Raw genomic sequence first — 55,888 nt, forward strand, 5'->3', positions numbered from 1 at the left:
TCCCGCGGCCCCGCCGCGCGCCCGAGGACCGGCCCCGACCGTCCGCCCCCGACGCGCTGCGCGCCCACCAGCGCGCGGCGCCGGAGCAGGCCACGCCGGGGTCGGACCGTCCGCGCCCCGCGGGGTCGGGTCGTCGGCGCCTGGAGGAGAGCTCCGCGGGCGCGCCCCGCGCGCTCTCCGGCACCTCCCGCCACACGGCCACCACCGCCCGCGGCCGCCGGGCGGAGGCCGAGGCCCCCGCGCCGACCGCCGTCACCCCGACCGCCCCAACCTCGTCCGCCCCCGCCTCGTCCGTCCCGGGTTCGACCGCGGCGCCGACCGCTCGCCTCCCGGCCCGTCCGGCGACGGAGACGCGGCCCGGCCCGGAGCCCCGCGTCCCGTACGACGACGACGCCACGCCCCCCTTCGGTGGCTGCATGACCTTCGGCGCCCACGCGGCGGGGGGCCGGCGGTCGTCGGCCCCCGCGCCCCGCGAGCCCGTGTCCGCATCGACCCCGCGCCCGACCATCCCGCGCCCGACCATCCCGCGCCCGACCATCCCGCGCCCGACCATCTCGCGCCCCACCACCTCGCCCTCGGCGCCCGGCCGCCACGCCGCCCCCGCCGGAGCCGGCGACCCCGCCCCGGCTCGCCACGCCGCCCGTTCACAGCCCGCCCGGTAGTCTCGAAGCGGACGAACCGGACGTGGAGGTGGCAGTGGAGACCGAGCGCGGGACCGACGAGCCGGTGGCGATGTCGGCCCACCGCCCCTGGGCGAAGATCGTGACCCTCGTGGTGCTCGGGGCCTTCCTGCTCTCGATCCTCGTCGGAGCCCTCCTGCTCTGACCCGGGCGGGCACTACCCTCCGACGGCCATGGACGCCGAAGCGCTGCTCGTGCGGGTCCGGGCCGCCTGTCTGGCGTTGCCCGAGGTGGTCGAGCGGCCCAGCCACGGCACCCCGTGCTGGTTCGTGCGCGGGAGGAAGACCTTCGTCATGTTCGCCGACCACACCCACGGCGACCCGCACGTCGCGCTGTGGGCCGCCGCCCCGCCCGGGGTGGCCGCGGAGCTGATCGCCGCGGAGCCCGCGCGGTTCTTCCGGCCGCCCTACGTCGGGCACCGCGGCTGGGTGGGCCTGCGCCTCGACCTGACCGGCGGGGACGCCCTCGACGACGACGAGCTCCGCGGGCTCGTCACCGACGCCTACCGCCACGTCGCGCCGAAGGGGCTCAGCGCGCGGGTGTGACCTCCTCGGGGGAGTCGCCGCGGTCGAGGTCGGCCTCGGCGCGCAGGCGCTGCACCATCTCGGGCCGGGCGAGCATGTGCGCCACCCCGCTGCGCACCCCCCACCCGTAGACCGCCAGCGCGAACACCGCGACGACCACGCTGTCCCACGGCGCCGGGACCAGCTCGGCGCCGTCGAAGCTGCCGAGCGCGGAGAACACCGTGATCCCGGCGAGGTAGACCACCAGCCAGTACCCGCCCGAGAGCTGCCCGGCGGGCCGGCCGGAGCGCAGCCACACCGCCACGTAGACGACCACCCCGATCGCGGTGATGGCCATCGCGACGCGCAGCTCGGTCCACGAGACCCAGAAGATGACCAGAGACGACACGACGAACGCGACCGGCGCCACCACGGTCATGCCGCGCAGCCGGCTGTCCTGCCGCGTCAGCCCCGAGCGGCGGAACGCGATGAGCGACACCGCGCCGATCTGGAAGGTGAAGGCCGCGATCGACCCGGTCACCGAGATGATCGAGTGCCAGCTCGGCAGCGGCAGCAGGTAGGCCAGCCCGATGACGAAGTTGATCGCGAGCGCCCGGGCGGGGACACCGCGCCCGTTCAGCCCGGTCAGCCAGGCGGGGAAGAAGCCGTTCTTGGCCAGGCCGAACACGTTGCGGGCGTTGGCGGCGGTGAACACGATGCCCGAGCCCGACGGGGAGAGCATCGAGTCGGCGATCAGCGTCCACGAGAGCCACGTCAGGCCCAGGACCATCGCGAGGTCGGCGAACGGCGAGTCGAAGTTGACGCCGTGCCAGCCCCCGAGCAGCGACGAGGCGGGCACGGCCCCGAGGAACGCCAGCTGCAGGCCGAGGTAGAGCACGATCGTCACGAGGATCGTCGTGATCAGGGCGCGCGGGACGGTCCGGCGGGGGTCGCGGGCCTCACCGGAGAGCTCGACGACGTTGCGGAAGCCGGTGTAGGCGAACACCATCCCGGCCGTCGCGATCGAGCCAGCGCAGCGCTCCAGCCGTACGGGGCGAAGCCGCCGTGGTCGGTCAGGTTGGCGGAGTCGAACCCGCTGGCGACGAGCAGGACGATCGTCGTCACCGGGATCAGGATCTTGATGGCGGTGATCGTCGTGTTGGAGCGGGCGAAGAGCCGCACCCCGAACCAGTTCAGCGCGACGAACCCGGCCATGAGCACGACGGCGATCGCGATGCCGGGCCCGGTGAGCTGGTCGTCCTCGTAGACCCCCGGCAGGTAGCTCGCCGCGTACTGGACGACGCCCGCGGCCTCCGTCGGCGGGTTGCCGACGTAGCTGATCCAGTTCGCCCACCCGACGATGCCGGCGGCGAGCCCGCCGTGGCTGTACATCGGGTAGCGCACCAGCCCGCCGGACTCGGGCTTGGCCATCCCCAGTTCGGCGAACACCAGCGCGACGCAGAGCATCAGCGCCCCGCCGATGACCCACGCGAGCATCGCGGCGGGCCCGGCGTCCTGCGCGGCGTACAGCGAGGAGAACAGCCACCCCGAGCCGATCACGCTGCCCAGCCCGGCCGCGAGCAGCGACCAGAACCCGAGGTCCTTGCGCAGCCCGGAGTCGGCCCGCTCGGTCCTGCCGGCGGTCACGTCCCCGCTCTGCGTCTCCGTCATGGCTGACGCTCTACTCGAGAGGTGAGCCCGGACACTCCCGGTCCACCGACTTGTTACCGAGAGTGTCCGATTCGCCGGGTTCCGGCTCCCGATCGGGCCGGTGGTGCAAGGTCGTCCCCATGGAACCGCTGCCCGACGACGTCGACCGCGTCCTCGCCGTCGCCGCCCACCCCGACGACCTCGAGTACGGCGTGTCCGCCGCCGTCGCCGCGTGGACCGCCGCCGGGAAGGAGGTCACCTACCTGCTCGTCACCCGCGGGGAGGCCGGCATCGCGACGACGCACCCGGGCGAGGCCGGCCCCGCGCGCGAGGCCGAGGAGCGGGCGAGCGCCGCCGCCGTGGGGGTGCACGACGTCCGGTTCCTCGACGGCCACGCCGACGGCACGGTCGTCGAGGGCCTCGCCCTGCGCCGCGACATCTGCCGGGTGGTCCGCGACGTGCGCCCCGACCTCGTCGTCACCCTCAACCACCACGAGCGCTGGGCCGGTGGGGTCGGCTGGAACTCCGCCGACCACCGCGCGGTGGGCCGCGCCGCGATCGACGCCGTCTCCGACGCCGGCACCCGCTGGATCTTTTCCGACGAGGGCGCGGCGCACTCGCCGCGGCACATCGCCGTGGCGGCGTCGGCGCACCCGACGCACGAGGTCGACGTGACCGGGTTCGTCGAGGCCGCGGTGGCCTCGCTGGCCTGCCACCGCCGCTACCTCGAGGCGCTGTCGGACGATCCGGTGCAGGAGCAGGCCCGCGCGGTCGTCGAGCGGATGGTGGGGGACCCGGCCGCCCCGCGTGTGCGCTTCGAGCTGCTGTTCTGAGCCCTTCCCCGACCTCCGGCTAGGACGCCCGGGCGACCGGGAGCTGGGCGGCGTACCAGTCGAGGAAGGCGGCGACGGAGGCCTCGACGACGGGGGAGAGCGGCCCCGGGCGGTAGCCCCGCGACGCGATCCCCGCGTAGTTGGCCTCGCACAGCTCCCAGTCCTGCTCGGAGGTCGCGCGCCAGACGGCGGTGAGGGCGTCGACGTCGGCGTCGTCGAGCCGGGCGTCGGCACGCACGAGGAAGCAGACCTCGACGTCGGTGGTGCCCGCGTCGACCGGGGTGAGGCGGGTGGTCATCGCGTAGTCGGCGTTGGCGTGCGCCCAGAGGTTCGGCAGGCCGACGATCCGGAGGCTCCCCACCTCGGCGTCGGGCAGCGTTCCCATCGTCGGCGCCACGAGCCGCCCGTCGAGGGTCTCGGTCGCGAAGCCGTCCTTGAGCGGGAGCCGGGCGAGGCGGAACCAGGCGTCGCCGGGGAAGGAGACGTCGTCGGGGTCGAGCCCGCGCGCGGCCCAGCGCTGCCGGGCGAGGGTGAGGGCCTCGTCGTAGCGGGGGTTGGCCCGCACGTCACCGTGGGTGCCCTGCTCGAAGTTCGAGAGCGAGAACTCGGGGTGGCTCCCGCGGCAGTGGTAGCACTCGCGGTTGTTCTCCACGAGCGTCTTCCAGTTCGCGGCGACCCGGTAGCGGTCGCGGGCGACGATGCGGGCGTCGGCGAGGCCGTGCGGGACGAGCCGGCGCTCGGCGGCCGCGGTGAACGCGTCCATCGAGCCCTCCGGCGCCCCGTCGTCGGCGAGGCGGAGGAAGACCAGGCCCGCCACCTCCCGCACCGCGACCGGCGCGAGCGTCACGGAGCTCGTCGGGAAGTTCTCGCCCATGAGCCGGGCCGAGCGCAGGCGGCCGTCGAGCCCGTAGACCCACTGGTGGTACGGGCAGACGAACGCCTTCGCGGTGCCGCACTCGGCGGTCGTCAGGCGGGAGCCGCGGTGCGCGCAGACGTCGTGGTGGGCGCGCAGGGTGCCGTCGTGGTCGCGGACGACGATCACCTGGTCGCGGCCCAGGGTGCGGCGGAACCAGTCGCCGGGGCCGAGCTCGCAGGTGTGTCCGGCGAACGTCCAGTTCCGGGCGAAGACGTGCTCGAGGTCGTCGGCGAAGACCGCGTCGTCGGTGTAGCAGGGCTGGGGCAGCGTGGTCCGGGTCAGGGTCTGCTCAGACATGGAACCTCCGCTCGAAGCCCGGGTCGAGCAGGGCCGGGCGGTCGAGCGAGAACGTGTCGATCGGGTGGCGGGAGCGGCCGGCGGTGGCCAGCTCGGCAAGGATCCGCCCGATCAGCGAGGCGAACTTGAAGGCGTGCCCGGCGCCGACGGCGACGTGGACGTTGGGGGCCTCGGGGACGGTGTCGATGACGAAGTGCTGGTCGGGCGGGATCGTGTAGAGGCAGGTCTTCGTGTACAGCTCGGGGCCGCCGAAGCCGGGCACGTGCTCGGCGAGGAACTCCTCCTGGCGCTTGCGGCGCAGCGGGTCGGCCTCGAAGGTGCGCGAGTCGGCGGTGACCTCGTGCCCGCCCATGTGCTGCCCGAGCTTCGTCGCGACCTCGCCGTAGACCGGGAAGCCGTAGAAGTTGTCGGCCCCGTGCCACATGAAGACGGGGAAGTTCTCGGGGGAGAAGGCGAGCAGGTTCGGGGTCGCGTAGTAGGTGACCTGCTCCTGCAGGACGGTCAGGGGCAGCTCGCGGCCGACGCCGGCGAGGACCTCGTTGGTGCGGGCGTCTGCGGTGACGATCACCTGCTCGGCGCGGTAGACCTCGTCGTCGGTGACGACCTCGACCCCGTCGCGCGTGGGGTGCAGCGCCCGGACCGGCGAGTCCTGCTCCACGTGTGCGCCGTGACCCCGGGCCAGGGCGACGTGCGTGGCGTTCGCGCGGCGGGCGTCGACGATGCCCGAGCGCCGCTGGTAGAGCGCCTGCTCGGTGCCCGAGAGCCGGAACTGCGGCCAGCGGTGGGTGACGCCCTTGGCGTCGAGCTCCTCGAGCGGCACGCCGTGGCGGGCCGCGACCGCGCGGTACCCGTCCATGTTGCGCGACCCGGTGTCGGCGCCCCGGCGGGCCTCGACGTCCTCGATGACGAGCCCGCCGGTCTCGACGACGAGCTGCTGGCCCGAGACGCGTTCGACGTCGTGCCAGGCGTCGTAGGCCGCGGGGGCGAGGGCGGCGTAGGCGTCCTCGTGCTGGGCGTACCGGATGATCCGGCTGTGGTCCTGGCTGGCGCCGCGGTCGTGCCCGAGGTGGTGGGCCTCGAGGCCGAGCACGGCGCCCTCGCGGCTCCCCGCCGCACGGGCGAGCCAGTAGAGGGCGGCGGAGCCGAGGCCCCCGCATCCCACGACGACGTAGCGGTGGTCGCTGTTCATGTCCGAACGCGCTCCCGGGTCGGATCCTGTCGGTCGCGTTCCACCCTGGGTCCCGACGAGGCCCCGTGGTGCGGATCCGCGATCAGGGCTGCCACTGCTCCGAGAAGGGCCGCCTTATGTCGGACGCGGTCGGACGAGGGCGCCCTGCCGGCCGGGCGAGTGCCCGGGGCGCAACAACCCGGGCGTTGCGGGACGCACACGGCCACCGGCGCGTCGACGTGCCCCGATGCCGGCGTTGCGGGCCGCAACGGCCTGCGGACCGAGTGCGAGCGCGGACCACCGTGTGCGGGCCGCAACGCCCGCTGCGGGGCCGGCTCCGGGCGGGCGCCAGGTCGACGAGGCGCGGGACCCGCGGCTCCGGGACACGGACACTCCGTCGTCGGCGACTGCCCGGCCCGGCTCGCGGGTCGTCGTGCCGCTCCTCGTCCCCTGGGGGCACCATCGGGACCATGGACCTCGAGCTCCGGCAGCTGCGGACCTTCCTGGCCGTGGCGACCGAGCTGCACTTCAGCCGCGCGGCGCGCCGCCTGCACGTCAGCCAGCCCGCGCTCTCGCAGCAGGTCCGCGCGCTGGAGAAGAGTCTCGGGGTCGCGCTGTTCGACCGCTCGAGCCGGGCCACCGAGCTGACCGCCGCGGGCCGGGTGCTCTTCGAGGCGGCGCCGCGGGTGCTCTACGAGGCCGAGCGGGCGCAGGCGCTGGTGACCCAGGCCGCCCAGGGCGCGGTGGGCCTGCTGGTGGTGGGCTCGGTGGGGACGGCCCTGGCGTCGATCACGCCGCGCATCCTGCGCTCGGTGCGGGCCTCGTTCCCCGACCTGCGGCTCGAGGTGAGCCAGCACGACACCTCCGCCCAGCTCGTGGCCCTCGCCGACGGGCGCCTCGACGTCGGCCTCGTCCGCGCCGCGCGGCCCACCGAGTCCGTGGCTGTCGACCACCTCGTGGCCGAGCCGCTGCTGTGCGCCGTGCCGACCGACCACCGGCTGGCGGGCGGCCCGACCGTCGACCCGGCCGCGCTCGCCGACGAGCCGTTCGTGCTCTGGCCCCGCCCGCTCGGGCGCGCGTTCTTCGACATCATCGTCAGCTACTGCCTCGACCACGGCTTCAGCCCCCGCATCGTCGCCGAGGGCGCCGACATCGAGACCCAGCTGGGGCTCGTCGCCGCCGGGCTCGGGGTGTCGCTGCAGCCCTCCTACTACGCCAACCTGCGCCCGCCGGGGGTCGTGTTCCTGCCGCTGGAGGGCGACGTCCCGGAGGTCGCGCTGCAGGTGGCCTACCGGCGCAGCGACCGCTCCCCGGCGGTCGCGCACTTCGTCGCGGCGGCCCTGGAGTGCGCCGCCGGGATGAGTCCGGCCCCTGGAGCGGTGTAGGTGGAAGTGGGCTCCCGAATCCGGTGCTAGCGTCGGGAGCATGGCCGCCCCCACCGCCCTCCCGCTCCACATGCAGCGCGACCGGTTCGACCCGCCGGCGCGCATGGCGGACCTGCGCGGGCGGCCCGGCCTCGAGCGGGTCACCACCCCGCTCGGCCTGACCGCGTGGCTCGTCACGCGCTACGCCGACGTGCGGGAGGTCCTCGGCGACGCGACGCGCTTCTCCAGCGCGGGTCTGCCGGCCCTGCCCGGCTCCGACGACGACCAGCGCGCCGGCAACCTGCTGATGATCGACCCGCCGGAGCACACCCGGCTGCGGCGCCTGCTGACCGGCGAGTTCACGGTCAAGCGCATCCGCCGGCTGCAGCCGCGGGTCTCCGAGATCGTCACCGACCACCTCGACGCGATGGCGCAGGCCGGGCCGCCCGCCGACCTCGTCGAGCAGTTCGCGCTGCCGATCCCGAGCCTCGTCATCTGCGAGCTGCTCGGGGTGCCCTACGCCGACCGCGCGGAGTTCCACCGGCGCGCCTCGGTGCAGCTCGACCTGACCCGCCCGCTCTCCGAGCGCGGTGCCGTGGCCTCGGAGTCGCGCGCCTACATGGGCACGCTCGTCGACCGGGCCCGCGCCGAGCCGGGCGAGGACATGCTCGGGATGCTGGTGCGCGAGCACGGCGACGACCTCACCCGCGCCGAGCTCGTCGGCGTCGCGTCGCTGCTGCTCATCGCCGGGCACGAGACCACGGCGAACATGCTCTCCCTCGGCACCCTCGCGCTGCTGGAGAACCCGGAGCAGGCCGCGACCGTGCGCGACGACCCGGAGGCCACGGCCCCGGCCGTCGAGGAGCTCATGCGGTTCCTGTCGGTGGTGCACTCCGGGGTCCCGCGGCGCGTGACCCGCGACACCGACGTGGCCGGCTCCCCGGTCTCGGCCGGCGACCTGCTCGTCGTGTCCCTGCCCTCCGCCGACCGCGACCGGGCCCTGGTGGAGGACCCCGACCGGCTCGACGTGGGGCGGGGCAGGGCGAGCGGAGCGACGGGGAGTGGACCTGCGTCGCACCACGTGGCGTTCGGCCACGGGGTGCACCACTGCCTCGGGGCACCGCTGGCGCGCATGGAGATGGCCACCGCGTTCCCCGCCCTGCTGCGCCGCTTCCCGGCCCTCGCGGTGGCGGGCGAGCCGGAGTTCCGGTCGGCCGCCGTGGTCTACGGACTGCGGCACCTGCCGGTCACCTGGTGAGATCGACCCCGACCACACCGAGCGGCACCACCACCACCTCCGGCCACCGGGAGAGGAACCCACCCATGAAGATCCTTGCCGACCGCGACGTCTGCATCGGCGCCGGCAACTGCGTGCTGGCGGCCGAGAACGTGTTCGACCAGGACGACGACGCGGTCGTCGTCGTCCTCGACGAGGCCCCGGAGGGCGCCGACGCCGAGAAGGCCCGCAACGCGGTGGGCTCGTGCCCGTCGGGTGCCCTCTCCATCGAGGAGTGACGGGTCGGTCGAGGACTGGCGGGAGTCCCGTGCGCTGCTAGCGTCGCGCCCCGTGACCGACCCGACGGCGCGGCCGTTGCGCGCGGACGCCCTGCGCAACCACCGCGCCATCGTCGCGGCGGCGCGCGAGGCGTTCGAAGAGCTCGGTCCCGACGTGCCGCTGGAGGAGGTCGCGCGCCGCGCCGGGGTCGGGCCCTCGACGCTCTACCGGCGCTTCGGCGGGCGCGAGGAGCTGGTGACGGCCGTCTTCAGCGAGTACTTCGACGAGGCCGTCGAGCCCCTGTTCGCGCGCGCGACCGCGGAGTCCGACCCGATGCGCGCGGTCGAGGTGGTCGTCGAGGGGATGGCTCGGGCCTTCGTGCACCGCCGCGGCATCCTGCGCGCCGCCAAGGACGCGGGCGCGTTCACCGTCGACCTCGTGCTGCGCTTCGTCGGCCCGCTGCACGACCTCGTGACGCGCGCCCGGGAGGCCGGCGTCGTCCGCGCCGACCTCGAGGTCCGGGACCTGCCCGCCGCGGCGCACATGCTCGCGAGCGTGGCGGCCCCGTTCGGCGGCGAGGTCCAGGAGGACCGCTGGAACCGCTACCTGGCCTTCGTGCTCGACGCGCTCGCCGCCGGCGCCGAGCGCACCCCCCTGCCCCAGCTCGACCCACCACCGCGCGCCGAGGTCGCCGAGCGGCTCGGACAGACCGGGAGCCCCGTGTGAGCAGCCCCTTCCGCTGGACCGTGCACGGCGACGGCCGCGCCCCCGCCCCGGGAGAGGTGGTGCGCCCCGACGAACGGATGAGCTGGGGCCGCACCGTCGGCATGGGCCTGCAGCACGTGCTGGCCATGTTCGGCGCGACGTTCGTCTTCCCCGTGCTCATGGGGCTCGACCCGAACCTCGCGATCCTCCTCTCCGGGTTCGCGACGATGCTGTTCCTGCTGATGACCCGGGGGCGCGTCCCCAGCTACCTCGGGACGAGCGCCTCGTTCGTCGGGGTGGTCGCCGCGGTGCGGGCCGACGGCGGCACGAGCGCCGAGGTCACGGGTGCGATCGCGGTGACGGGCGTGGTGCTCGCGCTCGTCGGGCTCGCCGTGCACCTCGGCGGCGCCCGCGTGATCTCCGCGATCCTCCCGCCCGCGGTGACCGGTGCGGTCGTCCTGCTGATCGGGTTCAACCTCGCGCCCGTGGTGGCCGGCGTGTACTGGCCCCAGGACCAGGGCGTCGCCCTGGTGACGATGCTCGTCGTCATGGTGATCGCGGTCGCCGGGCGCGGCATGCTCGGGCGGCTCGCGATCCTGGTGGGCCTCGTGGTCGGCTACCTGCTCTCGATCGTCCTCGACGCCGTGCTCGGACCCATCACCGCGCCCGACGGCTCCGGCGTCGTCTCCGCCCACCCGCGGGTCGACCTCTCCGGGGTCTCCGACGTCCCGTGGATCGGGCTGCCGCTCGGCACCCCGGACGCCCCGGGCCTGCACCTGCCCGCGTTCAGCGCCTCGGCGATCCTCGTCGTCGTGCCCGTGGTGGTCGCGCTCATCGCGGAGAACACCGGGCACGTCAAGGCGGTCGCGTCGATGACCCGCGAGGACCTCGACCCCTACCTCGGGCGCGCGCTCGCCGCGGACGGCATCGCCACCGCCGTCGCCGGGGGAGTGGGCGGGTCGCCGACCACCACCTACGCGGAGAACATCGGCGTCATGGCGGCGACCCGCGTGTACTCGACGGCCGCCTACTGGGTCGCCGCGGTGGTCGCGGTGCTGATCGGGTTCTGCCCGAAGTTCGGGGCGGTCGTCGCGGCCACCCCGGGCGGCGTGCTCGGCGGGATCACCGTGGTGCTCTACGGGATGATCGGCCTGCTCGGGGCCCGGATCTGGGTGGAGAACAAGGTCGACTTCTCCCGCCCCGAGGTCCTCGTGCCGCTCGCCGCGGGCATCGTCATCGGGGTCGGCGACGTGACGATGCGCTACGCGGGCGGGCAGTTCGGCGGGATCGCCCTGGGGACGGTGGTGACGATCGTCGGCTACCACGTGATGCGCCGGCTCGCGCCGCGCGAGGTCACTCCGCCGGAGGAGCAGTCCCCGCCGGAGCCGTCCCGCCCGGAGCCGTCCCGCCCGGAGTCTCCAGACCGCGCAGCAGAGCGGTGAGGGCGCGCCCGAGGAGGTCGTCGGCGACCGCCTCGGGCCGCAGCCGGCGGTGCTGGACGAGCCCGCGGGCCAGGGCGGTGGCGACCGTGCCCACCTCGTCGTCGGACATCGGGAAGCTCGTCCGGCGGCGGGCGCGCTCCGCGGCGACCATCTCGGTGACCACGCCCTGCACCCGCCGGTGGTGCTCGGCGAGCTCGACCCCGAACGCGGGGGAGCGCACGGCGTAGAGCCACGCCTCCGCGCCGAGCTCGGCGAGGTGGTCGGAGTCGGCCTCGGCGAGGAACTGCCGGTTCAGGGCGGGCACGGCGGCCTCGAACCCGTCGGCGAGCTCGGCCTGCGCCGCGGCGAACTCGCTCTGCGCGCGCCGCTCCATCAGCGCGACGAAGAGCTTCTCCTTGGTGGTGAAGTGCGCGTAGACCGAGCCGACCGACACGCCGGCGGTGCGGGCGATCTCCTCCACCGACGCGGCGCCGTAGCCCCGCGCGGCGAAGACCGTCGTCGCGGCGTCGAGGAGGTTCTCGTGGGTGCGAGCCTTCGCGGCAGCGCGGGAGCCGGCCATCCGCCCAGTCTCCCGGTCGAGTGTTCGTTGACTTCCGAGCCTCGGTAGTCCTACAGTCGTACTCAACCGCAAGGTTGAACAACGGAGGTCGAGTCGGGTGGACGACGAGCTGTCGCGGGCGTTCTCCGCACTCGCCGACCCCATCCGACGCGACATCGTCGCCCGTCTCACCGCGGACGACATGACGGTCACGGAGCTCGCGTCGGCCTACGACGTGAGCTTCCAGGCCGTCTCGAAGCACCTGCGGGTGCTCGAGACGGCCGGTCTGATCACCCGCCGGCGGGACGGCCAGCAGCGCTGGGCGCACCTCGAGGTCGACGTGTTCGACCTGCTCACCGGCTGGCTCGACACCTACCGCCGCCGGGCCGACGCCCGGTACCGGCGGCTCGACGAGGTCCTTCGCGCGACCACGAACACGACCACGACCACGAGGAGAGAACCATGAACACCGCCCTGGCCACCCGCATCGAGGCCGACCCCACGGTCCCGGCCATCCGCATCACCCGCGAGTTCGACGCCCCGCCGTCGGCGGTCTACCGCGCGCACGTCGACCCCGAGCTCGTCGTGCAGTGGCTCGGCCCGCGCCGGCTGACGATGACGCTGCAGCGCTGGGAGCCCGAGACCGGCGGCGGCTACCGCTACACGCACGTCGGCGAGGACGGCGTGGAGCACCACTTCTTCGGGTCGTTCCACGAGCTCCGTCCCGACGAGCGCATCGTCCAGACCTTCACCTACGCCGGCTTCCCCGAGGGAGTGGCCCTGGAGACGATGACCCTCGTGCCGCTGCCCGACGGACGCACCCGCCTGGAGGGCTTCTCGCTGTGCGACTCGTTCGAGGCGCGCGACGGGATGCTTCACTCCGGGATGGACGAGGGGGTGGTCGAGGGCTACGAGCGCCTGGACGAGATCCTCTCCTGACGAGGAGGAGTGGTCACGTGCCCTGGTGGGACCCCGAGCTCGCGCCGGCCCTGGAGGCGTACCGCGCCGCCACGGGAGGCGGTCGCGGCAACCTGAGCGACCCGGCCGTGCTGGCCGTGCTGCGCGACCCGGGGCCCGACCCGGCGCCGGAGCGGGACGTCACGTGGTCGTCGGGAACGGTGGGGAACACCGCCGGCGACCACGACGTCCCGGTCCGGATCTACCGTCCCGCCGAGCCCGATCCCCGGCGGCACGGCTACGTGCTCCTCCACGGCGGCGGGCTGTCGTTCGGGCACCTCAACACCGAGCACCGGCGCTGCCTCGCGCTCTGCCGCGACACCGGCGCCGTGGGGATCAGCGTCGACTTCCGGATGGCGCCCGAGAACCCGCCGGCGGTGATCCTCGACGACGCCTACTCGGTGCTGCGGCACGTCACGGAGCACCCGCAGGACTACGACGTCGACCCGCGGCGGATCGCGGTCACCGGCGCGAGCGGGGGCGGGATGCTGACGCTGTCGCTCGCCCAGCTGGCCCGCGACCGCGGCGACACCGACCCGATGCTGCAGCTCGCGCTCTACCCGAACACCGACGACCGGGCGCTGCCCGGGCACGCCTCACGGCGCGAGGACCTCCCGGTGATCCCGGAGGAGGCGATCGCGCAGGTGATGGCGAACCTCGGTCCGCCCGCGCCCTCCATCGTCCCCAACCGCACCGAGGACCTCTCCGGGCTCTGCCCGGCGTTCGTGCTCGTCGGCGGGAACGACCCGCTGCGCGACGAGGCCGTGGACTACGCCTGGCGGATGATGCGCTCGGGTGTCACCACCGAGCTGCACGTGGTTCCGGGGCTGTCGCACGCGTTCGACCTGCTCGCGCCCGACTCCGAGGCGACCCGGACGGCCGACCGGCTCATGGCGGCGGCGCTGCACCGGGCATCGTCGAGCCGGGACTGATCTTCAAGAGGGGAAAAGGGTCCGGACATGCCGAAGGGGCTGTGTTTCCACGGGTATGAGGCGTGGAAGCACAGCCCCCGGCGGGCTGGGCGCGGCACCCTGACGGCGGCGCCCTGCCCGGTCAGGCGATGATCAGAGCGCCTGAACGGAGTCGGCCTGCGGGCCCTTCTGGCCCTGGCTGGACTCGAAGCTCACCCGCTGGTTCTCCTCCAGCGACCGGAAGCCGCCGCCCTGGATCGCCGAGTAGTGGACGAAAACGTCCTTGCCACCGTCGTCAGGAGCGATGAAGCCGAAGCCCTTCTCGGCGTTGAACCACTTGACTGTTCCTTCAGTCATCCATCCTCTTTCGGGTCGAGCTGTTCCTGGGCGACCTGCCCAAGAGCGTTGCCCGACCGCGACGCACAGAAGAAGGTCATCAATCCTTCTAGCCATGTCAGCCGGGCCGTTGTCACATCATCCACGGAAACCCGAGCACGGCGAGGAAAACGAGACTGCAACGATCACAACGTAGCACGCGGGCCGCTTCTCGCGTCCTCGGCCCCCGACGAGGGGCGCCTCCCGAGCGGTCAACGGTCAGGCGGTCGCCGTCGGCTCGTACCGCATCGCCACCACGCCGTCGCCGAAGTCCTCCCGGTCCACCAGCGTCAGGTCGACGTAGTGGGAGAGGCCGGCGAACAGCCACGGGCCGTGCCCCGCGAGCCGGGGGTGCAGCACGAACTCGTACTCGTCGATGAGACCGAGGTCCGCCAGGGCCAGTGGCAATGTCAGGCCCCCGGTGGTCACCCCGTTCGGGCAGGCCTCCTTCAGCTGCCGGACGGCCGTCCCCAGGTCGTCGGCGGGCAGGAGCTCCGCGTTCCAGTCGACCTGCTCCAGGGTGCTCGACACGACGTACTTCCGGGCCGCGTCGATCGTCACGGCGAACGGCTCCGGCGACCCGACCGGCTCGGCCGGCAGCCGCCACGCCCCCTCCATCAGCTCGTAGGTGACGCGGCCGAGCAGCATCGCGTCGGCCCGCTCGATGGCCTCGAGGGCGTTGCGGTGCACGGCCTCGTTCGGGATACCGGCGCGGTGGTCGCCGCAGCCGTCGAGGGTGAGGTTGATCGAGTAGCGGAGGGACCCCATGCGCGCGGAGCCTAGCGTCGGCCGGTGCTTCCCGGTACCAGGTAGTACGGTTCTACTACCTCGTGCCTCTGACCTGCGCCGACGGTGTGGAGCGGGCGACGGGAATCGAACCCGCGTAGCCAGTTTGGAAGACTGGGGCTCTACCATTGAGCTACGCCCGCGATGGCCCGCGTACGGGCCGCTCCCACCGTAGCCGATCGCCGGTCGGCGGCAGGGTCCCGGGCGTCCCTCCGGGACGGTTGCTCCGTCCGGGGGGTTGCCCTCCGGGGTGAACTTCTGGTCTCTGAATCGGTCAGTAGACGCTCTGTCACGGTGCAGGTCTGGCCCCGCAGCTTGTGAACGAGTACACAAGCGCGATCGTCGGACGCCGTGGGTCCGGGCAGGTTGTCCCGTTGTGACCCTCACCTGGTACTTCACGGTAGGCCCGACGAGGCGACCACCATGGTCGGTGGCCGACACGACGACCGGAGGGAAGTTCGAACATGGACACGCAGCGCGACAACAGGGTCATGGACGCCGACGAGGACCACATCGTCCGCGGGCTCGACTGACCAGTAGGTGACGGGCGGGCGCGGACGACGAGGTCCGCAGGCCCACCCATGCACTCCGGCCGACCGGCGACCACCGGCCGGCCGTCGAGGAGCGGTGGTCACGACAGGCCGCCGCCGCGCCGCCCCGATGCCCGGAGAGACCCTCCGGGCCGGGCGCCGGTGAATCCGCGAGGAACCCTGGAGCCGGAGAGCCCTACACTCTCCCTGCACGGGGTGTAGCGCAGCTTGGTAGCGCACTCGCTTTGGGAGCGAGGGGCCGTGGGTTCGAATCCCGCCACCCCGACCAGCAGGTATCCGCCCTCGATGCGACGGGCCGGCGTCCGAGTGGACGCGCCCGGCCCGGTGGGCGCACGCTGGCCGTGGCATCGCACGGCCCGGACCCGCCGTGTCACCGGTCGCGTGTCTCTCCCGCGACCCGAACGGAAGGGCCACCGATGGAGCCCGACGACCTGCCCGGCGTCCTCGCGGACCGCGTGACGGTGCACCGGGCGGAGGGCGTCCTGGCGACGATGTTCGACGTGTCGATCGCCCAGGCACACCGGGACCTGGAGCTGCGGGCCCAGCTCGCCGACGGGTCCCTCGCGTCCGCCGCCCAGCAGGTCCTGGACGACCACGCACGCCGCATCGCCGTCCCGGCACCTCCCGAGGTCGACGAGCGGGTCCTCGCGGTCCTCCGGCGGCACCTGAACGCCTGAGGCGGGCGAGCGCCGTCAGAGGGCGTCGAGGAGCTCCAGGATCCGCGTCGTCGACCGCGTGACGTCGGCCGGCGTCGTCGACCAGTTCGACACCGAGAACCGCACGGCCGGCTCGCCGTCCCACACCGTGGTGCCCACCCAGCACGTGCCGTCGCGCTGCACCGCGGCGGCGAGGTCGCGGGCGTCGACGCCGTCGGCGCGGACCAGGACCTGGTTGAGCACCACGTCGTTGAGGATCCGCACCCGGTCGTGGCGCCCGAGCTCGAGAGCAGCCTGGGAAGCCAGGGCGCAGCACCGCTCCACCAGGTCCGCGACGCCGTCGCGCCCCAGACTGCGCAGCGCCGCGTAGACCGGGACCGCCCGGGCGCGGCGGGAGTTCTCGGGGGTGCGGGCGGACGGGTCGAGGTCGCCGAGCGGCAGGTAGGCGGCCGAGGTGGTCAGCGCCCCGGTGAGGGCCGCCGGATCGCGGACGACCGCCATCGCGCAGTCGTAGGGGACGTTGAGCCACTTGTGCGCGTCGACCGCCCACGAGTCGGCCCGCTCCGCGCCCGCCACGAGGTGCTGCCGGGCCGGGGCGGCGGCGGCCCAGAGCCCGAAGGCGCCGTCGACGTGCAGCCAGCTCTCCGTGCGGTCGGAGAGCAGGTCGGCGATCGCGTCGAGGGGGTCGCACGCCCCGGTGGCCACGTTCCCGGCCTGGGCGCACACCAGCACCGGGCCGTCGACCCCGTCGAGCCGGTCGGCCAGGGCGTCGGCGCGCATCCGGCCCTGGTCGTCGACGGCCACCCGCACCGCCCGCGCCGACCCGAGGCCGAGCAGGCGCAGGGCCTGGGTCAAAGTCGCATGCGCCTGGTCGCCGACCAGCACGGTCGGGACCGGGGCCCCGGCGAGCCCGTCGGCCCCGTCGTCCCAGCCGCGGGCGGCCAGCAGTGACCGTCGGGCCGCGGCCAGGCAGGTCACGTTCGCCATCTGCGCGCCCGTGACGAAGCCGAGCGCGGCATCGTCGGGAAGGCGGAGCAGGTCGAGCACCCAGGCCGCGGCGACGTCCTCGATCACGGCGGCGGCCGGGGACATGACGTAGGTGGCGGCGTTCTGGTCGGCGGCGGTGACCAGCCACTCCGCGCCGACGGCGGCCGGGAGGGCCCCGCCGGTGACGAACCCGAAGTAGCGGGGGCCGGCGCTCGCGACGAGCCCCGGCTCCCAGGCCCGCGTGAGGTCGGAGAGCACCCGGTCCACCGGCTCCCCCCGATCCGGGAGGTGGTCGTCGACCCCGGCGCGCACGTCGGCGGCGTCGACCGGCACGCCGACCGGCCGGGTCGACAGCGACTCCAGCCAGCGGGCCGACCACCGACCGACCTGGGCGACGACGTCCTCGAACACGCCGGGCACCCTACGGTGACCCCGTGGTGCGCCAGGACTTCTTCGACGACCCCGCCGCGCCGGCCGCGATCGGCCGCATCCCCGGCGCCTCCGCGTGCGTGCGCGACGAGCGGGGCCGGATCCTGCTGATCCGCCGCGAGGACACCGGCCAGTGGGCGCTGCCCGGCGGCATCTTCGAGCTCGACGAGACCATCGCCGAGTGCGCCGTGCGGGAGACCCGCGAGGAGTCGGGCGTCGAGATCGAGGTGACGGGCCTCGTCGGGCTCTACACCGACCCCCGCCACGTCACCCTGCTCGACGACGGCCGCGCCCTGCAGCCCCTCGCGGTCTGCTTCCACGCCCGGCCCGTCGGGGGAGAGGCGCGCGCGGACGGGGTGGAGACGACGGCGGTCGAGTGGGTGGAGCCCGGGCGGCTCGGCGAGTACGACCTGTTCACCAACCACGCCCACCGCATCGCCGACGCCCTGACCCGGGACGTTCCCCGGTTGGCCTGACACACCGGCCCGCCGTCACGCGATCAGGAATCGAGAAGCACCGAGAGCCCGTCCACCGGCAGGCTGAGCCCCCCAGCCGGCAGAAGGAGTCCTTCAGTGAGCACGCACGCCGCCGACGTCCACGACCTCATCCGCGTCCACGGCGCCCGGGAGAACAACCTCAAGGACGTCAGCCTCGAGCTCCCGAAGCGCCGCCTGACGGTGTTCACCGGCGTCTCCGGCTCGGGAAAGAGCTCGCTGGTGTTCGCGACGATCGCCGCCGAGTCGCAGCGGATGATCAACGAGACCTACTCGACGTTCGTGCAGGGCTTCATGCCGACGCTGGCGCGCCCCGACGTCGACCTCCTCGACGGGCTGACCACCGCGATCATCGTCGACCAGCAGCGCCTCGGCGCCGACCCGCGCTCCACGGTCGGCACCGCCACCGACGCCGGCGCGATGCTGCGCATCCTGTTCAGCCGGCTGGGGACCCCGCACATCGGCTCGGCGCAGGCGTTCTCCTTCAACGTCGCGTCGATCAGCGGGGCCGGGGCGGTCACGGTCGAGAAGGGCGGCCGGGAGGTCAAGGAGCGCCGCGAGTTCTCGATCACCGGCGGCATGTGCCCGCGGTGCGAGGGCCGCGGCGCGGTCTCCGACTTCGACCTCACGGCCCTCTACGACGCGGACAAGTCGCTCGACGAGGGCCCGTTCACCATCCCCGGCTACAGCATGGACGGCTGGTTCGGCCGCATCTTCAAGGGCAGCGGCTTCTTCGACCCCGCGAAGCCGATCGCGGAGTACTCGAAGCGCGAGATGAACGACCTGCTCTACCGGGAGCCCACGAAGATCCAGGTCGAGGGCATCAACCTGACCTACGAGGGCCTCATCCCGAAGATCCAGAAATCGATGCTCTCGAAGGACCGGGAGGCGATGCAGCCGCACATCCGGGCCTTCGTCGACCGGGCGGTCGTCTTCACCACCTGCCCCGACTGCGACGGCACCCGCCTCACCGAGGCCGCGCGCTCGTCGCGCATCGGGGGCATCAACATCGCCGAGGCCTCCGCGATGCAGATCAGCGACCTCGCCGAGTGGGTGGCGGGCATCCACGACGAGGGCGTCGCGCCGCTGCTCACGACGCTGCGGCACACGCTCGACTCGTTCGTGCGGATCGGGCTCGGCTACCTGAGCCTCGAGCGGCCGTCGGGCTCGCTCTCCGGCGGAGAGGCGCAGCGGACGAAGATGATCCGCCACCTCGGGTCGTCGCTCACCGACGTGACCTACGTGTTCGACGAGCCGACGATCGGGCTGCACCCCCACGACATCACGCGCATGAACGAGCTCCTGCTCCAGCTGCGCGACAAGGGCAACACGGTCCTCGTCGTCGAGCACAAGCCGGAGACCATCGCGATCGCCGACCGGGTGGTCGACCTCGGCCCGGGCGCGGGCTCCGAGGGCGGCGAGATCGTCTTCGAGGGGACCGTCGAGGAGTTGCGGGCGAGCGGGACGCTCACGGGGCGCCACCTCGACGACCGCACCACGACGAAGCCGGCCGTGCGGGCCTCGTCGGGAAGCCTGGAGATCCGGGGGGCGAACAGCCACAACCTGCGTGACGTCGACGTCGACGTGCCGCTCGGGGTCCTCGTCGTGGTGACCGGCGTGGCCGGCTCGGGCAAGAGCTCGCTGATCCACGGGTCGGTCGCCGGGCGCGAGGGCGTCGTCGAGATCGACCAGGGCGCCATCAAGGGCTCGCGGCGCAGCAACCCGGCCACCTACACCGGGCTGCTCGAGCCGATCCGCAAGGCGTTCGCGAAGGTGAACGGCGTCAAGCCGGCCCTGTTCAGCGCCAACTCCGAGGGCGCCTGCCCGAACTGCAACGGCGCCGGGGTCATCTACACCGACCTCGCGATCATGGCGGGGGTCGCGACCACCTGCGTGGTCTGCGAGGGCAAGCGGTTCGACGCCGGGGTGCTCGAGTACCGCTTCGGCGGCCGCGACATCAGCGAGGTGCTCGGGATGTCGGTCGCGGAGGCGGAGGCCTTCTTCCGGGAGGGGGAGGGGAAGCTCCCGGCCGCGCACAAGATCCTCGTCCGGCTCGTCGACGTCGGCCTGGGCTACCTCAAGATCGGCCAGCCCCTGACGACCCTCTCGGGCGGCGAGCGCCAGCGGCTCAAGCTCGCGAGCCAGATGGGCGACAAGGGCAGCGTCTACGTCCTCGACGAGCCGACCACCGGCCTGCACCTCGCCGACGTCGAGCAGCTGCTCGGCCTGCTCGACCGGCTGGTCGACGGCGGCCGGTCGGTGATCGTCATCGAGCACCACCAGGCGGTCATGGCCCACGCCGACTGGATCATCGACCTCGGCCCGGGCGCCGGGCACGACGGCGGGACGGTGGTCTTCGAGGGCACCCCCGCCGACCTCGTCGCCGCCCGCTCCACCCTCACCGGTGAGCACCTCGCGGCCTACGTCGGGGCGTGAGGGTCAGCAGGTCCCGACGACGCCGGTCGGGGGCATCGGGCCGGGTGGGGCCGCCGGATCGGGCACGCCGGGGTGGACGTCGACGGTGATCCCGGCCGCCGTGACGGGCGTCGGGGGGTCGGCGAAGCGGGCGTCGAGGAACTCGACGACGAGCGCGCGGGGACCGGTCCAGCGGACGCCGAGCCCGGCCGCGGCGGGGTTGCGGGTCGCGTCGACCACCCGCAGCGCCGGGTCCGGCGCCGCCGCGCACCCGTGCGGCACCACCGAGAGCAGGTAGCCGAACGACGTGGTCGCCCCGGCGTCGGTCTGCACGACGACCGCGTCGAGCGCGGCGTCGGCCGACGGCACGCGCAGCACCTCGGTCCGGGTCGGTGAGGGGGAGCAGGCGGCCAGGACGAGGACCAGCCCGACGAGCGCTGTCCGCACGGCTCAGTCCGAGGCAGCCCGGCGCGCCACCCGCTCGAGGCGTTCCCGGTGACCGAGGCGCTGGGCCGCCGCGAGCCCCGCCATGTTGTCGTTGTCCCGGCGCAGGCCGACCGTCCCGTCGACGAGCTCGCGGGCCACGTCGGCGTGCCCCGCGTGGCGGTGGGTCTCGGTCGCCATGTGCACGAGGATCTGGTGCAGCGTCACCTCGGCGCGCTCGGCGGGCCAGTGCGGCACGCGTCCGGGGGCGTCGAGGTCGAGCTCGCGGATCGTCTCGTCGGAGTGCTCGATGGCGCGCCGGTAGAGCCCGACGATCTCCTCGCGCGACTCCTCGGCGGTCGCCCACAGGTCGGCGTCGGGCTCGGGGTGGCCCGTGAACCAGTCCGCGGTCTCGGCGAACGGCCGGTCGAACACCTCGCCGAAGTAGCCGGACTCGACGATCGCGAGGTGCTTGACCAGGCCCAGCAGGTTGGTACAGGTGGGCGTGAGCGGGCGGCGCGCGTCGTACTCGCCGACCCCCTCGAGCTTCCACAGCACCGCCTCGCGACCCTCCGTCAGGTACCGGTGCAGGACGTCCTTCGGCCCGGGTGCGCTCACCGCCCGAACTGTGCCAGAGGACCCGCCCCGCGACCCCGTCCTCGCGCGGGGGAGACCCGCCGGTCGACACCCCCGCGTGATGAGGCATCGTCGGGCCGGGGCACCCGTCGGGGTGCCGCCACGGCGATGGAGGGGAACAGGACCCGCGATGACCGAGGGACGGACCAGCGTCGGCGACACCGGCGCCGAGGTCGAGGGCACGCCGACGGACGGCACGTCCTCCCCGGAGACGACCCCCGGGGCTCCCGAGGGCACGCACGACGACACCGCGGGCGGGGGCACCGCGGTCAACGGCGCGGCGCACGACGGCGCGGCGTACGACAGTCCGGCGCACGACGGCCCGGCGCCCGCCGAGGGTGGGACCGTCCCCGCGGCCACGCTGCCCGGACAGGAGCGCCCGGCCGCCCACGCCGCCCCCGAGGCCGAGGACGACGAGTCCTGGGCCGACGCCGAGGACCAGGCCTACAAGCGCGAACTGCGCAAGGGCCTCTTCTTCGGCCTCGCCGGCGGGCTCGTGCTCGGCGCGATCGTCGCGCTGCTGCTCGGCGCGTTCGTCTACCCCGGCTACCTGGGCGGCCCCGGCAGCCCGGACGACACCGCGAACGAGATCGTCAGCGCCCTCGCGGCCAAGGACGCCCCGGCGCTCGACGGGCTCTCGTGCCGCGGGCCCGACGGGGCGGCGGTCTCGTCGCTCAGCCCGCAGGTGCTGCAGCTCATCAGCGCCGTGAAGCCCTCCGGCCCGACGACCGCGTTCATCGACACCGAGGCCCGCACCCCGGTCGACCTGACGCTGAGCTTCCAGGGCCAGACCCAGACGCTGCCCTCGGAGATCGTCATCGGTCAGGTCCAGGGCGACTGGTGCCTCAAGGGGCTCGCGCAGCGCCAGTAGGTGCCGGAGGCCCGTGAGCAGTGATCCGTGCCTGGACACGGATTACTGCTCACCGGCGCTCCGCGCACCCCGGCGGAACGGGGCACGGTGGCCCCACGTCAGACACCGCCACACCCACTCCACCGGCCCGTAGCGGAATCGTCGGAGCCAGAGTGCACTCCAGACCGCCTCCACCACGAGGATGCCGACCGTCAGCCCGGTGATCGCCGGGCCGTCGTCGAACGAGTCGATGCCCAGCAGCGGGCCGATCGTGAGGAACAGGACCGTCGCGGCCAGGTAGTTCGTCAGGGCCATCCGCCCCATCGGGGCCAGCACCGCGTCGAGGACCCGGCCCGCCGGCGTGCGCAGCAGCAGGAGGACGACGCAGCAGTAGGCGGTGGCCGTGACGACGGCGGCCAGCGGCGGCAGGAGGTTCTGGGTGCCGCCGATCCCGCCCCCGAGCACGTTGACCTGGATCGACCGGACGCCGGAGAGCGTGAGCAGCACCCAGCCGACGGCGAGCGGTGCGGTGACCGCCAGCGCCACCGCGACCCGGCCCGGGTGGCGGTCGAGGCCCTCGGGGACACCGACCCGCGCGAGCCCGAAGCCGAGCACCAGCAGCCCGACCGTGAGGCCGTAGGACTCCTCGAGTTGCGGCAGCACCAGGATCGCCACCAGACCGACCACCAGGCACACCCGCGGCCCCGCGAAGGAGAGCGGGATCAGGACGACGAGCGCGACGAGCGCGTAGGGGAGCAGCGCCTCGCCGACGTGGAAGAACTGGTGGACCGCCCCGATCACCGCCAGCACGGCCAGGCGGCGGGCCAGGACCAGGCGGGGGCGGTCGCTGCGGGACGCGGCGCGGTCGAGGAACAGCCCGAAGCCGACGCCGAACAGCACCGCGAAGATCGACAGGAAGCGCTCGAAGAACACGAGCCCCACCGCGGTGGGCATGACGAACGGCTGGCCGCCCCGGATCCAGAGCAGCTGCTGGATGATGTTGACCGCGAGGATCCCGCAGAGCGCGAACCCCCGGAGCACGTCGAGCGACTCGATCCGTGCCCCGGGGGTGGAGACGTCGGCGGGTGGGGTCTGCGCGGTCACGGGGCCAGCATGGGTCGCGGCGACCGCCCGTGCGCGGAGGCGGGTGTCAGCTCGCGGGGGAGGGCCAGTCCTCGGGGACCCCCCGCTCGATCTCGTCGAGCCAGATCCTCGCCGAGGAGTCGGACGGCGCCCGCCAGTCGCCGCGCGGGGACAGCGCGCCGCCCGACGAGACCTTGGGTCCGTTCGGCACCGCGGACCGCTTGAACTGCGCGAACTGGAAGAACCGGTACGCGAAGACCTCGAGCCAGCGCCGGATCTCGGGGAGGTCGTAGGCCACGCGGTCGTCGTCGGGGAAGCCGGTGGGCCAGCCGCCGACGGACTCGTCGTGCCAGGCGTGCCACGCGAGGAACGCGATCTTCGAGGGGCGCGACCCGTGGCGCAGCACCTGCCAGAGCGTGAAGTCCTGCAGGTTGTAGGGGCCCACCTTCTCCTGGCTCGACTGGACCGGCGCCTCCTCGGTGGCCGGCACGAGCTCGGGGGTGATCTCGGTGTCGAGGACGTCGCGGAGCACGTCGGCCACGTCGTCGTCGAACTGCTCCGAGGAGATGACCCAGCGGATCAGGTGCTGCATCAGCGTCTTCGGCACCCCGCCGTTGACGTTGTAGTGCGACATCTGGTCGCCGACGCCGTAGGTGGACCAACCGAGCGCGATCTCGGAGAGGTCGCCGGTGCCCAGCACGATCCCGCCGCGCTGGTTGGCCGCACGGAAGAGGTAGTCGGTGCGCAGACCCGCCTGGACGTTCTCGAACGTCACGTCGTAGACCGGCTCGCCCTGGGCGAAGGGGTGCTCGAGCTCGCGCAGCATGGTCCGCGCCGACTCGGTGATGTCGATCTCGGTGAACGTCGTCCCGAGCGCCTCGCACAGCCGCTGCGCGTTGCCCTTGGTCCGCTCGCCGGTGGCGAAGCCGGGCAGCGTGAAGGCCAGGATGTCGGAGCGGGGGCGCCCGGCCCGGTCGAGCGCGCGGGCCGCGACGATGAGCGCGTGGGTGGAGTCGAGCCCGCCGGAGACCCCGATGACGATCTTCGGGTTCCCGATCGCCCGCAGCCGCTGCTCGAGCCCCGAGACCTGGATCGAGTAGGCCTCGTAGCAGTCCTGCTCCAGCCGGGCCGGGTCGGCGGGCACGAACGGGAAGCGCTCCACCTCGCGGCGCAGGCCGAGGTCGCCGTCGGGCGGGTTCAGCGTGAACCCGACGGTGCGCCAGGTGTCGAGGCGCGCGGCGTGGTGGCGGCGGTTGTCGTCGAACGTGCCGGTGCGCAGGCGCTCGGAGGCGAGCAGCGCCAGGTCGACGTCGGCGACGCAGTGCTGCGCGCCCTGCGGGAACCGCGGGGTGCGGGCGAGGAGGTGCCCGTTCTCGTGGATCGAGGTCTGCCCGTCCCAGGACAGGTCGGTGGTCGACTCGCCCTCGCCGGCCGCCGCGTAGATGTAGGCGGCGGCGCAGCGGGCGCTCGCCGAGCGGGTGAGCAGCTCCCGGTCGTCGGCTCGGCCCACGGTGATCGGGCTGCCGGAGAGGTTGGCCAGGATCGTCGCCCCGGCGAGGGCGGCCTCCGCGCTCGGCGGCACGGGCACGAACATGTCCTCGCAGATCTCGGCGTGCAGCACGAACCCGGGGACGTCGTCGGCGGTGAAGAGGAGGTCGGGCCCGAACGGCACGTCGGTGCCGTTGACCCGGATGGTGCCGCCCTGGTCGTCGCCGGCGGCGGCCTGGCGGCGCTCGTAGAACTCGCGGTAGGTCGGCAGGTAGGACTTCGGGGCCACGCCGAGCACCCGGCCCCGGTGGACGACCGCCGCGCAGTTGTACATCCGGTGCCGGTGGCGCAGCGGGACGCCGACGACGAGCACGGGCGTGAGATCGGCCGACCCCTCGACCACGGTGGCGAGGGCCTCCTCCGCCGAGTCGAGCAGCGTGTCCTGCAGCAGGAGGTCCTCGATCGAGTACCCCGTGAGCGCGAGCTCGGGGTAGACGACGAGCACCGCGCCGTCGTCCTGGCAGGCGCGGGCCGCCTCCAGCACGGACGCGGCGTTGGCCGGCGGGTCGGCCAGCGCGGTGTGCAGCGTCGCGGCCGCCACCCGGGCCAGGCCGTGGCGGTAGACGTTCGTGAAGTCGTACGTGCTCAGCACGGGCGTTCCCCTCCGGTGATCACTGCTGGCCCGCAGTGTTCCCGAAAGGTCCGACAGCGACCCGCCCCGTCCCCCCGGGCGGGTCAGACCCAGGCCATCGCGCGGCGGTGCGCCCAGTAGTCGGCCGCCGGGACGGCCAGTCCGGCGAGCTGGTCGCGCTCGTCCTCGGCGAGGACGACGGGCGTGAGGTTGGAGCGCAGCTGGTCGGGGTCCGCGGCACCGGAGAGGACGACGTCGACGAAGGGCTGCTCCGCGACGGCCGCGAGCGCCACCGCGTCGGGGCCGACGCGGTGCCGCTCTGCCACCGCGAGGAGCGCGGCGGGCGCCTCGACCACCAGCCGCCCGTTCGCGAGCCCCTCCTTGACCAGGACGAGCACCTCGTCGTCGTGGGCCTCGCGCAGCGCGTCGCCGACCGAGGGCTCGAGGAGGTTCCACGTCGACTGCACCGCAGTGAACAACGGCCGGCCGTCGACCTCGAGCGCGAGACCGCGGCGCACCGCGTCCGCCTGGTCGGGCCCGGAGGTCGAGAACCCCAGCCGCACGCCCTCGTCGCGCAGCCCGCCCATCGCCCCGAGTAGCGCATCGTCGTCGAACAGCGGGGAGTCGGTGGTCAGGGAGTGCACCTGGTAGAGGTCGGGCGTCCCGAGCACCTCCCGGGTCTCGTCCCACTGGGTGCGGAAGTGGGCGAGGGTGTGCTCCTTGACCTCGTGCACCTCGGCGTCGGGATCCCAGCCGGCGGTGTAGCGGTAGCCCCACTTCGAGGACACCGTGCACTCCTCGCGGCGCCCGGGGCGCTCGGCGAACCACGTCCCGAGGAACTCCTCGGCGCGGCCGTAGGAGCGGGCGACGTCGAACCACCGCACACCGGCCTCCCACGCGAGGTCGAGCGTGGCGTGGGTGAGCGCGCGGAGCTCGTCGACGGTGCGGTGCACGCCGTCGCGGCCGAGGTTGACGTAGGAGGGGCGGCCGAGCGCGGCCAGCCCGAGGGCGGTCCGGGTCACCCGCCCACCCTAGGGCGGCACCGTCCGCGCTGGTCAGGGCCGCGTCCGCGCGCTGTCGGGGTGCACGTCTAGACTGCGGCCAACGCCCGGGCGGGTGTCGATGTCCGTGCCAGGACAGCAGCGGAATCCTCGCGATGCTCGCGGGTCCCTGCAGGGTCACCGTCGGATTCCCCCGGGCCGTGTTGGCAGTCCCGCCCCGGAGGAGAACGAGCTGTGAAGTCCACCGTCGAGCACCTGTCGCCGACGCGCGTCCGTCTCGCCGTCGAGGTCCCGTTCGACGAGCTCAAGCCGACCTTCGACCAGGCGTACAAGAAGATCGCCCAGCAGGTCCGCGTCCCCGGGTTCCGCCCCGGGAAGGCCCCGGCCCGCATCCTCGACCAGCGCCTCGGGCGCGGCGTCGTCCTCGAGGAGGTCGTGAACACGGCCGTCCCGCAGAAGTACGGCGAGGCCGTCGGCGAGGCCGAGATCAACCCGCTGGGCCAGCCCGAGATCGAGGTGACCTCGATCGAGGACGGCGACAAGATCGCCTTCACCGCCGAGGTCGACGTCCGTCCCTCGATCGAGCTGCCCGACTTCTCGACGATCTCGGTGTCGGTCGACGCCGCCGAGGTCACCGACGAGGACGTGGACGACCAGCTCAAGGGTCTCCAGGCCCGCTTCGGCACGCTCACCGGCGTGCAGCGTCCCGCCGCGAAGGACGACTTCGTGGTGATGGACCTGTCGGCCACGGTCGACGGCGAGGCCGTCGAGGAGGCCCAGACCTCAGGGATGAGCCACCAGGTCGGCGCCGGCGAGCTGATCGACGGTCTCGACGACGCCCTCGTCGGGATGTCCGCGGGCGAGACCAAGAACTTCACCACCACCCTCGTCGCCGGCGACCACGCCGGCCAGGAGGCGGAGGTGACCGTCACCGTGCAGACGGTGAAGGAGCGCCAGCTCCCCGAGGCCGACGACGAGTTCGCCCAGCTCGCGAGCGAGTTCGACACGCTCGACGAGCTGAAGGCCGACCTGCGGGAGCGCCACGGGCGGGTCAAGAAGATGGAGCAGGCCGGCCAGGCCCGCGACAAGGTCCTCGAGGCGCTGCTCGAGGCCACCGACGTCCCGGCGCCCCAGGGCGTCGTCGACTCCGAGGTCGAGGTGCGCGCCCACGAGGCCGTCCACGAGTTCGACCACGACGAGGACAAGCTCACCGCCTACGTCGAGTCGCAGGGCCAGACCCGCGAGGAGTTCGACACCGAGCTGCGCACCACGGCCGAGCAGGCCGTGCGCACCCAGCTGCTGCTGGACGAGGTCGCCGAGAAGGGCGAGGTCCAGGTCGACCAGCAGGAGCTGATGGAGCGCATCTTCATGCAGGCGCAGCGCTTCGGCATCAGCCCCGAGGACTACATCCAGCAGGCCCAGCAGGCCAACCAGCTCGGCGCCATCTTCGCCGACGTGCGGCGCGGCAAGGCGCTCGCGTCGGTGGTCCAGGCGGCGACGATCCTCGGCCCCGACGGCGAGCCGGTCGACCTCTCGGAGCTGTTCGGGACCGCCGCGGCGGACGACACCACCGACGAGGACGCGGCGGAGGTGGCGGACGAGACCGCCACCGTCGCCTCCGGGTCCGACCAGGACGAGGACTCCGTGGTGGTCGAGGGGGCCGACGCCGCCGCCGGCCCGTCCGACTCCGGCGACGAGGTCGCCGACGCCGACACGGCCGCCAGCGCCCCGAAGGCCTGACCGGCCCGATCGCCGGTCCGTGTGCCGCAGCGGCTGTGCCGACAGCGAACACGGCCCTCGGGCGGACGTTCCGGGGCCCGGCGATCGTTAGTGTCGATGGCAGCCGACGAGGCCCGGCGGAACCCCGCCGGCCCCGTCCGATGACACCTATTCACGAGGAAAGCAGGGACAGGTGAGTCAGCACCTCTCCGACCCGTCCGGGGCGGTCATGCGTTCCGCCGGCGGGGCGATGAACCTCAACGACTCGGTCTACGAGCGCCTCCTGCGGGAGCGCATCGTGGTCCTCGGTCAGGAGGTCAACGACACCATCGCCAACCAGATCTCGGCGCAGCTGCTGTTGCTCTCCGCGGAGGACCCGGCCAGCGACATCACGCTCTACATCAACTCGCCCGGCGGCTCGGTGTCGGCGGGCATGGCGATCTACGACACGATGCAGTGGATCGAGCCCGACGTCTCCACGGTGGCCATGGGCCTCGCGGCGTCGATGGGGCAGTTCCTGCTCTCGGCGGGGGCCCGGGGCAAGCGCCTCGCCCTGCCGCACGCGCAGATCATGATGCACCAGCCCTCCGGCGGCCTCGGCGGCACGGAAACCGACATCACGATCCGCGCGGAGTCGCTGCGCAAGCTCAAGCGCCAGCTCGCGGAGCTGATCGCCGAGCACACGGGCCAGTCGTTCGACCAGATCACCGAGGACTCCGACCGCGACCGCTGGTTCGACCCGTACGAGGCCCTCGAGTACGGCTTCATCGACCACGTCGTCACCCGCTCGAGCGATTCGCGGGCGAACGGCAACGGCAACGGCACGAGTGCCTGAGGAGATCGCGATGAGTGAGCTCTACCAGCCCGGTGGCCGCGCCGCGGCCTCGCCCGAGGCGCGCTACATCCTGCCGTCGTTCGTCGAGCGGACGAGCTACGGCGTCAAGGAGTCCAACCCCTACAACAAGCTCTTCGAGGAACGCATCATCTTCCTCGGGGTGCAGATCGACGACGCGTCGGCGAACGACGTCATGGCGCAGTTGCTGTTCCTGGAGTCCAACGACCCCGACCGCGACATCACCATGTACATCAACTCGCCCGGCGGCTCGTTCACCGCGCTGATGGCGATCTACGACACGATGCAGTACGTCCGCCCCGACATCGCGACCGTCTGCCTCGGGCAGGCGGCCTCGGCCGCGGCCGTCGTGCTCGCCGCCGGCACCCCGGGCAAGCGCCTGGCCGTGCCGAACGCGCGGGTCATGATCCACCAGCCGGCCACCGAGGGCTTCTACGGGCAGGCCTCCGACCTGGAGATCCAGGCCAACGAGATCACCCGCATGCGGCGGCTGCTCGAGACCACGCTGGCCAGCCACTCGAGCCGCACGCCCGAGCAGGTCCGCAAGGACATCGAGCGCGACATGATCCTGACGGCGGCGGAGGCCAAGGAGTACGGCCTCATCGACGACGTCGTCGCGAGCCGGAAGCTCTCCGCCGGCCGCTAGCGATTCCGGTCGACACGGTGGGCGCGACCGAGCGTCCGCCCACCGTGTCGCCCGGCCGGGGCGGCGCGTCGCCGCCCACGGCACGGACTCGACCAGCAGGATCGCCGCACTCCCCGACACCTCCCCGACAGGGCAGGTGGGCGGGTACGGTCAATCACGACAGCGCGCACCGTCCGGGTGCGCCGGATGGGACAAAGGTCTGCTGCGATGGCACGCATCGGTGACGGCGGGGACCTGCTGAAGTGCTCGTTCTGCGGAAAGAGCCAGAAGCAGGTCAAGAAGCTCATCGCCGGGCCAGGTGTGTACATCTGCGACGAGTGCATCGACCTGTGCAACGAGATCATCGAGGAGGAGCTCGCCGAGGCGGGTGAGGTCAAGCTCGACGAGCTGCCGAAGCCGACCGAGATCCACGAGTTCCTCGACCAGTACGTGATCGGCCAGGACGCCACCAAGAAGACGCTGTCCGTCGCCGTCTACAACCACTACAAGCGGGTGCAGGCGGGGGAGAAGAACCGGGAGAACTCCCGGGAGGACGTCGTCGAGCTGGCGAAGTCGAACATCCTCATGCTCGGCCCCACCGGCTGTGGGAAGACCTACCTCGCGCAGACGCTCGCGAAGCTGCTGAACGTCCCGTTCGCCATCGCGGACGCGACGGCGCTCACCGAGGCGGGCTACGTCGGCGAGGACGTCGAGAACATCCTGCTGAAGCTGATCCAGGCCGCCGACTACGACGTGAAGCGTGCCGAGACCGGCATCATCTACATCGACGAGGTCGACAAGATCGCCCGCAAGTCGGAGAACCCGTCGATCACGCGCGACGTCTCCGGCGAGGGTGTCCAGCAGGCCCTGCTGAAGATTCTCGAGGGCACGACGGCGTCGGTGCCGCCCCAGGGCGGGCGCAAGCACCCGCACCAGGAGTTCATCCAGATCGACACCACCAACGTGCTCTTCATCGTGGCGGGCGCCTTCGCCGGCCTCGAGAAGATCATCGCGGAGCGCGTCGGCAAGGGCGGCCTCGGCTTCGGCGCCGACATCCGGTCGAAGGCCGAGATGGAGTCCGCCGAGTCGTTCGGCGACACCATGCCCGAGGACCTCATCAAGTTCGGGCTGATCCCCGAGTTCATCGGCCGCGTGCCGGTGGTGGCCTCGGTGTCGAACCTCGACCAGCCGAGCCTCGTCCAGATCCTCACCGAGCCGCGCAACGCGCTGGTGAAGCAGTACCAGAAGCTCTTCGAGATGGACGGCGTCGAGCTCGAGTTCGACCCGGCGTCCCTCGAGGCGATCGCCGACCAGGCGATCCTGCGCGGCACCGGCGCGCGTGGTCTGCGGGCCATCATGGAAGAGGTCCTCAACCCGGTCATGTACGACATCCCGAGCCGGGACGACGTCGCCAAGGTCGTCGTCACCGAGCAGACGGTGAAGGACAACGTCAACCCGACGATCGTCCCCCGCCAGCCGGCCCGCCGGGAGCGTCGCGACAAGTCGGCCTGACCGACCCGGTCTTCTCCTGCACGACCACCGGCACCTGAGGCATCCCCGACCCACCGGGGTTGGACGCCTCAGGTGCCGGTGGTCGTGAGGGGCCCTAGAGGTGCGGGAACGCCGTGCGCCACGGGGCGACCGGCAGGGTCGCCGGCGCCGGGGCCACGTGCTGGCCGAGGAACGCGATGACCTGCGGCAGGATCGTCGCGTAGTAGGCGCCGTCGTGGCGCCCGGGGCTGATCCGCGAGTACTGCGGGCGCGCCAGCGCGATGTAGCGGCGCACGGGCTCGGCGAACGAGTCGCGGTCGCCGCACCAGATGCCGGTGGGGGTGCCGGCCAGCTCGGGGTAGAAGCGCAGCGGGTCGTTGGCGGCCCAGTCGGCCGGCCCCGCGAAGGGGCGCGTGGCGGCGACCCGCCAGTCGACGAACAGGCCCGGCGACATCGCGGCCACGGCCTTCACGGGCGCCCCGCGCTGCCCCCGCGCTCGGGCGTACATCAACGCGCCGGCCCCGCCCATGGACACGCCGGCCGCGAGCGTCGGCACGCCCGCCGTGGGCGCCGCGACCCCGCGCTCGGCCATCCAGCCGGGCAGCTCGTCGAGCAGCATCCGCATCGGGTCGTCGTTGGGGCGGAACGGGTGCCAGTAGTTGTCGCCGCCGTCGAGGGCGGCCACCGCGAACGGCGGCACCCCGGACGCCCACGCGGCCCCGAGGTAGCGCCGCATGCCCGGGTCGCCCCACCACAGGGCGTTGCCGCCTAGGCCGTGCAGCCCGACGCACAGCGGGAGGTCGGCCCGGTCGGCGCCGGCGGGCGAGGTCACCACGAGGCGCACCGACCGGTTGCGGGCCGCCGAGCGCACCCACTCCACGGACACGGCGGCGTCGGGGGCCTTCGCGACGCGGGGGGCGGCCGGGACCCGCTGGGGGACCGGGGCGGGCGTCTCCACCGCGCCGGCCAGCGTGGTGCCGACGGCGGCGACCGCGGCGGTGCCGACGGCGATCCCGCCGCCGATGAGCAGTCCGCGCCGGCTGACCCGCTGCTGGCCCGTCACCGCCCGCTCCTCTCGACCCGACCCACGGCCGCGTATCGGCCTCCCGGGCGTGCGACGTTACCCGGCGTCGGCCCCGAGACCGGTCACGCGGGAGGCCCCGGCGTAGATGTTCATCGAGCGGCCACGCAGGAAGCCGATCAGGGTCATGCCCGTGTCCTCGGCCATCTCGGCGGCCAGCGACGAGGGCGCCGACACCGCCGCCAGCGCCGGGACGCCGGCCATCACGGCCTTCTGGGTGAGCTCGAACGACGCCCGACCGGAGACCATGAGGACGGTCCCGGTGGCGGGGACGGCGCCGGAGAGCAGGGCGTGGCCGAGGACCTTGTCGACGGCGTTGTGCCGCCCGACGTCCTCCCGCACGCAGAGGAGCGCGCCGTCGGCGGTGAACAGCCCCGCCCCGTGCAGGCCGCCCGTGGAGTCGAAGACCTTCTGGGCGGCCCGGAGGGCGTCGGGCAGCGTGAAGAGCACCTCGGCCGGGATCTCCACCGGGTCGTCCGCGGGGGAGAAGACGGTGCGGGTGCGGACCGCGTCGAGGGAGGCCTTGCCGCACACCCCGCAGCTCGAGGTGGTGTAGAAGCGCCGCTCCACCGAGTCGTCCGGCGGGGCCACGCCGGGGGCGAGCGCCAGGTCGAGCACGTTGTAGGTGTTGCGCCCGGCGTCGTCGAGCGAGTCGCAGTACCGGGCCGTCGCGATGTCGTCGACCGAGGTGATGACCCCCTCGGTGAGCAGGAACCCGTGCGCGAGCTCGACGTCGTGGCCCGGGGTCCGCATCGTCACCGCCAACGACTTCCCGTCGACGCGGATCTCCAGGGGCTCCTCGGCCGCGAGCGCGTCGGGCCGGCGGGACACCCCCTGCTCCCGTACACGGACGACTGGTCGTCGAACGGTCACCCTGCCCATGAGTTACACCTCGCCTCGAATGGTGGACAACGGACAGCGGTGACATAGTCACCCGGTCCTACGCCCGTCACACACGGTTGCGCCTACGGAGGTCGCGATGGGGTTCCTCGACCGTTCGGCCATCGTCGCACCGCCGGGGTGGAGTCGCTGGCTCGTCCCGCCCGCCGCGCTCGCGGTGCACCTGTCCATCGGGCAGGCCTACGCCTGGAGCGTGCTCAAGACCGGGCTCGGGAGCGGACTGCAGCTGTCCGGGACGGCGACCGCGCTGCCCTTCCAGCTCGCGATCATCATGCTCGGTCTCTCCGCCGCGATCGTCGGGACGACCGTGGAGAAGCGCGGGCCGCGGTGGGCGATGTTCGTCTCCACGATCTTCTTCTCCAGCGGCTTCCTGGTCTCCGCCCTGGGCCTCGCGCTCGAGCAGTACTGGCTGGTCGTCGTCGGGTACGGGTTCCTCGGCGGGATCGGGCTCGGCATCGGCTACATCTCGCCGGTCTCCACCCTCATGAAGTGGTTCTCCGACCGGCCGGGCATGGCCACGGGCATCGCGATCATGGGCTTCGGCGGCGGCGCGCTCATCGCCTCGCCGATCGAGACGAACCTGCTGGCCGCCTTCGGGACGTCGTCCGGCGGCCTCGCCTCGACGTTCGCCGTCATGGGCGTCGGCTACGCGATCTTCATGTCCGTCGGCTGGCTGCTGATCCGCGTGCCCGCCGACGACTGGTCCCCGCCGAACGCCCCGCAGCAGGCCAAGCAGGCCGCGCGGGACGACCTGGCGGTCTCCGCGAAGACCGCGGTCCGGCTCCCGCAGTTCTGGCTGCTGTGGATCATCCTGTGCTTCAACGTCACGGCCGGGATCGGCCTGCTCGAGCGCGCGAACGACATCTACAAGGACTTCTTCTCGACGACGGGCCCGGCCCAGCTGATCGCCGGTGCGGCGGCGGCGTTCGTGGCGATCCTGTCGCTGGCGAACATGCTCGGACGGTTCGTCTGGTCGTCGACGTCCGACGTCGTCGGGCGCAAGAACATCTACCGGATGTACCTCGGCGTCGGCGCCCTGCTCTACCTGCTGATCCTCACGGTCGGCGAGGGGAACAAGCTCGTCTTCCTCCTCGCCTCGCTGCTGATCCTGTCCTTCTACGGCGCCGGCTTCGCGACGATCCCCGCGTACCTGAAGGACCTCTTCGGTACCTACCAGGTCGGCGCCATCCACGGCCGGCTGCTCACGGCGTGGTCGGCCGCCGGGGTGCTCGGTCCGCTCGTGGTGAACGCGATCGTCGACGCCCGGAGCGACATCGAGGGTCCGGCGAAGTACAGCATCTCGTTCATCATCATGATCGGTCTGCTCGTGGTCGGCTTCGTCGCCAACGAGCTGGTCAAGCCGGTCGACCCGAAGCACTACGTCAGCGCCGGGTCCCCGGTGCGTGAGGAGGCGGCGCGATGACCGAGGCGACGAGCGGTGGTGGCCGGACCGTGCTCACGGTCCTGGCGTGGCTGTGGGTGCTGGTCCCGTTCCTCTACGGCGTGTGGCAGCTCGTGATCAAGGTCCCGGCGCTGTTCTGAGGCCCCGCCCGGTCCGGCCGTAGGATCGGTGTCGATGCGCTACCAGCCCTGGGCCGACCCCGACGGGTACTCCTCCCCGGAGACCGACGCCGCGGGCGACCCCGACGTCGACGAGATCGCCCACCTGCTCGCCGCCGCCGGGGGTGACGCCACCCCCGGCGGCGCGGCGATGACCGACGCCATGGTGCGCACGGGCCCCGATCCCGACTGGGTGCCCGAGGCCGACCACGACACCCCCGAGGACCTCGCCCGCCTGCGCGAGGTCGAGGCGGTGCTCGACCAGCGGTGGCCCGAGACGCGGATCGAGCCCTCGCTCGAGCGCATCCGCGCGCTCTGCGACGTGCTCGGCGAGCCCCAGCGCTCCTACCCGGTGGTGCACGTGGCCGGCACCAACGGCAAGTCCTCGGTGACGCGGATGATCGACGCGCTGCTCACCCGCATCGGGCCGCGCACGGGCCGCTACACCAGCCCGCACCTGCAGCAGGTCACCGAGCGGATCGCGATCGACGGTCGCCCGGTCTCCGCCCGCCGCTACGTCGAGACCTGGCAGGAGATCGCGCCGTTCGTCGGCGTGGTCGACCGGGCCCGCGACGCCGTCGACGGCGTGCACTGCTCCAAGTTCGAGGTGCTCACCGCCATGGCGTTCGCGGCCTTCGCCGACGCCCCCGTCGACGTGGCCGTCCTCGAGACCGGCCTCGGCGGGTCCTGGGACGCCACGAACGTCGCCGACGCGGCCGTCGCCGCCATCACGCCGATCGGCATGGACCACATGGCCTACCTCGGCGACACCATCGAGGAGATCGCGAAGGAGAAGGCCGGGATCATCAAGCCCGGGTCGGTGGCGCTCCTCGCGCAGCAGACCCCCGAGGTGGCCCAGGTGCTCCTCGAGCGCGCCGTGGAGGTCGACGCCGAGGTCGCCCGCTCGGGCGTCGAGTTCGGCGTGCTGGAGCGCTCGGTGGCCGTCGGCGGGCAGCAGCTGCGCCTGCAGGGCCTCGGCGGCGAGTACGACGACATCTACCTGCCGCTCTTCGGCGAGCACCAGGCCGGCAACGCCGCGCTCGCCCTCGCGTCCGTCGAGGCCTTCTTCGGCGCCGGGTCGTCCCGGCGGCTCGACATCGACGCCGTGCGCGACGCCTTCGCCGCCGTCCGGGTGCCCGGCCGGCTCGAGCGGATGCGCTCGGCGCCCACCGTGATCGTCGACGCGGCGCACAACCCGCACGGGGCGGCCGCCGCGGCGGCCGCGGTCCGGGCGGAGTTCTCGTTCCGGCGCCTCGTCGGGGTCGTCGCGGTGATGGGGGACAAGGACGCCGACGGCATCCTGGAGTCCCTGGAGCCGATCCTCGACGAGATCGTCGTGACCGGCATGGGCTCGCCCCGCGCGATGGATCCCGACGAGCTCGGCGGGCTCGCGGTCGGGCGGTTCGGTGCCGACCGCGTGGTGGTCGAGACCCGCATGGACGCAGCGCTGGAGACCGCGATCTCGATGGCCGAGGAGACCTCCGACGACGAGGAGTCGGTGGCCGGTGGGGGAGTGCTCGTGATCGGATCGGTCGTGGCCGCGGGCGAGGCCCGGACGCTGCTCGGGGGTGAGCCGGCATGAGCACCGAGCCCGGACCCGACGTGCAGCTCCCGCCCGACCCCCGCCGCGCCTTCCGCGGCCCGGCCTCGGCCTGCCTGGTCCTCGAGGCCATCGCGGTGCCGCTGGTGCTCCCGGTGATGAACTACGTCGAGGGCGGCATCACGCCGCTCAAGCTCGCCCTCGTCGTCGTGCTGACCGTCGGGATGATCGTCGGCTGCGTCGTGATCCTGAAGCCGTGGGGCCTGCGGTTCGCCGTGGGCCTGCAGGTGCTCATGCTGCTGGGCTGGGTGCTCTCGCCCTCCCTCGGCCTCCTCGGTGCCCTCTTCTGCCTCGTCTGGGGGCTCATGCTCTGGATGCGCCGCGAGGTCATCCGGCGCCAGGAGGCCTGGTACGCCTCGTCGGAGTAGCGGGGGCGCCCGACCGTTCAGGGGTACCTCGGATCGCTAGGCAGTTGATCATGGCGAGCGCGACGTCGCGCTCGACATGATCAACTGCCTAGCGGCGAGAAGGTGGAACCGTTCCGGCAGCGCGGCAGTCCACACGACATGGACCTCCGCCAACCCTTCCGCCACACCGACCTCGTCCGGTCCGGCGCGCTCACGCGGCACCACCTCGTCGACGGCCGGTTCCACCGGCTCTTCCCGGGCGTCTCCGTCGACCGCGACGTCGTCGTGACGATGGCCGTGCGCGCGGCCGGGGCCGTGCTCCTGCACCCGGACGCGGTGGTCATGGGCCACGCCGCCGCCGGCCTCTGGGACGCGGAGGCCGACCCGGACGACGTGACGGTGGACCTGGCCGTGGGCGCCGGCGGGCGGCGGACCAGTCCCGGGCTGCGCCTCCACCGCGTCGACCTGCCGGACGAGGAGGTGGCGCCACGCCGGTCCGGCGTCCGGTGTACGACCCCCGCGCGCACCGCGTTCGACCTGGCCCGGTGGCTGCCGCGCGGCGAGGCGGTCGTCGCGATCGACGCCCTGGCCGCCAGGACCGGGCTCCCGCTGGACGACGTCCGGGCGATCGTGGCGGCCCACCCCGGGCAGCGGGACGTCCTGGCGGTGGAGCCGGTGCTCGTCCAGGTCGACCCCCGGAGTCGGGGCGCGGCGCAGTCCCGCCGCCGGGTCCGGCTCCTCGCCCGGGGAGTCCCGGTCCCGCGGGTCGATCAGCGGCTCCTCGATGCCGACGGCGCCCGCGTCGCCGACCTGCCCCTCGCGTGGCCGGAGGCCCGCACGGGCCTCACCGCACAACCCGGGACGGCCCGCCGGGCCCGGGAGATCGGGTGGCAGCTGCTCGAGACCGGGGTGACGGCGCCCGTCGACGGCGTCGTCACCTGGCTCCGGCGCTCGCTCGAGCGGTGGGACCCGCCGCCGCGGGCGGGATCGCCCACCGCACCCCGCCTCCCACCGGCGCCGGAGGGGGACGGAACGTGCGACGGGGGTCTCAGTAGGCTCGTCGAGGCCTGATCGAAGCGTACGAGGAGAGGAGCGCCGTGTCCGACGAGCGCACCCTGGTGTTGGTGAAGCCGGACGGCGTGCAGCGCGGTCTGGTCGGCGAGGTCATCTCGCGGATCGAGCGCAAGGGGCTGCGCCTGGCGTCCCTCGAGCTGAAGGACGTCGAGCGGTCGGTGGCCGAGCAGCACTACGCCGAGCACTCCGAGCGCCCGTTCTTCGGGGAGCTCATCGAGTTCATCACCTCGGGCAAGGTGGCCGCGATGGTGGTCGAGGGCCCGCGGGCGATCGCGGCGTTCCGCCAGATCGCGGGCGGCACCGACCCGGTGGAGAAGGCCACCCCCGGCTCGCTGCGCGGGGACCTGGCGCTGGAGACGGGCTCGAACATCGTGCACGGCTCGGACTCCCCGGAGTCGGCCGAGCGCGAGATCAAGCTCTGGTTCGGCTAGACCTCCCGACCGTCCGCGCGATCCCGTCGATCACGGCGGGCCAGGTCGCGCGGGCGAGGTCGTGGCCCATCCCCGGCAGCTCGAGCAGTTCGGCGCCGGGGACGGCCGCGGCGGTGGCGCGCCCACCCGAGGGGCGGATGACCGTGTCGGCGTCACCGTGCACGACGAGCGCCGGCATCGTCAGGGCCCGCAGGTCGGCCGTGCGGTCGCGCTCGGCCACGCAGGCGGCCAGCTGACGGCCGCCGCCCTGCCCGTCGTGGGGGACGGTCGCCTCCCTGCCGGCCGCCCGACGCATCGTCGTGCGGACGTCCTCGTCGTCCTCCGCGGTGCGGGAGACCGACCCGATCCGCCGGAAGCTGCGGACCATGTCCTCGACGGGGTCGGCCGCGGGCGGGCGGAGGAAGTCGGGCACGCGGCGCCAGGAGACCTTCCCGGTCCGGCCGTCGCCGGGGCGGCCCATGATCGAGGTCAGCGAGAGCGTGCGGCCCGGGTGCCGGATCGCGACCTCCTGGGCCACCATCGCGCCGAGCGAGGCGCCGACCACGTGCGCGGTGCCGCCGTGGGCGTCGATGACGGCCGCGGCGTCGTCGGCCATGTCCCCGAGCGTGTAGACGGGACGCGCGCGCCTCGTCAGGAACCCCCAGGGCGAGATGCCGGGCCCGGTGAGGTGCGTGGACCGGCCGACGTCGCGGTTGTCGAAGCGGACGACGTGCAGGCCGCGGCCGGCGAGGGCGTCGCAGAAGTCCTCGCGCCACCAGTCGTAGCTCAGGCCGAGGCCCATGACGAGCAGGACCGTCGGGTCGGCCGGGTCCCCGGTCGTCGTCGTGCAGAGCCGGATGTCGCCCGCCGCCACGTGTCGTTCCACGGGGCCGAGTTCGGCCGGGTCGTGGGTGTGGTTCGTGACGGCGTCTAGCCTGGAGGACCATGACCGCGTCCACCGTGTCGACCGCGTCCGTGTGGGACCGCCTGGAGCCCCTGCTGCCCCGGGTGCGCAAGCCCGTGCAGTACGTGGGGGGCGAGCGCAACGCGACGGTGACCCCGTGGGAGGACGCCGAGGTCCACTGGGCCCTCTGCTACCCCGACGCGTACGAGGTGGGCCTGCCCAACCAGGGCCTCATGATCCTCTACGAGGTCCTCAACGAGCGGCCCGACGCGCTCGCCGAGCGCACCTACGCCGTGTGGCCCGATCTCGCGGCGCTCATGCGCGAGCACGGCGTCCCGCAGTTCACCGTCGACGGGCACCGCCCGGTGGCGGCCTTCGACGTCCTCGGGGTCTCGTTCGCCACCGAGCTCGGCTACACGAACCTCCTCGAGATCCTCGACCTGGCCGGGATCCCGCTGCACGCGGCCGACCGGACGCTCGACCACCCGTTCGTGCTCGCCGGCGGCCACGCGGCCTTCAACCCCGAGCCGATCGCCGACTTCGTCGACCTCGTCGCGCTGGGCGACGGCGAGGAGGTCGTCGGGGACATCACCGAGGTCGTCAAGGCCGCGAAGGCCGAGGGCCTCGACCGGTGGACGACGCTCGAGCGGCTCGCGGGCGTCCCCGGGGTCTACGTCCCGGCGCTCTACGCGGTCGACTACCGGGCGGACGGGACGATCGCCGCCCTGCGCCCGGTCTCGCCGGCCGCCCCGGCACGCGTGCACAAGCGCACGACGAGCGACCTCGACGACTGGGCCTACCCGAAGAAGCCGCTCGTCCCGATGGCCGAGACCGTCCACGAGCGGATGAGCGTCGAGATCTTCCGCGGCTGTACGCGGGGCTGCCGCTTCTGCCAGGCCGGGATGATCACCCGCCCGGTGCGGGAGCGGTCGAAGCAGGGCATCTCGCAGATGATCGAGACGGGGCTCGAGGCCTCGGGCTACTCCGAGGTCGGCCTGCTCTCGCTCTCCAGCGCCGACCACTCGGAGATCGGCGACATCGCCAAGGGCCTCGCCGACCGCTACGAGGGCACCGGGACGGGCCTCTCGCTGCCCTCCACCCGGGTCGACGCGTTCAACGTCGACCTCGCCGAGGAGCTCACCCGCTCCGGGCGCCGGTCGGGCCTGACGTTCGCCCCCGAGGGCGGCTCCGAGCGGCTGCGGCGCGTGATCAACAAGATGGTCTCCGAGGAGGAGCTCATCAGGACCGTCTCGACCGCCTACGAGCACGGCTGGCGGCAGGTGAAGCTCTACTTCATGTGCGGGCTCCCCACGGAGACCGACGAGGACGTCATGCAGATCGCGACGATGGCCCACGAGGTCGTCCGGGCGGGCCGCCGGGCGTCCGGGCGGGGCGACGTGCGGACGACGGTGTCGATCGGCGCGTTCGTCCCCAAGCCGCACACCCCGTTCCAGTGGGCCGCGCAGACGGCCCCCGAGGTCGTCGACTCCCGGCTGCGGAAGCTCCGGGAGGGCATCAACTCGGAGAAGTCGCTCGGGCGCAACATCGGGTTGCGCTACCACGACGGGCAGCCCTCGCTGATCGAGGGACTGCTCTCGCGCGGCGACCGGCGGGTCGGGGCCGTGATCGAGGCGGTGTGGCGCGACGGCGGGCACTTCGACGGCTGGAGCGAGTACTTCTCGTTCGAGCGGTGGGAGCGGGCCGCGGCCGAGCAGCTCGCGCCGACCGGGGTCGACCTGTTCTGGTTCACCACCCGCGAGCGCGACCAGCACGAGGTCCTGCCCTGGGACCACCTCGACTCGGGTCTCGACCGCGGGTGGCTCTGGGACGACTGGCAGGACGCGCTCGACTCCCGGGAGCAGGACGACTGCCGCTGGACGCCGTGCTTCGACTGCGGCGTCTGCCCGCAGATGGGCACCGAGATCCAGATCGGCCCGACGGCGGGCCCGATGGCCCCCGGCCGGTCGCTGCCGCTGACCCCGGTGGAGACGCGCACGTCGACGCCGGTGCACAACCCCAGGCTGCAGTCGTGACGTTCAAGGGCGAGGCCGCGCACCCGTCGGCCCCGACCGTCTCCAAGGTCCGGGTGCGCTTCGCCAAGCGCGGGCGCGCCCGGTTCAGCTCGCACCGCGACGTCGCCCGGGCGATGGAGTGGGCCCTGCGCCGGGCGGGGGTGCCGGTGTCGCTGTCCCACGGGTTCAGCCCGCACCCGCGGCTCTCGTGGATCGGCGCGGCGCCGACGGGCGCGGCCAGCGAGGCGGAGTTCGTCGAGATCGGGCTCACGGTCGACATCGACCCGGACGACCTCCGGCGCGAGGTCGACGCGGTGCTGCCCGAGGGCCTCGTCGTGCTGGACGTGGTGCGCTCGGGTCCCGGCGCGCTCGCCGACCGGATCGACGGCAGCGAGTGGCGCATCGAGTTCCCCGGGGTGGAGCCCGACGCCCTGGCGGCCGCGGTGGAGCAGGTGCTGGCCACCGAGGTCGTCGAGGTCGAGCGGATGACCAAGAACGGGATGCGCACGCTGGACGTGCGCTCGGCCCTCGTGCGACTCACCGCGGACGCCGTCACGAACCGTCCCGACGAGCGTCACCCGGACGATGGCCGAGCAGGGTACGACGGGACGCCGACACGCCAGATCACGCTCGCCGACCCGCACGCGCGTGCACGGACGGCGGTGTGTGGGACACTGTCGGCGGTCGTACGGCACACCACGCCGGCTGTACGACCCGACGACGTGGTGAGTGCGCTGCGATCCGTCGCCGGGCTGGAGCCGCCCGTCCCCGTCAAGTCGACGCGGACGGCGCAGGGCCGGCTCGACGACGACGGAGCGCTCCTCGACCCGCTCGAGGTGGACCGCGCGGCGACCGGCCGCTGATCCACCCCGTGCGGCACGGCGACCGTAGATGTCGGTGACCACCCGCGGGTGAGCACTCAGGCGGAACCACGCGATGTCCTCGTGTGGCCGCGACCGGACAGGTCGCGCCCGGGGACCGAAGGAGTTGCATGTCGGAGAACGAGGCACAGGGAACTTCTCCCGAGACCTCTTCATCAGGTGTCCGTCCCGACGAGGCCGCGCTGGCCGCGCTGCCCGACAAGCTGCGGGTGCACGCGCTCGCGCGGCTCCTCGGCTCGTCCAGCCGTGAGGTGCTGGCGCTGCTGGCCCGTCTTGGGGTGGCGGCGCGCAGTGCGCAGTCGAGCGTCGACCGGGAGACGGTCTCGCGGGTCGTGGAGGACCTCTTCCCCTCCTCGCCCCCGGCCGCGCCCACGCTCCCCGAGCCCGAGCCCGACCTCGCGGCGGCCGAGCCCGCCCGGCCGGCCGAGCCCGTCGTCACCGGGGCGATCTCGAACGCGCCGAGCGCGCCCGCGGCGCTCTTCCTCGCCCCCGACGTCGCCACCCCCGCGGTCCCCGCCGACGACGAGGAGCCCGCCGCCGGTGGGCGCCGTCGCCGCCGGAGCAGCCGCTCGACCGGCGTGGTGACCCCCTCCACCGAGGTCGAGCCGACGCCGGAAGAGGCCGCCCCCGAGGCGAGCGCCCCCGAGACAACCGCCGACGACACGTCGGGCCCCGACACCGACGGCCAGGACGACGGCGACGACGACTCGGGTCGGCGTCGCCGCCGGCGCGGACGCCGTGGTCGCGGCCGTGGCCGCGGCGGGGACGAGGCCGACGACAACGCCGAGGGCGACGAGTCCACCGACGAGTCGGACGACTCGTCCGAGGAGGGGACCTCCTCCGAGTCCGACGACTCCGACGACGAGTCGGACGACTCCTCGTCGGAGGACGAGTCGGGATCGTCGGACTCGGGGTCCTCGCGCCGCCGGCGTCGTCGCCGTCGCCGCTCGGACGACTCGGGTGAGCCCACCGACGACCCGCCGAACACCGTCACCCACGTCCGCGAGAAGGCCGAGAAGGCCGAGAAGTCGGACAAGGGCGCGTCGGAGAAGTCCGACCGGCGCTCCAGCGACGACGAGGTCCGCGGGGTCAAGGGCTCCACGCGGCTCGAGGCCAAGCGCCAGCGTCGTCGGGACGGTCGGGAGCAGGGGCGGCGCCGCCCGTCGATCCTCTCCGAGTCCGAGTTCCTGGCGCGCCGCGAGGCCGTCGAGCGGACGATGGTGGTCCGTCAGCAGGCCGACCGCAGCCAGATCGGTGTGCTCGAGGACGGCGTCCTCGTCGAGCACTTCGTGGCCGGCATCGGGGCCAACTCCATGGTCGGCAACGTCTACCTCGGGCGCGTGCAGAACGTGCTGCCCTCGATGGAGGCGGCGTTCGTCGACATCGGCCGCGGCCGCAACGCGGTGCTCTACGCCGGCGAGGTCAACTGGGACGCCGCCGGTCTCGACGGCAAGCAGCGCAAGATCGAGCACGCGCTGTCCTCCGGCGACAGCGTCCTCGTGCAGGTGACGAAGGACCCGGTCGGCCACAAGGGCGCCCGCCTCACCACCCAGATCAGCCTGCCCGGCCGCTTCCTCGTCTACGTCCCCGGCGGGGGCGCCACCGGGATCAGCCGCAAGCTCCCCGAGCCCGAGCGCAAGCGCCTCAAGGAGATCCTCAAGCGCATCGTCCCCGACGAGGCCGGGGTCATCATCCGCACGGCCGCGGAGGGCATCGAGGAGGACGAGCTCGAGGCCGACGTGCGCCGTCTCGCGGCGCAGTGGGAGGTCATCGAGCGGACCGGTCAGGACGCCGACGCCAAGAAGGGCAAGGCGCCGACGCTGGTCCACGAGGAGCCCGACCTCCTCATCCGCGTGGTCCGCGACATGTTCAACGAGGACTTCTCCTCGCTGGTCATCTCGGGGGAGCAGGCCTGGGAGACCCTCGAGGGCTACATCTCGCACGTCGCCCCGGAGCTGGTCGGCCGCCTCTCGCGCCACACCGGCCCCGAGGACGTGTTCGCGGCCTACCGCATCGACGAACAGCTGGTGAAGGCGTTGGACCGCAAGGTGTGGCTGCCCTCGGGCGGCACGTTGGTGATCGACCGCACCGAGGCCATGACGGTGGTCGACGTCAACACCGGCAAGTTCACCGGCTCCGGGGGCAACCTCGAGGAGACGGTGACCCGCAACAACCTCGAGGCCGCCGAGGAGGTCGTCCGCCAGCTCCGGCTGCGCGACATCGGCGGCATGATCGTCATCGACTTCATCGACATGGTCCTGGAGTCCAACCGCGACCTCGTGCTGCGCCGCCTCACCGAGTGCCTCGGCCGCGACCGCACGCGTCACCAGGTCGCCGAGGTCACCTCGCTCGGCCTGGTGCAGATGACGCGCAAGCGCGTCGGGCAGGGCCTGCTCGACGAGTTCTCCACGCCCTGCGAGCACTGCAAGGGCCGCGGCGTGATCGTGTCCGACGAGCCGGTGGCCGTCGGCAGCGCCGCGCAGTCGAACGACCAGGGGTCGAAGGGGCCGAACGGCTCGGGCGACCGGAACGGCTCGAACGGCGCCGCCGCGCCGAGCGGCTCGAACGGTGCATCGTCGGAATCGAACGGGAACGGCTCGTCGGGGTCCGGTCGCCGGCGCGGCCGCGGCCGGCGGGGGGCGTCGTCCGAGGGCGGGTCGCCCACGACCGTCGTCGACGCGGTGGTCGGCTCGGCCCCTGTGCCGAGCCCGGCCGAGCTCGCCTCGCGGCGGGCCACGAACGACGACGCCGTCGAGGAGTCGGAGGTCGCCCTCGAGGAGACCCTCGCCGAGGAGTCGACGGGCACGCCCGACGACGCCACGCCGGTGACCGTCCCCGACGACACCGCGACGTCCGTCGACACCGCGACCACCGGGGACGTCGCACCGGTGGCGGCCGAGGAGCCCGAGGTGGCCCTCGAGGAGACGCTGGCCGAGGAGTCGACGGGCACGCCCGACGACGCCGCGCCGGTGGCCGTCGAGGAGCCCGAGGTGGCCCTCGAGGAGACCCTGGCCGAGGAGTCGACGGGCACCCCGGAGCCCGATCGCAAGGTCTCCGCGGCCGAGCCCCTGGCCGACGCGCCCGAGCCGACGGCCGACGAGATCGTCGAGGCCCCGGTCGCGCCGACGTCCGAGGAGCCCGACCAGCCGGTCGTCACGGGACGCATCGGGTCGATCCACACCGCCACCGGCCCGGAGCAGGTCGAGGAGGAGCCGGAGGAGGCCACGCCGGCCGTCCCGGCGCCCGCCGAGCCCGCCGCCCGGCGTCGTCGTCGGGCGGCGTCCCGCCCGGGAGGCCCGCCGGTGGGGGTCGCGGGCAGCTGACCCCGGCCACGATGGAGTCGGACCCGGCAGGTACTGTGGTCCGAGCAGCGTCGGGGTGGAACACCCCGGCGCGCGGTGAGGCGCCCACCTGAGATGCCTCCCGCACACCAGACAGCATGAGACGTCCAGCACGACAGGAGCCTGCGTCCGAGATGTACGCGATCGTGAAGACCGGCGGCAAGCAGTACAAGGTCGCGGTCGGCGACGTCCTCGACGTGGAGCTCCTGGACGGCGACTCCGTCGACCTGCAGCCCGTGCTCGTGGTCGACGGCGCCACCGTCCTGTCCTCGTCGGACGACCTGGCCAAGGTCTCGATCACCGGGAACGTCCTCGGTGTGACCAAGGGCCCGAAGATCAAGATCATGAAGTACAAGAACAAGACCGGCTACAAGCGGCGTGTCGGGCACCGGCAGCGCTACAGCCAGGTCGAGATCACCGGCATCTCGAAGTAAGGGGAGCGAGACACCATGGCTCACAAGAAGGGTGCATCCAGCTCCCGCAACGGTCGCGACTCGAACGCCCAGTTCCTGGGCGTGAAGCGCTTCGGCGGCCAGGTCGTCAAGGCCGGCGAGATCCTCATCCGGCAGCGCGGCACCAAGTTCCACCCGGGCGTCGGCGTCGGCCGCGGCGGCGACGACACGCTCTTCGCCCTCGTCCCGGGCTCCGTCCAGTTCGGTCGCAAGGCCGGGCGCAAGAACGTCAACATCGTGCCGGTCGAGGCCTGATCATCTCCTAGATCGGTCTCACCGACACACCAGTTCCACCGGCGAGGGGCGGGCCCGACGGGCCCGCCCCTCGTTCGTGTGTCAGGAGAGGTTCGCATGGCACGGTTCGTCGACCGCGTGACGCTGCACGTCACCGCCGGGTCCGGGGGGCACGGGTGCACCTCGGTCCGCCGGGAGAAGTTCGTCCCGCTCGGGGGCCCCGACGGCGGCAACGGCGGGCGCGGCGGTGACGTGGTCCTCGTCGTCGACCCCGGTGTGCACACCCTGCTCGACTTCCACCACCACCCGCACGCCGTCGCCGGCAACGGCAAGCCGGGCGCGGGGTCGTTCCGCAACGGTGGCAACGCCGAGGACATCGAGCTCGCCGTCCCCGCGGGCACCGTGGTGCTCGACGCCGACGGCGAGGTGCTCGGCGACCTCACCAACCAGGGCATGCGCTTCGTCGCGGTGCAGGGCGGCCGCGGCGGGCTCGGCAACGCGGCACTCGCGAGCCCGGCGCGCAAGGCCCCGGGCTTCTCGCTGCTGGGGGAGCCGGGGGAGACCCGCGACCTGGTGCTCGAGCTGCGCTCGATGGCCGACGTCGGGCTGCTCGGGTTCCCCTCGGCCGGGAAGTCGTCGCTGGTCAGCGTGCTGTCGGCGGCGCGGCCGAAGATCGCCGACTACCCGTTCACCACGCTCACCCCGCAGCTCGGGGTGGTCAGCGCGGGCGACACGACGTTCACCGTCGCCGACGTGCCGGGCCTGATCCCGGGGGCGTCGGGCGGCAAGGGCCTCGGCCTCGACTTCCTGCGCCACATCGAGCGCTGCTCGGTGCTGGTGCACGTGGTCGACTGCGCGACCTTCGAGACCGAGCGCGACCCGGTGTCCGACATCCGGGCGCTCGAGGCCGAGCTCGCCGCCTACACCCCGGGGCTGGGCACCGACATGTCCACCCGGCCGCGGATCGTGGCGCTCAACAAGATGGACGTGCCCGACGCGGCCGACCTCGCCGAGCTCGTGCGCCCCGACGTCGAGGCCTTCGGCTGGCCCGTCGTCGAGATCTCGACCGCGGCGCACACCGGGCTGCGCGAGCTGACGTTCCTCATGGCCGGGGCGGTCGCGGAGGCGCGGGCCACCGCGCTCGTCACCGTCCCGCCGCGCCAGGTCATCCGGCCCACCGCGGTCGACGACACCGGCTTCACCATCGAGCCCGACACCGGCGACGACGTCGACGGCCCGGCCTGGCTGGTCCGCGGCGAGAAGCCCGAGCGCTGGGTCCGCCAGACCGACTTCGCCAACGACGAGGCGGTGGGCTACCTCGCCGACCGGCTCGCGAAGCTCGGGGTCGAGGAGGCGCTGGCCGAGGCCGGGGCCTCGCCCGGCGACATGGTGACGATCGGCGTGCACACCTTCGACTGGGAGCCCTCGACGCCGGCGGGCATCGCGGCGCTCGGCGGACACATCCGCGGCACCGACGCGCGGCTCGACGGCGTCGGGCGCGCCGACCGCGCGTCCGCCGCGGAGCGCAAGGCGGCCAAGAAGGACCGCCGGCGGCACCGCGACGACGCCGAGCTCGGGGTCCCGAGCTGGGTCGACGGCGGGGACCCCTACGTGCGCGACACCGGCGAGTGAGCGCCCGGGGTGCCGTCGCGGGGGCGCGGCGGCTCGTCGTGAAGGTCGGTTCGTCCTCGCTCTCCAGCGTTTCCGGCGGGCTCGACGTCTCCCGGCTCGACGCCCTCGTCGACGCCGTGGCGTCCCGGGCCGCGACCGGCACCCAGGTGGTCCTCGTGTCGTCCGGGGCGATCGCGGCGGGCCTCGCCCCGCTGGGGTTCGCCCGCCGCCCCCGCGACCTGGCCTCACAGCAGGCCGCCGCGTCGGTGGGGCAGCTGCACCTGACGCGGGCCTACGCCGACGCCTTCGCCCGGCACGACCGCGTGGTCGGCCAGGTGCTGCTCACCAGCCACGACGTCGTGCGCCGGGCGCCCTACCGCAACGCCCAGCGCACCTTCGAGCGGCTGCTCGGGCTCGGGGTGGTCCCGGTGGTCAACGAGAACGACACGGTGGCCACCGACGAGATCCGCTTCGGCGACAACGACCGCCTCGCCGCCCTCGTCGCGCACATCGTGGGCGCGGACGCGCTCGTGCTGCTCTCCGACGTCGACGGCGTGTACGACGACGACCCCCGCGCCCCCGGCGCGTCCATGCTCGACGAGGTGGCCGGCGTCTCCGACCTCGAGCGGGTCCGGGTGGCCCGGCCGGGGGCGGGCGCGGTCGGCACCGGCGGCATGGCCTCGAAGCTCGCCGCCGCCGACCTGGCCTCCGGGGCGGGCGTCCCCGTGCTCGTGGCCGGGGCGGCCGAGGCCGCGGCGGCGCTCGGGTCCGGCGACGTCGGCACCGTGTTCGCCCCCACCGGGCCCCGCCTCTCGGCGCGCCGCTTCTGGCTGCGCCACATGGCGGGCTCGCGCGGGCGGCTCCATCTCGACGACGGCGCGGTGCGGGCGGTCACCTCCGGTCCGGCGTCGACGCGCCGCTCGCTGCTCGCGGCGGGGATCACCGGCTCGGACGGGGACTTCGAGGCGGGCGACGTCGTGGAGCTCGTCGGCCCGCACGGGGAGACCGTGGCCCGCGGCGTGGTGGCGTTCGACGCCGAGGAGATGCCGGAGCTGGTGGGCCGCAAGACCCGCGATCTCGCCCCCGAGCATCGTCGGGAAGTGGTCCACGCCGATGACCTCGTGCCCGTGCGGGGCCGCGCGGCCGCCACCACGGGCTGATCAGCACGGGGGACCGGTCGGCATACTGGTCGGATGACCAGCACGCCCCTCCGCGCCACGCCGGCCGACATCGTCACCGACTGCGGCGAGCGCGCCGCGGCGGCGGCCCCGGCGATGGCCGCCGCGACCGACGCGCAGATCGCGGCGGCGCTGCGGGGCATGGCCGACCTGCTCCTCGCGAAGGCGCCCACCCTGGCCACCGCGAACGCAGCCGACGTGGAGGCCGCGGTCGACGCGGGGATGACCGGCGCCCTGCTCGACCGGCTGCGGCTCGACGAGGCCCGCCTGGAGTCGATGGCCGACTCGCTGCGGGAGCTCGCCGAGATCGGGGTGCCGCCGCGCGACGTGGTGGTCGAGGAGCGCCCGGACGGGCTGCGGCTGATCGAGCGGCGGCGCCCGGTCGGCGTGATCGGGGCGAACTTCGAGGCACGCCCCAACGTCGTCGTCGACGTGGCCTCGCAGCTGGTGAAGTCGCGCAACGCGGGGGTGCTCCGCACCGGCGGCGCCGCCCTCGCGTCGGCGACCGCGCTGATGGCCGACGTCGTCGGGCCCGCGCTCGACGCGGCCGGGCTGCCCGCGGACGCGGTGACCCTCGTGGGCGACGCGAGCCGGGAGTGCGCCGTCGAGCTCGTGCGCCGGCCGGGCCTGATCGGCCTGGTGATCCTGCGCGGCTCCGGGGAGACCACCCGCTCGCTCGGGCTGGAGGCCGCGAAGCACGGCGTCCGCACCCTCGCCCACGCCGACGGCGGCGGCGTCCTCTACGTCGACCGGGCCGCCGACCCGGCGCTGACGGCCACCCTCGTCTCGTCCTCGGTCGACCGGCTCGGCGTGTGCAACCGGCTGAACCTGCTGCTCGTCGACGCCCCGCAGTGGGAGACGGTCACCCCGATCCTCGTCGAGATGCTCCGCGACGCCGACATCCACGCCTCGCTGCCGCCGCACGCGCACCCGCTGGGCCACGAGTGGGCCCTCGACGACGGCCACGAGGCCACCGTGACGATCGCCCCGGCCGACGGGCCCGCCGACGCCGCCGCGATCGCGAACCGGGAGACCTCGGGCCTGGCGGCGACGATCGTGACGGCCGACGAGGCCGCGGCCCGCACCTTCCTCGACACCTACGCGGGGACCGGCGCCTTCTGGAACGCGACCACGCGCCTGCTCGACGGCTACAAGCTGCGCCGGGTGCCGGAGACGGGCATCAACGTCGACCACGTTCCCGGCCCGCGCGGGCCGGTGGTGTTCACCGACCTCGTCCTGCGGCAGTTCGTGGTGGTGCCCGCGTCGACGGCGGTCGGCCGGAGCTGAACAGTTGCGCCGGGCGGGCCCCCGGGGGCCCGCCCGGCCGCGACCGGACGGGGCAGCGTCCGGCCGCTCCCCCCAGGTGCGGCCGAAGCCGTACGCCTCGACCGCCCCAGTGATACCGGGGGCCGGACACCGGCGGCACCCCGCCGGGATTGATCGAGAAAACGACCGCTCCGACCAGGTATTTCTCCCGGCCCGGTGGGGCACTGTCTCCTCGTGCCCGACTACAGGGAGCGTCGCGCGGGGGAGCCGGGACGCCGCCCGGAGCCCGTCGCCCGCGACGGGAGCCCCCGCCGCGAGCTGGCGTACTGGTTGCGCGGCGCGGTGGAGGACCACGGCGGCGCCACCCTCGACCGCATCCTGCGCGCCCTGCCCGACGAGGCCCGGCTCAGCCGCTCGGCCCTCGGCAAGGCGCTGCGCGGCGACACCTTCGGCGACCTCGCGCTCGTGCTGGGGGTCCTGCGGGCGGTGGGTGCCGACGAGGCAGAGCTCGAGGCCTGGAGGTCCTACTGGGCCTCCCTCGACGACCTCGAGTCGCGGCGCCGCCGGGGCGAGCAGGTCGTCGCCCCCGAGCCGCCGTGGGCCGGTGCGGGTCCCCCCGGTCCGGACGAGCCCCGTCCAGACGAACCCACCGCCGCCGCGTCCGGTCCACCGGCCGACCCATCGGTTGACCCGGCGGGCCGCCCGCGGCGGTCCTGGTTGCTCGTCGGCGTTGGACTCCTCCTCGGCTGCGCCCTCACCCTCGCCGCGCTCGCGTTCTCCCGGGGGGTCACCAGCGCGGCGGCCACCGAGGGACCGGCCGGGGCCACGATCATCACGCCCGCCACCACCACGGTGCCCCGGACGTTCCGGGTGGCGGGCTCGTCCCACGACCTCCCGCCCGGCACCCTGCTCTGGGCCACGACGTTCGACCCGGGCACCGGGCGGTTCTTCCCGCAGGACAAGCCGTGCGTCACCCGCGCCGACGGCACCTTCGACTGCGGGCAGTACTACCTCGGGGTCCAGGACGCCCCGGACACCGCGACCTACCGGATCGACGTGTTCGTCGCCGACGCGGGCGCCTCGAACGCGCTGCTGCAGTACCAGATCGACAAGGGCGGACCCGACGGGCCGAACCCCGGCATCGCGACCCTTCCGACCGGGACGTCGACGATCTTCACGCGGTCCTACACGCGGTTCTGACGCCGGAACCGCGCGGTGAGCCCGACGACCGCGGCCGCCCCACCGGTCACGCCGGCCGTCAGGACGAGGTAGGACGCGAGCCACACGTGCTTGGACAGCTCGTAGTAGCCGTCGCCGAGCACGGCCAGCCCGACGACGCCCAGCGCGAGGAGGGCGCACGCGCCCGCGGTCCGGACGAGGCCCAGGGCCAGCGGGTCCGCGCGGCGCGCGCGGGGGAGGACGGTGGCGGCCGCCGCGGCGAGAGCGGCCAGCACCACGGCGGCCGGGAGCCAGCCGACGGCGATCGCGTCGAGCCAGCGCACCAGCAGCGCGGTCTGCGGGCCGGCCTCCGGGTACACGGTGCGGCCCTCGAAGTGCTCCGGCGCGGTGCCGCGCGGCTCCGAGGGCAGGTAGTCCAGCTGCGGACGCATCGTCGCGGTGAGCCCCCGGCCGACCATGGTCACGAGCGCCCCGGGGTGCTCGGCGAGCAGCGCCCGGGCCGCGCCGCGGGCCTCGTCGGGACGGTCCTCGATCGCCGTCGTCCACCCCGGGATGCCCCGGCCGCCGGCCCAGTAGAAGCCCTCGCCGGAGTGCGCGGCCGCGGCCGGGGGCAGCCCGACGGCGGGGAGGACGACGTCGGGGCCGAGCTCCGGCAGCAGCGCGGTGAAGATCAGGTTGTGGGCGTTGACCGTCGCGTAGCTGCGGTCCTGGCCCTCGACCGCCTGCGCCACCGGGCTCGCGGCCCCGGCCAGCAGGGCCAGCGCGACGAGCGGGCCGGCGAGGCGCCACCCTCGTCGTCCGGACGGGCTCCGGACGACCACGAGCGCGGCGCAGGCCGCCGCCACCAGGGCGATCGGGACGAAGCCGGGCTTCGCGGTGGCGCCCACGAGCCCGCCGAGCCCGAGCAGGCCGAGGGCCACCAGACGCTGCCACCGCTGCTCGGGCCGGGTCCCGGCCGCCACGAGCAGCCCGACGACCAGCCAGACCACCGCGACCAGCGCGGTCGGCTCCGCGTAGAGCGACACGAGGAACCGCGACCACCACGACGCGGCGAGCAGGCCGACCAGCGGGATGCCGACGAGCAGCGCCCGCGACGGCCGGACGGAGGCGAGCACCGCGCCGCCGAGGCCGACGGCGAGGGCGGCGAGGCCCGCGAGCAGCCAGGCGTAGGAGGTCAGCGACCAGACCCCGGGGCCGGCGGGGACCACCAGCCCGAGCAGGGTCGCGGCCGACGACGGCGCGGTGGTGCAGGGGGTCCCGCCGGTGGTGAACGACGTGACCACCACCCCGCGCCAGAGCGAGAACCCCGACGGGGTGTCGGGGGTGAGGCCGGCGGTGCAGAAGAGCCGGTAGGCGTCGCCGTTGTCGCCGACGCCGATCAGGCCGCCGCCGAGCCCCGGCAGGGTCAGCAGGCCGATCCGCAGGGCGACGCCGAGCATGGTCGTGAGTCCGAGCGCGAGGCCCGCCGCCACCGGGACGGCGACGGCGCGGGGGATCGCGCGGGCGGCGGAGACGAGGTCGGTCCCGGCCTCGACGGCCTTCGCCCGGACGCGACCACGGGGGAGGAAGGTCGACTGGTCGATCGGACGACCCTACGAGGCGCCCCCGGTCGTCACTCATCCGGGTGGGCCCCGCGTGTCGCTACACGACGATCCCGCGGTCCCGGACGCGGTCCCACACCTCGACCGGCAGGTCGGTGTAGGAGAACACGTCGTCGACCGCGGCGAACCGTCCGGCCGCCTGGCGGGCCTGCACGATGCGGGCCGCCTGCACGGGCTCGATCCCGCAGAGCTGCGCGACGACGGGCGCGGGCGCGCTGTTGAGGTCGACCAGACCGCCGTCGTCGTAGTCGCGGGGCAGGTCGGGCCGCCCGATCCGCAGCTCGTGGGCGAGCAGGGGGTCGTTCGCGGCGAGGGCCCGGGCCTCCTGGCGTCGCTGCCGCCCGGCCATGGCGCGGGCGACGGCAGGGTCGGTACCGGTGGGGGCTGCCTGGCGGACCGGGGCGTCCCGGCCGTAGATCTGGGTGCGCAGCACGATCAGCCCGACGAGGCCGCCGATCAGGACGATCACGATGAGCAGCCCGCCGATCGCGGACGCCGCTCCGGTCGCTCTCCCCGTGGCGTCCTCCGGAGCCGTGCCGATCAGGACGAAGGCCAGGATGGTCAGGACGAGGACCGCCGCGGCGAGCAGCGCGTGCCCGGCCCGTCGGGACACGGTGGCCGCGGCCGTGAACGGGACGACCGCCAGGACGCCGACGCTCAGCACGTGGACGAAGAACCACCAGCCGCCGCGGGTGAACCAGTTCCCCCGGGTCGGCGCACCCGGGGTGGTCACACCTTGTCCCGCAGGACGCGCTTGAGCAGCTTCCCCGACTGGTTGCGGGGCAGCTCGGCGATCAGGTGCACCGCCTTGGGCACCTTGAACTTCGCGAGCCGGGCCTTCGCGTGCTCGATGAGGGCGTCCGCGTCGAACCCCTCGGCGTGCTCGGGGCGCAGGACGACGAAGGCGGTCACCGCCTCGATCCAGCGGTCGTCGGGCGTGCCGATCACCGCGACCTCGGCGACGGCCTCGTGGGTGTAGAGCGCGTCCTCCACCTCGCGGGAGGCGACGAGGATGCCGCCGGTGTTGATGACGTCCTTGATGCGGTCGACGACCGTGATGTAGCCCTGCTCGTCGATCCGGACGAGGTCGCCGGAGTGGAACCAGCCCTCGCGGAACGCCTCCGCGGTCTCCTCGGGCTTGTCCCAGTAGCCCTCGCAGAGCTGCGGGGAGCGGTAGACGACCTCGCCGGCCTCGCCCGGGGCGACGTCGCGGCCCTCGTCGTCGATCACCCGCAGCTCGACGAACAGCACGGGGCGCCCGCAGGAGTCGGGGCGCTCGTCGTGCTCCTCGGGCTGCAGCACCGTGGCCAGCGGGCCGATCTCGGACTGGCCGAAGCAGTTGTAGACGCCGAGCTCGGGGAGCTGCTCGCGCAGCCGCGCGAGGATCGGGCCCGGCATGATCGACGCGCCGTAGAACGCCTTGCGCAGGCTCGACAGGTCGCGGGTGGCGAAGTCGGCGTGGTTGACCGCCGGGACCCACACGGTGGGCGCGAGGAACAGGGCCCCGATGCGGTCGGCCTCGATCCGGCGGAGGATCTCGGGGACGTCGGGCGCCTCCATCAGATGGTTCGTGGCCCCGACCGCCAGGTACGGCATCATGAACAGCTGCATTCCCGCCGAGTGGTAGAGCGGCATCGCGTGCAGCGGCTCGTCGTGCTCGGTCATCCCGAGGGCGTGGATCCCCGAGACGTACTCGTGCACCAGACCGCGGTGGGTCATCATCGCGCCCTTGGGCTTCGACGTGGTGCCGCTGGTGTAGAGCAGCTGCGCGAGGTCGCCGTCGTCGACCGTCACGTCGATCTCCGGGACCTCGCCCGTGCGCGCCGCCTCGAGCAGGCTGCCGGGCGCGTCGCGCATCGGGACGACCTGCCCGGGGCGCTGGGTCAGTGCCTCGACGTTGGCGGCGAGGGCGGGGTCGACGACCAGCACCCGGCTGCCCGACTGCTCGACGAGGTAGGCGAGCTCCTCCCCGGTCAGCGCGTAGTTGATCGGCACGTGCACGGCGCCGATCCGCGCCGCCCCGAGGAAGCTCAGCAGGTAGGCGTCGGAGTTGCGGCCGTAGGCGGCCACCCGGTCGCCCTGCACCACCCCGAGGGTGCGCAGCCACCCGGCCGTGCGGCTGACGGCGTCGTCGAGCTCGGCGTAGGTCCAGGTCCGGTCGGCGAAGAGCAGCGCGGTGCGCCCGGGGGTGCGGCGGGCGCTGCGGCGCAGGACGGCGTCGACGGTGTTCGCGCGGGTGTCCACTTCGGGGCCTTTCCGGTCCTGGGCGGGTGCCGGCTCACTCTCGCCGGTCGTCGGGGGCTCGTCCAGCACCGGGAGCCCGGGCGTGGAGCCCCGGGTCAGCGCCTCGTCCGGCGCGTGTCGCGCCGGAAGAGGCCACCCGAGGCCACCAGGAGTCCGAGGACCACGAGCACGATCCCGATGACCAGCCAGAGCCGCTGCCCGGTCATGAAGCTGCCGCCCACCAGGCCGATGCCCTGCAGGGTGAACAGCAGGCCGAGCAGGGCGGCGACGATGCCGACGATCCGGAGCGGGGTGCGGGCGCGGCTCATGGGTCGACCCTAGAGAACGTGGGCACGATCAGATGGTCGTCGTCAGGGTGAACGGCAGCACCGCGGGCGCCCCGGCGCGGCGCAGCAGCATCGCCGCGACCGTGAGGGTCCACCCCGAGTCGGACACGTCGTCGATCAGCAGCACCGGGCCGGCGTCGAGGCCCTCGAGGCCTCGGGGCACCGAGAGCCGGCCGTACACCTCGGCGAGGCGCTGGGCCGAGTTCGGCGGCTCGGGCTCCGACTCGTCCTCCGGGTCGACGTAGAGCGGGGGAGCGGTGTCGGCCAGCGCCCCGAGCAGCGGCAGCCGGCCGATCGAGGCGATCCGCTGCGCGAAGCTCTCGACGAGCGCGGGCCGCCCGCGGCTGGGCAGCCACACGATGCCGGTGGGGCGCTCGGCCCACCCCCAGGTCTTGAGGACGACGACGGCGGCGTCGACCACCGCGTCGGGCACGAGGTCGTCGCCGCGCAGCAGCGGGCGCAGCCGCGGCCCCCACCCGACGTCGGTGAGCCGCCCGATCGCGCGGCCCTCCTCGGCGGCCTCCTCGGGCTTGATCTTGCCCTTGAGCGGCACGTTCAGGGCGTCCATCCCGCTCGGCCACTGCTTGCGTGCCGCGAGGGGCACCCCGGGCCGGTCGAGGACCTCCTGGGCCTGCACGCGGACGTCCTCGCCGATCGAGCCGTCGTAGTACGGGCCCGTGCAGTTGTCGCAGCGCCCGCAGGGGGTGGCGCCGGGATCGTCGAGCTGGCGGCGCA

At 73.7% G+C, this 55,888-nt stretch carries 55 protein-coding genes, 2 tRNA genes and 1 pseudogene (1 of these 58 cut by a window edge); 36 read left to right on the forward strand and 22 right to left on the reverse strand.

Annotation, left to right across the window (positions count from 1 at the left end):
- The 3 genes and pseudogenes from ACFPBZ_RS01710 to ACFPBZ_RS01720 form a co-directional block, all read left to right on the forward strand.
- Positions 1–662, forward strand: a pseudogene (locus tag ACFPBZ_RS01710) (hypothetical protein); the annotation flags it as partial.
- Between the two features lie 34 nt (positions 663–696).
- Positions 697–825: a hypothetical protein gene (locus tag ACFPBZ_RS01715; protein WP_378034267.1), complete on the forward strand. Its 129-nt coding sequence runs from the start codon at positions 697–699 to the stop codon at positions 823–825.
- Positions 826–853: 28 nt separating this feature from the next.
- On the forward strand, positions 854–1,225 hold the full coding sequence (locus ACFPBZ_RS01720; RefSeq protein ID WP_378034268.1) for an MmcQ/YjbR family DNA-binding protein: 372 nt from the start codon (positions 854–856) through the stop codon (positions 1,223–1,225).
- Here the strand turns inward: ACFPBZ_RS01720 and ACFPBZ_RS01725 are convergent.
- The gene (locus tag ACFPBZ_RS01725) at positions 1,209–2,192 is read right to left on the reverse strand and encodes an APC family permease (RefSeq protein ID WP_378034269.1); all 984 of its coding nucleotides are present in this window, start codon (positions 2,190–2,192) and stop codon (positions 1,209–1,211) included. The two genes, ACFPBZ_RS01720 and ACFPBZ_RS01725, sit on opposite strands and share 17 nt — an antisense overlap.
- Complete coding sequence (locus ACFPBZ_RS01730; protein WP_378034270.1) at positions 2,105–2,854, reverse strand: APC family permease; 750 nt, start codon at positions 2,852–2,854, stop codon at positions 2,105–2,107. Before ACFPBZ_RS01730 ends, ACFPBZ_RS01725 begins: the two co-directional genes overlap by 88 nt.
- 119 nt (positions 2,855–2,973) lie before the next feature.
- Between ACFPBZ_RS01730 and ACFPBZ_RS01735 the strand changes: the two genes are divergently transcribed.
- Entirely contained in the window at positions 2,974–3,666 is a 693-nt protein-coding gene (locus ACFPBZ_RS01735) for a PIG-L deacetylase family protein (protein ID WP_378034271.1), read from the forward strand.
- A gap of 19 nt (positions 3,667–3,685) precedes the next feature.
- On the opposite strand, the gene ACFPBZ_RS01740 is transcribed toward ACFPBZ_RS01735, so the two are convergent.
- On the reverse strand, positions 3,686–4,879 hold the full coding sequence (locus ACFPBZ_RS01740) for an aromatic ring-hydroxylating oxygenase subunit alpha (protein WP_378034272.1): 1,194 nt from the start codon (positions 4,877–4,879) through the stop codon (positions 3,686–3,688).
- Entirely contained in the window at positions 4,872–6,068 is a 1,197-nt protein-coding gene (gene solA, locus ACFPBZ_RS01745; RefSeq protein WP_378034273.1) for an N-methyl-L-tryptophan oxidase, read from the reverse strand. Before solA ends, ACFPBZ_RS01740 begins: the two co-directional genes overlap by 8 nt.
- Positions 6,069–6,517: 449 nt before the next feature.
- Here solA and ACFPBZ_RS01750 point away from each other — a divergent pair, with 449 nt between their 5' ends.
- The 5 genes from ACFPBZ_RS01750 to ACFPBZ_RS01770 all read left to right on the forward strand — a co-directional run bounded on the left by ACFPBZ_RS01750 (position 6,518) and on the right by ACFPBZ_RS01770 (position 11,053).
- Positions 6,518–7,432, forward strand: a complete 915-nt coding sequence (locus tag ACFPBZ_RS01750; RefSeq protein WP_378034274.1) for a LysR family transcriptional regulator — start codon at positions 6,518–6,520, stop codon at positions 7,430–7,432.
- 40 nt (positions 7,433–7,472) lie between these two features.
- Positions 7,473–8,669, forward strand: coding sequence for a cytochrome P450 (locus ACFPBZ_RS01755; protein ID WP_378034275.1), 1,197 nt, complete (start codon positions 7,473–7,475; stop codon positions 8,667–8,669).
- 65 nt (positions 8,670–8,734) lie between these two features.
- Positions 8,735–8,926: a (4Fe-4S)-binding protein gene (locus ACFPBZ_RS01760; protein WP_378034276.1), complete on the forward strand. Its 192-nt coding sequence runs from the start codon at positions 8,735–8,737 to the stop codon at positions 8,924–8,926.
- Positions 8,927–8,978: 52 nt separating this feature from the next.
- Positions 8,979–9,632, forward strand: coding sequence for a TetR/AcrR family transcriptional regulator (locus ACFPBZ_RS01765; protein WP_378034277.1), 654 nt, complete (start codon positions 8,979–8,981; stop codon positions 9,630–9,632).
- Complete coding sequence (locus tag ACFPBZ_RS01770; RefSeq protein WP_378034278.1) at positions 9,629–11,053, forward strand: uracil-xanthine permease family protein; 1,425 nt, start codon at positions 9,629–9,631, stop codon at positions 11,051–11,053. Before ACFPBZ_RS01765 ends, ACFPBZ_RS01770 begins: the two co-directional genes overlap by 4 nt.
- Here ACFPBZ_RS01770 and ACFPBZ_RS01775 read toward each other — a convergent pair.
- Positions 10,965–11,612: a TetR/AcrR family transcriptional regulator gene (locus ACFPBZ_RS01775; protein ID WP_378034279.1), complete on the reverse strand. Its 648-nt coding sequence runs from the start codon at positions 11,610–11,612 to the stop codon at positions 10,965–10,967. The two genes, ACFPBZ_RS01770 and ACFPBZ_RS01775, sit on opposite strands and share 89 nt — an antisense overlap.
- A gap of 97 nt (positions 11,613–11,709) precedes the next feature.
- Here ACFPBZ_RS01775 and ACFPBZ_RS01780 point away from each other — a divergent pair, with 97 nt between their 5' ends.
- Genes ACFPBZ_RS01780 through ACFPBZ_RS01790 form a run of 3 tightly spaced genes read left to right on the forward strand, consistent with a single transcriptional unit; the run spans position 11,710 to position 13,480 of the window.
- Complete coding sequence (locus ACFPBZ_RS01780) at positions 11,710–12,057, forward strand: ArsR/SmtB family transcription factor (protein WP_378034280.1); 348 nt, start codon at positions 11,710–11,712, stop codon at positions 12,055–12,057.
- Positions 12,054–12,530 carry an SRPBCC family protein gene (locus tag ACFPBZ_RS01785; RefSeq protein WP_378034281.1) on the forward strand — a complete coding sequence of 159 codons (477 nt, stop codon included), beginning with the start codon at positions 12,054–12,056 and terminating at the stop codon, positions 12,528–12,530. The genes ACFPBZ_RS01780 and ACFPBZ_RS01785 overlap by 4 nt, the downstream gene beginning before the upstream one ends.
- A gap of 17 nt (positions 12,531–12,547) precedes the next feature.
- Positions 12,548–13,480, forward strand: coding sequence for an alpha/beta hydrolase (locus ACFPBZ_RS01790; RefSeq protein ID WP_378034282.1), 933 nt, complete (start codon positions 12,548–12,550; stop codon positions 13,478–13,480).
- 132 nt (positions 13,481–13,612) lie between these two features.
- On the opposite strand, the gene ACFPBZ_RS01795 is transcribed toward ACFPBZ_RS01790, so the two are convergent.
- The 3 genes from ACFPBZ_RS01795 to ACFPBZ_RS01805 form a co-directional block, all read right to left on the reverse strand.
- Positions 13,613–13,816, reverse strand: a complete 204-nt coding sequence (locus ACFPBZ_RS01795) for a cold-shock protein (RefSeq protein ID WP_378034283.1) — start codon at positions 13,814–13,816, stop codon at positions 13,613–13,615.
- 237 nt (positions 13,817–14,053) lie between these two features.
- A complete protein-coding gene (locus ACFPBZ_RS01800; protein ID WP_378034284.1) occupies positions 14,054–14,602 on the reverse strand; it encodes a dihydrofolate reductase family protein in 549 nt (182 codons plus the stop codon).
- 87 nt (positions 14,603–14,689) lie between these two features.
- A tRNA-Gly gene (locus ACFPBZ_RS01805) sits at positions 14,690–14,763 on the reverse strand.
- A gap of 599 nt (positions 14,764–15,362) precedes the next feature.
- Between ACFPBZ_RS01805 and ACFPBZ_RS01810 the strand changes: the two genes are divergently transcribed.
- Positions 15,363–15,439 (forward strand) — tRNA-Pro (locus ACFPBZ_RS01810).
- 148 nt (positions 15,440–15,587) lie between these two features.
- Positions 15,588–15,848: an ANTAR domain-containing protein gene (locus tag ACFPBZ_RS01815; RefSeq protein ID WP_378034285.1), complete on the forward strand. Its 261-nt coding sequence runs from the start codon at positions 15,588–15,590 to the stop codon at positions 15,846–15,848.
- A 15-nt stretch (positions 15,849–15,863) separates the two neighbouring features.
- Here ACFPBZ_RS01815 and ACFPBZ_RS01820 read toward each other — a convergent pair whose 3' ends face one another.
- Entirely contained in the window at positions 15,864–17,225 is a 1,362-nt protein-coding gene (locus tag ACFPBZ_RS01820; protein ID WP_378034286.1) for a pyridoxal phosphate-dependent decarboxylase family protein, read from the reverse strand.
- A gap of 23 nt (positions 17,226–17,248) precedes the next feature.
- On the opposite strand from ACFPBZ_RS01820, the gene ACFPBZ_RS01825 reads away from it, so the two are divergent.
- Positions 17,249–17,719 carry an NUDIX domain-containing protein gene (locus ACFPBZ_RS01825; RefSeq protein WP_378034287.1) on the forward strand — a complete coding sequence of 157 codons (471 nt, stop codon included), beginning with the start codon at positions 17,249–17,251 and terminating at the stop codon, positions 17,717–17,719.
- 96 nt (positions 17,720–17,815) lie between these two features.
- Complete coding sequence (locus ACFPBZ_RS01830; protein ID WP_378034288.1) at positions 17,816–20,173, forward strand: ATP-binding cassette domain-containing protein; 2,358 nt, start codon at positions 17,816–17,818, stop codon at positions 20,171–20,173.
- Positions 20,174–20,176: 3 nt separating this feature from the next.
- Here ACFPBZ_RS01830 and ACFPBZ_RS01835 read toward each other — a convergent pair whose 3' ends face one another.
- The gene (locus ACFPBZ_RS01835; RefSeq protein WP_378034289.1) at positions 20,177–20,599 is read right to left on the reverse strand and encodes a hypothetical protein; all 423 of its coding nucleotides are present in this window, start codon (positions 20,597–20,599) and stop codon (positions 20,177–20,179) included.
- Positions 20,600–20,602: 3 nt separating this feature from the next.
- Complete coding sequence (locus ACFPBZ_RS01840) at positions 20,603–21,193, reverse strand: DinB family protein (RefSeq protein ID WP_378034290.1); 591 nt, start codon at positions 21,191–21,193, stop codon at positions 20,603–20,605.
- Between the two features lie 148 nt (positions 21,194–21,341).
- On the opposite strand from ACFPBZ_RS01840, the gene ACFPBZ_RS01845 reads away from it, so the two are divergent.
- Entirely contained in the window at positions 21,342–22,082 is a 741-nt protein-coding gene (locus ACFPBZ_RS01845; protein ID WP_378034291.1) for a hypothetical protein, read from the forward strand.
- Positions 22,083–22,124: 42 nt separating this feature from the next.
- Here ACFPBZ_RS01845 and ACFPBZ_RS01850 read toward each other — a convergent pair whose 3' ends face one another.
- The 3 genes from ACFPBZ_RS01850 to ACFPBZ_RS01860 all read right to left on the reverse strand — a co-directional run bounded on the left by ACFPBZ_RS01850 (position 22,125) and on the right by ACFPBZ_RS01860 (position 26,285).
- The gene (locus ACFPBZ_RS01850; RefSeq protein WP_378034292.1) at positions 22,125–23,165 is read right to left on the reverse strand and encodes a DUF418 domain-containing protein; all 1,041 of its coding nucleotides are present in this window, start codon (positions 23,163–23,165) and stop codon (positions 22,125–22,127) included.
- Between the two features lie 46 nt (positions 23,166–23,211).
- Positions 23,212–25,284 carry an NAD(+) synthase gene (locus ACFPBZ_RS01855; RefSeq protein ID WP_378034293.1) on the reverse strand — a complete coding sequence of 691 codons (2,073 nt, stop codon included), beginning with the start codon at positions 25,282–25,284 and terminating at the stop codon, positions 23,212–23,214.
- An 83-nt stretch (positions 25,285–25,367) separates the two neighbouring features.
- Positions 25,368–26,285: an aldo/keto reductase gene (locus ACFPBZ_RS01860; protein ID WP_378034294.1), complete on the reverse strand. Its 918-nt coding sequence runs from the start codon at positions 26,283–26,285 to the stop codon at positions 25,368–25,370.
- Between the two features lie 213 nt (positions 26,286–26,498).
- Here ACFPBZ_RS01860 and tig point away from each other — a divergent pair, with 213 nt between their 5' ends.
- The 4 genes from tig (at position 26,499) to clpX (ending at position 30,973) form a co-directional block, all read left to right on the forward strand.
- A complete protein-coding gene (gene tig, locus ACFPBZ_RS01865; RefSeq protein ID WP_378034295.1) occupies positions 26,499–28,004 on the forward strand; it encodes a trigger factor in 1,506 nt (501 codons plus the stop codon).
- 208 nt (positions 28,005–28,212) lie between these two features.
- The gene (locus tag ACFPBZ_RS01870) at positions 28,213–28,818 is read left to right on the forward strand and encodes an ATP-dependent Clp protease proteolytic subunit (RefSeq protein ID WP_378034551.1); all 606 of its coding nucleotides are present in this window, start codon (positions 28,213–28,215) and stop codon (positions 28,816–28,818) included.
- A gap of 10 nt (positions 28,819–28,828) precedes the next feature.
- A complete protein-coding gene (locus ACFPBZ_RS01875; protein ID WP_378034296.1) occupies positions 28,829–29,482 on the forward strand; it encodes an ATP-dependent Clp protease proteolytic subunit in 654 nt (217 codons plus the stop codon).
- A gap of 207 nt (positions 29,483–29,689) precedes the next feature.
- Positions 29,690–30,973, forward strand: a complete 1,284-nt coding sequence (clpX, locus tag ACFPBZ_RS01880) for an ATP-dependent Clp protease ATP-binding subunit ClpX (RefSeq protein ID WP_378034297.1) — start codon at positions 29,690–29,692, stop codon at positions 30,971–30,973.
- 94 nt (positions 30,974–31,067) lie between these two features.
- Here the strand turns inward: clpX and ACFPBZ_RS01885 are convergent, their stop codons facing one another.
- Both ACFPBZ_RS01885 and fdhD read right to left on the reverse strand, forming a co-directional pair.
- Positions 31,068–32,015 carry an alpha/beta hydrolase gene (locus ACFPBZ_RS01885; protein ID WP_378034298.1) on the reverse strand — a complete coding sequence of 316 codons (948 nt, stop codon included), beginning with the start codon at positions 32,013–32,015 and terminating at the stop codon, positions 31,068–31,070.
- Positions 32,016–32,072: 57 nt separating this feature from the next.
- Positions 32,073–32,915, reverse strand: coding sequence for a formate dehydrogenase accessory sulfurtransferase FdhD (gene fdhD, locus ACFPBZ_RS01890; RefSeq protein WP_378034299.1), 843 nt, complete (start codon positions 32,913–32,915; stop codon positions 32,073–32,075).
- Between the two features lie 97 nt (positions 32,916–33,012).
- On the opposite strand from fdhD, the gene ACFPBZ_RS01895 reads away from it, so the two are divergent.
- The 6 genes from ACFPBZ_RS01895 (at position 33,013) to ndk (ending at position 37,945) form a co-directional block, all read left to right on the forward strand.
- On the forward strand, positions 33,013–34,356 hold the full coding sequence (locus ACFPBZ_RS01895; RefSeq protein ID WP_378034300.1) for an OFA family MFS transporter: 1,344 nt from the start codon (positions 33,013–33,015) through the stop codon (positions 34,354–34,356).
- A complete protein-coding gene (locus tag ACFPBZ_RS01900) occupies positions 34,353–34,475 on the forward strand; it encodes an MFS transporter small subunit (RefSeq protein WP_378034301.1) in 123 nt (40 codons plus the stop codon). The genes ACFPBZ_RS01895 and ACFPBZ_RS01900 overlap by 4 nt, the downstream gene beginning before the upstream one ends.
- A 34-nt stretch (positions 34,476–34,509) precedes the next feature.
- Positions 34,510–36,075, forward strand: coding sequence for a bifunctional tetrahydrofolate synthase/dihydrofolate synthase (gene folC / locus ACFPBZ_RS01905; protein ID WP_378034302.1), 1,566 nt, complete (start codon positions 34,510–34,512; stop codon positions 36,073–36,075).
- Positions 36,072–36,461: a DUF4233 domain-containing protein gene (locus ACFPBZ_RS01910; protein WP_378034303.1), complete on the forward strand. Its 390-nt coding sequence runs from the start codon at positions 36,072–36,074 to the stop codon at positions 36,459–36,461. The genes folC and ACFPBZ_RS01910 overlap by 4 nt, the downstream gene beginning before the upstream one ends.
- A 138-nt stretch (positions 36,462–36,599) precedes the next feature.
- On the forward strand, positions 36,600–37,511 hold the full coding sequence (locus ACFPBZ_RS01915) for a hypothetical protein (protein ID WP_378034304.1): 912 nt from the start codon (positions 36,600–36,602) through the stop codon (positions 37,509–37,511).
- 26 nt (positions 37,512–37,537) lie between these two features.
- The gene (gene ndk / locus ACFPBZ_RS01920; RefSeq protein WP_378034305.1) at positions 37,538–37,945 is read left to right on the forward strand and encodes a nucleoside-diphosphate kinase; all 408 of its coding nucleotides are present in this window, start codon (positions 37,538–37,540) and stop codon (positions 37,943–37,945) included.
- On the opposite strand, the gene ACFPBZ_RS01925 is transcribed toward ndk, so the two are convergent.
- Complete coding sequence (locus ACFPBZ_RS01925; protein ID WP_378034306.1) at positions 37,926–38,810, reverse strand: alpha/beta fold hydrolase; 885 nt, start codon at positions 38,808–38,810, stop codon at positions 37,926–37,928. The two genes, ndk and ACFPBZ_RS01925, sit on opposite strands and share 20 nt — an antisense overlap.
- A gap of 59 nt (positions 38,811–38,869) precedes the next feature.
- Here ACFPBZ_RS01925 and ACFPBZ_RS01930 point away from each other — a divergent pair, with 59 nt between their 5' ends.
- From ACFPBZ_RS01930 to ACFPBZ_RS01970, 9 genes are all read left to right on the forward strand, one after another.
- The gene (locus tag ACFPBZ_RS01930) at positions 38,870–40,861 is read left to right on the forward strand and encodes a TIGR03960 family B12-binding radical SAM protein (protein ID WP_378034307.1); all 1,992 of its coding nucleotides are present in this window, start codon (positions 38,870–38,872) and stop codon (positions 40,859–40,861) included.
- Positions 40,858–41,703, forward strand: a complete 846-nt coding sequence (locus ACFPBZ_RS01935) for a TIGR03936 family radical SAM-associated protein (protein WP_378034308.1) — start codon at positions 40,858–40,860, stop codon at positions 41,701–41,703. The genes ACFPBZ_RS01930 and ACFPBZ_RS01935 overlap by 4 nt, the downstream gene beginning before the upstream one ends.
- Positions 41,704–41,831: 128 nt before the next feature.
- A complete protein-coding gene (locus tag ACFPBZ_RS01940; protein ID WP_378034309.1) occupies positions 41,832–45,044 on the forward strand; it encodes a translation initiation factor IF-2 N-terminal domain-containing protein in 3,213 nt (1,070 codons plus the stop codon).
- 152 nt (positions 45,045–45,196) lie between these two features.
- On the forward strand, positions 45,197–45,496 hold the full coding sequence (rplU, locus tag ACFPBZ_RS01945) for a 50S ribosomal protein L21 (RefSeq protein WP_378034310.1): 300 nt from the start codon (positions 45,197–45,199) through the stop codon (positions 45,494–45,496).
- Positions 45,497–45,511: 15 nt separating this feature from the next.
- Entirely contained in the window at positions 45,512–45,769 is a 258-nt protein-coding gene (gene rpmA / locus ACFPBZ_RS01950; protein ID WP_378034311.1) for a 50S ribosomal protein L27, read from the forward strand.
- Between the two features lie 96 nt (positions 45,770–45,865).
- Positions 45,866–47,380: a GTPase ObgE gene (obgE, locus tag ACFPBZ_RS01955; RefSeq protein WP_378034312.1), complete on the forward strand. Its 1,515-nt coding sequence runs from the start codon at positions 45,866–45,868 to the stop codon at positions 47,378–47,380.
- Positions 47,377–48,519, forward strand: a complete 1,143-nt coding sequence (gene proB / locus ACFPBZ_RS01960) for a glutamate 5-kinase (RefSeq protein ID WP_378034313.1) — start codon at positions 47,377–47,379, stop codon at positions 48,517–48,519. Before obgE ends, proB begins: the two co-directional genes overlap by 4 nt.
- 33 nt (positions 48,520–48,552) lie before the next feature.
- A complete protein-coding gene (locus tag ACFPBZ_RS01965; RefSeq protein WP_378034314.1) occupies positions 48,553–49,824 on the forward strand; it encodes an aldehyde dehydrogenase family protein in 1,272 nt (423 codons plus the stop codon).
- A 213-nt stretch (positions 49,825–50,037) separates the two neighbouring features.
- Positions 50,038–51,003, forward strand: coding sequence for a hypothetical protein (locus ACFPBZ_RS01970; RefSeq protein WP_378034315.1), 966 nt, complete (start codon positions 50,038–50,040; stop codon positions 51,001–51,003).
- Here ACFPBZ_RS01970 and wsfD read toward each other — a convergent pair.
- From wsfD to ACFPBZ_RS01995, 5 genes are all read right to left on the reverse strand, one after another.
- Positions 50,988–52,421: a glycan biosynthesis hexose transferase WsfD gene (wsfD, locus tag ACFPBZ_RS01975; protein ID WP_378034316.1), complete on the reverse strand. Its 1,434-nt coding sequence runs from the start codon at positions 52,419–52,421 to the stop codon at positions 50,988–50,990. The two genes, ACFPBZ_RS01970 and wsfD, sit on opposite strands and share 16 nt — an antisense overlap.
- Before the next feature lie 202 nt (positions 52,422–52,623).
- On the reverse strand, positions 52,624–53,316 hold the full coding sequence (locus ACFPBZ_RS01980; RefSeq protein ID WP_378034317.1) for a ComEA family DNA-binding protein: 693 nt from the start codon (positions 53,314–53,316) through the stop codon (positions 52,624–52,626).
- Positions 53,313–54,827 carry an acyl-CoA synthetase gene (locus ACFPBZ_RS01985; RefSeq protein ID WP_378034318.1) on the reverse strand — a complete coding sequence of 505 codons (1,515 nt, stop codon included), beginning with the start codon at positions 54,825–54,827 and terminating at the stop codon, positions 53,313–53,315. The genes ACFPBZ_RS01980 and ACFPBZ_RS01985 overlap by 4 nt, the downstream gene beginning before the upstream one ends.
- Before the next feature lie 95 nt (positions 54,828–54,922).
- Positions 54,923–55,135: a hypothetical protein gene (locus ACFPBZ_RS01990; protein WP_378034319.1), complete on the reverse strand. Its 213-nt coding sequence runs from the start codon at positions 55,133–55,135 to the stop codon at positions 54,923–54,925.
- Positions 55,136–55,163: 28 nt separating this feature from the next.
- Positions 55,164–55,888, reverse strand: the 3' end of a protein-coding gene (locus ACFPBZ_RS01995; protein WP_378034320.1) for a RecQ family ATP-dependent DNA helicase. It continues 1,411 nt past the right edge of the window; only the last 725 of its 2,136 coding nucleotides appear in the window; the start codon falls outside the window, past its right edge; it ends in the stop codon at positions 55,164–55,166.

This window comes from Actinomycetospora atypica, assembly GCF_042653685.1.
GTDB lineage: Bacteria > Actinomycetota > Actinomycetes > Mycobacteriales > Pseudonocardiaceae > Actinomycetospora > Actinomycetospora atypica.

Coding starts and splice junctions, on each gene's coding strand:
- ACFPBZ_RS01720 (WP_378034268.1), top strand. CDS start 854: ATGGACGCCGAAGCGCTGCTCGTGCGGGTCCGGGCCGCCTGTCTGGCG.
- ACFPBZ_RS01725 (WP_378034269.1), bottom strand. CDS start 2,192: ATGGTGTTCGCCTACACCGGCTTCCGCAACGTCGTCGAGCTCTCCGGT.
- ACFPBZ_RS01730 (WP_378034270.1), bottom strand. CDS start 2,854: ATGACGGAGACGCAGAGCGGGGACGTGACCGCCGGCAGGACCGAGCGG.
- ACFPBZ_RS01735 (WP_378034271.1), top strand. CDS start 2,974: ATGGAACCGCTGCCCGACGACGTCGACCGCGTCCTCGCCGTCGCCGCC.
- ACFPBZ_RS01740 (WP_378034272.1), bottom strand. CDS start 4,879: ATGTCTGAGCAGACCCTGACCCGGACCACGCTGCCCCAGCCCTGCTAC.
- solA (WP_378034273.1), bottom strand. CDS start 6,068: ATGAACAGCGACCACCGCTACGTCGTCGTGGGATGCGGGGGCCTCGGC.
- ACFPBZ_RS01750 (WP_378034274.1), top strand. CDS start 6,518: ATGGACCTCGAGCTCCGGCAGCTGCGGACCTTCCTGGCCGTGGCGACC.
- ACFPBZ_RS01755 (WP_378034275.1), top strand. CDS start 7,473: ATGGCCGCCCCCACCGCCCTCCCGCTCCACATGCAGCGCGACCGGTTC.
- ACFPBZ_RS01760 (WP_378034276.1), top strand. CDS start 8,735: ATGAAGATCCTTGCCGACCGCGACGTCTGCATCGGCGCCGGCAACTGC.
- ACFPBZ_RS01775 (WP_378034279.1), bottom strand. CDS start 11,612: ATGGCCGGCTCCCGCGCTGCCGCGAAGGCTCGCACCCACGAGAACCTC.
- ACFPBZ_RS01785 (WP_378034281.1), top strand. CDS start 12,054: ATGAACACCGCCCTGGCCACCCGCATCGAGGCCGACCCCACGGTCCCG.
- ACFPBZ_RS01795 (WP_378034283.1), bottom strand. CDS start 13,816: ATGACTGAAGGAACAGTCAAGTGGTTCAACGCCGAGAAGGGCTTCGGC.
- ACFPBZ_RS01800 (WP_378034284.1), bottom strand. CDS start 14,602: ATGGGGTCCCTCCGCTACTCGATCAACCTCACCCTCGACGGCTGCGGC.
- ACFPBZ_RS01815 (WP_378034285.1), top strand. CDS start 15,588: ATGGAGCCCGACGACCTGCCCGGCGTCCTCGCGGACCGCGTGACGGTG.
- ACFPBZ_RS01845 (WP_378034291.1), top strand. CDS start 21,342: ATGACCGAGGGACGGACCAGCGTCGGCGACACCGGCGCCGAGGTCGAG.
- ACFPBZ_RS01870 (WP_378034551.1), top strand. CDS start 28,213: ATGCGTTCCGCCGGCGGGGCGATGAACCTCAACGACTCGGTCTACGAG.
- ACFPBZ_RS01875 (WP_378034296.1), top strand. CDS start 28,829: ATGAGTGAGCTCTACCAGCCCGGTGGCCGCGCCGCGGCCTCGCCCGAG.
- clpX (WP_378034297.1), top strand. CDS start 29,690: ATGGCACGCATCGGTGACGGCGGGGACCTGCTGAAGTGCTCGTTCTGC.
- fdhD (WP_378034299.1), bottom strand. CDS start 32,915: ATGGGCAGGGTGACCGTTCGACGACCAGTCGTCCGTGTACGGGAGCAG.
- ACFPBZ_RS01895 (WP_378034300.1), top strand. CDS start 33,013: ATGGGGTTCCTCGACCGTTCGGCCATCGTCGCACCGCCGGGGTGGAGT.
- ACFPBZ_RS01900 (WP_378034301.1), top strand. CDS start 34,353: ATGACCGAGGCGACGAGCGGTGGTGGCCGGACCGTGCTCACGGTCCTG.
- folC (WP_378034302.1), top strand. CDS start 34,510: ATGCGCTACCAGCCCTGGGCCGACCCCGACGGGTACTCCTCCCCGGAG.
- ACFPBZ_RS01910 (WP_378034303.1), top strand. CDS start 36,072: ATGAGCACCGAGCCCGGACCCGACGTGCAGCTCCCGCCCGACCCCCGC.
- ACFPBZ_RS01915 (WP_378034304.1), top strand. CDS start 36,600: ATGGACCTCCGCCAACCCTTCCGCCACACCGACCTCGTCCGGTCCGGC.
- ACFPBZ_RS01930 (WP_378034307.1), top strand. CDS start 38,870: ATGACCGCGTCCACCGTGTCGACCGCGTCCGTGTGGGACCGCCTGGAG.
- ACFPBZ_RS01940 (WP_378034309.1), top strand. CDS start 41,832: ATGTCGGAGAACGAGGCACAGGGAACTTCTCCCGAGACCTCTTCATCA.
- rplU (WP_378034310.1), top strand. CDS start 45,197: ATGTACGCGATCGTGAAGACCGGCGGCAAGCAGTACAAGGTCGCGGTC.
- rpmA (WP_378034311.1), top strand. CDS start 45,512: ATGGCTCACAAGAAGGGTGCATCCAGCTCCCGCAACGGTCGCGACTCG.
- obgE (WP_378034312.1), top strand. CDS start 45,866: ATGGCACGGTTCGTCGACCGCGTGACGCTGCACGTCACCGCCGGGTCC.
- ACFPBZ_RS01965 (WP_378034314.1), top strand. CDS start 48,553: ATGACCAGCACGCCCCTCCGCGCCACGCCGGCCGACATCGTCACCGAC.
- wsfD (WP_378034316.1), bottom strand. CDS start 52,421: ATGCTCGGCGTCGCCCTGCGGATCGGCCTGCTGACCCTGCCGGGGCTC.
- ACFPBZ_RS01990 (WP_378034319.1), bottom strand. CDS start 55,135: ATGAGCCGCGCCCGCACCCCGCTCCGGATCGTCGGCATCGTCGCCGCC.